The 56252-nt window shown below is 35.2% G+C and carries 69 protein-coding genes, 1 tRNA gene, 2 pseudogenes and 1 other annotated feature (1 of these 73 only partly in view); of the genes and pseudogenes, 24 read left to right on the forward strand and 48 right to left on the reverse strand.

Translation table 11 applies throughout. From position 1 onward, the window contains the following. Positions 1–37: 37 nt before the first annotated feature. From uvrA to A9G12_RS02880, 4 genes are all read right to left on the reverse strand, one after another. Entirely contained in the window at positions 38–2872 is a 2835-nt protein-coding gene (uvrA, locus tag A9G12_RS02865) for an excinuclease ABC subunit UvrA (RefSeq protein ID WP_141674106.1), read from the reverse strand. A 298-nt stretch (positions 2873–3170) separates the two neighbouring features. Next, the gene (locus A9G12_RS02870) at positions 3171–4106 is read right to left on the reverse strand and encodes a sugar kinase (RefSeq protein WP_065564362.1); all 936 of its coding nucleotides are present in this window, start codon (positions 4104–4106) and stop codon (positions 3171–3173) included. A 26-nt stretch (positions 4107–4132) separates the two neighbouring features. Further along, on the reverse strand, positions 4133–4603 hold the full coding sequence (locus A9G12_RS02875; protein WP_065564363.1) for a YhcH/YjgK/YiaL family protein: 471 nt from the start codon (positions 4601–4603) through the stop codon (positions 4133–4135). A gap of 162 nt (positions 4604–4765) precedes the next feature. Then, complete coding sequence (locus A9G12_RS02880; RefSeq protein ID WP_065564364.1) at positions 4766–5098, reverse strand: DMT family transporter; 333 nt, start codon at positions 5096–5098, stop codon at positions 4766–4768. Positions 5099–5280: 182 nt separating this feature from the next. Here A9G12_RS02880 and A9G12_RS02885 point away from each other — a divergent pair, with 182 nt between their 5' ends. Beyond that, complete coding sequence (locus A9G12_RS02885; RefSeq protein WP_065564365.1) at positions 5281–5526, forward strand: hypothetical protein; 246 nt, start codon at positions 5281–5283, stop codon at positions 5524–5526. Positions 5527–5727: 201 nt separating this feature from the next. Next, on the forward strand, positions 5728–6426 hold the full coding sequence (locus A9G12_RS02890; RefSeq protein WP_065564366.1) for a hypothetical protein: 699 nt from the start codon (positions 5728–5730) through the stop codon (positions 6424–6426). A gap of 300 nt (positions 6427–6726) precedes the next feature. On the opposite strand, the gene A9G12_RS02895 is transcribed toward A9G12_RS02890, so the two are convergent. Together A9G12_RS02895 and A9G12_RS02900 are read right to left on the reverse strand one after the other, a co-directional pair. Then, complete coding sequence (locus A9G12_RS02895) at positions 6727–7344, reverse strand: helix-turn-helix transcriptional regulator (protein WP_065564367.1); 618 nt, start codon at positions 7342–7344, stop codon at positions 6727–6729. Between the two features lie 400 nt (positions 7345–7744). Next, positions 7745–7975: a tyrosine-type recombinase/integrase gene (locus tag A9G12_RS02900; protein ID WP_065564368.1), complete on the reverse strand. Its 231-nt coding sequence runs from the start codon at positions 7973–7975 to the stop codon at positions 7745–7747. Positions 7976–8485: 510 nt separating this feature from the next. Between A9G12_RS02900 and A9G12_RS02905 the strand changes: the two genes are divergently transcribed. Beyond that, complete coding sequence (locus A9G12_RS02905; protein WP_065564369.1) at positions 8486–8779, forward strand: hypothetical protein; 294 nt, start codon at positions 8486–8488, stop codon at positions 8777–8779. Here A9G12_RS02905 and A9G12_RS12020 read toward each other — a convergent pair. From A9G12_RS12020 to A9G12_RS03080, 37 genes and pseudogenes are all read right to left on the reverse strand, one after another. Then, positions 8774–9076: pseudogene (locus A9G12_RS12020) on the reverse strand (terminase TerL endonuclease subunit); the annotation flags it as partial. The gene A9G12_RS02905 and the pseudogene A9G12_RS12020 overlap by 6 nt on opposite strands. An 88-nt stretch (positions 9077–9164) precedes the next feature. Further along, a complete protein-coding gene (locus A9G12_RS02915) occupies positions 9165–9704 on the reverse strand; it encodes a tail fiber assembly protein (RefSeq protein WP_065564371.1) in 540 nt (179 codons plus the stop codon). Positions 9705–9752: 48 nt separating this feature from the next. After that, positions 9753–10466 (reverse strand): hypothetical protein, encoded by a 714-nt coding sequence (locus A9G12_RS02920; protein ID WP_081299635.1) that lies wholly within the window; start codon positions 10464–10466, stop codon positions 9753–9755. A gap of 17 nt (positions 10467–10483) precedes the next feature. After that, the gene (locus A9G12_RS02925; RefSeq protein WP_065564372.1) at positions 10484–11248 is read right to left on the reverse strand and encodes a hypothetical protein; all 765 of its coding nucleotides are present in this window, start codon (positions 11246–11248) and stop codon (positions 10484–10486) included. A gap of 23 nt (positions 11249–11271) precedes the next feature. Then, complete coding sequence (locus A9G12_RS02930) at positions 11272–12057, reverse strand: hypothetical protein (RefSeq protein WP_065564373.1); 786 nt, start codon at positions 12055–12057, stop codon at positions 11272–11274. Further along, positions 12057–14444, reverse strand: a complete 2388-nt coding sequence (locus tag A9G12_RS02935; protein WP_065564374.1) for a phage tail protein — start codon at positions 14442–14444, stop codon at positions 12057–12059. The genes A9G12_RS02930 and A9G12_RS02935 overlap by 1 nt, the downstream gene beginning before the upstream one ends. After that, positions 14434–14637: a hypothetical protein gene (locus A9G12_RS02940; protein WP_065564375.1), complete on the reverse strand. Its 204-nt coding sequence runs from the start codon at positions 14635–14637 to the stop codon at positions 14434–14436. Before A9G12_RS02940 ends, A9G12_RS02935 begins: the two co-directional genes overlap by 11 nt. A gap of 14 nt (positions 14638–14651) precedes the next feature. Beyond that, on the reverse strand, positions 14652–14885 hold the full coding sequence (locus tag A9G12_RS02945; protein WP_065564376.1) for a hypothetical protein: 234 nt from the start codon (positions 14883–14885) through the stop codon (positions 14652–14654). A 10-nt stretch (positions 14886–14895) separates the two neighbouring features. Then, entirely contained in the window at positions 14896–15702 is an 807-nt protein-coding gene (locus tag A9G12_RS02950; protein ID WP_065564377.1) for a phage BR0599 family protein, read from the reverse strand. Next, positions 15683–16873 (reverse strand): hypothetical protein, encoded by a 1191-nt coding sequence (locus A9G12_RS02955; RefSeq protein ID WP_065564378.1) that lies wholly within the window; start codon positions 16871–16873, stop codon positions 15683–15685. The genes A9G12_RS02950 and A9G12_RS02955 overlap by 20 nt, the downstream gene beginning before the upstream one ends. Continuing rightward, positions 16870–19977, reverse strand: a complete 3108-nt coding sequence (locus tag A9G12_RS02960; RefSeq protein ID WP_065564379.1) for a phage tail length tape measure family protein — start codon at positions 19975–19977, stop codon at positions 16870–16872. Before A9G12_RS02960 ends, A9G12_RS02955 begins: the two co-directional genes overlap by 4 nt. Before the next feature lie 2 nt (positions 19978–19979). Next, on the reverse strand, positions 19980–20276 hold the full coding sequence (locus A9G12_RS12190; RefSeq protein ID WP_141674100.1) for a hypothetical protein: 297 nt from the start codon (positions 20274–20276) through the stop codon (positions 19980–19982). Then, positions 20192–20608: a DUF6631 family protein gene (locus A9G12_RS02965; RefSeq protein ID WP_065564380.1), complete on the reverse strand. Its 417-nt coding sequence runs from the start codon at positions 20606–20608 to the stop codon at positions 20192–20194. The genes A9G12_RS12190 and A9G12_RS02965 overlap by 85 nt, the downstream gene beginning before the upstream one ends. A 67-nt stretch (positions 20609–20675) precedes the next feature. Next, a complete protein-coding gene (locus A9G12_RS02970) occupies positions 20676–21437 on the reverse strand; it encodes a hypothetical protein (RefSeq protein ID WP_065564381.1) in 762 nt (253 codons plus the stop codon). Between the two features lie 17 nt (positions 21438–21454). Further along, positions 21455–21904, reverse strand: a complete 450-nt coding sequence (locus A9G12_RS02975; RefSeq protein WP_065564382.1) for a phage tail terminator protein — start codon at positions 21902–21904, stop codon at positions 21455–21457. After that, positions 21901–22422 carry a gp436 family protein gene (locus A9G12_RS02980; RefSeq protein ID WP_065564383.1) on the reverse strand — a complete coding sequence of 174 codons (522 nt, stop codon included), beginning with the start codon at positions 22420–22422 and terminating at the stop codon, positions 21901–21903. Before A9G12_RS02980 ends, A9G12_RS02975 begins: the two co-directional genes overlap by 4 nt. A gap of 50 nt (positions 22423–22472) precedes the next feature. Next, positions 22473–23399 carry a phage capsid protein gene (locus A9G12_RS02985; protein ID WP_065564384.1) on the reverse strand — a complete coding sequence of 309 codons (927 nt, stop codon included), beginning with the start codon at positions 23397–23399 and terminating at the stop codon, positions 22473–22475. Positions 23400–23464: 65 nt separating this feature from the next. After that, on the reverse strand, positions 23465–23824 hold the full coding sequence (locus A9G12_RS02990) for a hypothetical protein (RefSeq protein ID WP_065564385.1): 360 nt from the start codon (positions 23822–23824) through the stop codon (positions 23465–23467). Between the two features lie 41 nt (positions 23825–23865). Then, on the reverse strand, positions 23866–24093 hold the full coding sequence (locus A9G12_RS02995; protein WP_065564386.1) for an Acb2/Tad1 domain-containing protein: 228 nt from the start codon (positions 24091–24093) through the stop codon (positions 23866–23868). After that, on the reverse strand, positions 24093–25175 hold the full coding sequence (locus A9G12_RS03000) for a hypothetical protein (RefSeq protein ID WP_218056563.1): 1083 nt from the start codon (positions 25173–25175) through the stop codon (positions 24093–24095). Before A9G12_RS03000 ends, A9G12_RS02995 begins: the two co-directional genes overlap by 1 nt. A 229-nt stretch (positions 25176–25404) precedes the next feature. Then, a complete protein-coding gene (locus A9G12_RS03005) occupies positions 25405–25935 on the reverse strand; it encodes a phage virion morphogenesis protein (RefSeq protein WP_218056564.1) in 531 nt (176 codons plus the stop codon). 53 nt (positions 25936–25988) lie between these two features. Next, a complete protein-coding gene (locus A9G12_RS03010) occupies positions 25989–27218 on the reverse strand; it encodes a PBECR2 nuclease fold domain-containing protein (RefSeq protein WP_065564388.1) in 1230 nt (409 codons plus the stop codon). Continuing rightward, complete coding sequence (locus tag A9G12_RS03015) at positions 27211–28704, reverse strand: DUF935 domain-containing protein (protein WP_065564389.1); 1494 nt, start codon at positions 28702–28704, stop codon at positions 27211–27213. Before A9G12_RS03015 ends, A9G12_RS03010 begins: the two co-directional genes overlap by 8 nt. Then, entirely contained in the window at positions 28704–30383 is a 1680-nt protein-coding gene (locus tag A9G12_RS03020) for a hypothetical protein (protein ID WP_065564390.1), read from the reverse strand. The genes A9G12_RS03015 and A9G12_RS03020 overlap by 1 nt, the downstream gene beginning before the upstream one ends. Then, positions 30383–30931: a phage protein Gp27 family protein gene (locus A9G12_RS03025; protein ID WP_065564391.1), complete on the reverse strand. Its 549-nt coding sequence runs from the start codon at positions 30929–30931 to the stop codon at positions 30383–30385. The genes A9G12_RS03020 and A9G12_RS03025 overlap by 1 nt, the downstream gene beginning before the upstream one ends. A 2-nt stretch (positions 30932–30933) precedes the next feature. Continuing rightward, the gene (locus A9G12_RS03030) at positions 30934–31230 is read right to left on the reverse strand and encodes a VpaChn25_0724 family phage protein (RefSeq protein WP_065564392.1); all 297 of its coding nucleotides are present in this window, start codon (positions 31228–31230) and stop codon (positions 30934–30936) included. Between the two features lie 6 nt (positions 31231–31236). Then, a complete protein-coding gene (locus tag A9G12_RS03035; protein WP_065564393.1) occupies positions 31237–31539 on the reverse strand; it encodes a DUF2730 family protein in 303 nt (100 codons plus the stop codon). After that, on the reverse strand, positions 31536–31736 hold the full coding sequence (locus A9G12_RS03040; protein ID WP_065564394.1) for a TraR/DksA C4-type zinc finger protein: 201 nt from the start codon (positions 31734–31736) through the stop codon (positions 31536–31538). The genes A9G12_RS03035 and A9G12_RS03040 overlap by 4 nt, the downstream gene beginning before the upstream one ends. After that, positions 31723–31899, reverse strand: a complete 177-nt coding sequence (locus A9G12_RS12615) for a hypothetical protein (protein WP_442903464.1) — start codon at positions 31897–31899, stop codon at positions 31723–31725. The genes A9G12_RS03040 and A9G12_RS12615 overlap by 14 nt, the downstream gene beginning before the upstream one ends. After that, on the reverse strand, positions 31841–32308 hold the full coding sequence (locus A9G12_RS03045) for a hypothetical protein (protein ID WP_065564395.1): 468 nt from the start codon (positions 32306–32308) through the stop codon (positions 31841–31843). Before A9G12_RS03045 ends, A9G12_RS12615 begins: the two co-directional genes overlap by 59 nt. Next, a complete protein-coding gene (locus A9G12_RS03050; protein WP_081299636.1) occupies positions 32301–32924 on the reverse strand; it encodes a transglycosylase SLT domain-containing protein in 624 nt (207 codons plus the stop codon). Before A9G12_RS03050 ends, A9G12_RS03045 begins: the two co-directional genes overlap by 8 nt. Positions 32925–32926: 2 nt before the next feature. After that, on the reverse strand, positions 32927–33343 hold the full coding sequence (locus tag A9G12_RS03055) for a putative holin (protein ID WP_065564396.1): 417 nt from the start codon (positions 33341–33343) through the stop codon (positions 32927–32929). Positions 33344–33461: 118 nt separating this feature from the next. Next, positions 33462–33833, reverse strand: coding sequence for an ASCH domain-containing protein (locus A9G12_RS03060; protein WP_065564397.1), 372 nt, complete (start codon positions 33831–33833; stop codon positions 33462–33464). After that, positions 33811–34881, reverse strand: a complete 1071-nt coding sequence (locus tag A9G12_RS03065) for an acetyltransferase (protein ID WP_065564398.1) — start codon at positions 34879–34881, stop codon at positions 33811–33813. Before A9G12_RS03065 ends, A9G12_RS03060 begins: the two co-directional genes overlap by 23 nt. A gap of 142 nt (positions 34882–35023) precedes the next feature. After that, positions 35024–35410, reverse strand: a complete 387-nt coding sequence (locus tag A9G12_RS03070; protein WP_065564399.1) for a hypothetical protein — start codon at positions 35408–35410, stop codon at positions 35024–35026. Then, a complete protein-coding gene (locus A9G12_RS03075; protein WP_065564400.1) occupies positions 35410–35868 on the reverse strand; it encodes a hypothetical protein in 459 nt (152 codons plus the stop codon). The genes A9G12_RS03070 and A9G12_RS03075 overlap by 1 nt, the downstream gene beginning before the upstream one ends. Next, positions 35869–36279 carry a helix-turn-helix domain-containing protein gene (locus tag A9G12_RS03080; protein WP_065564401.1) on the reverse strand — a complete coding sequence of 137 codons (411 nt, stop codon included), beginning with the start codon at positions 36277–36279 and terminating at the stop codon, positions 35869–35871. 94 nt (positions 36280–36373) lie between these two features. On the opposite strand from A9G12_RS03080, the gene A9G12_RS03085 reads away from it, so the two are divergent. Genes A9G12_RS03085 through A9G12_RS03145 form a run of 14 tightly spaced genes read left to right on the forward strand, consistent with a single transcriptional unit; the run spans position 36374 to position 44592 of the window. Continuing rightward, a complete protein-coding gene (locus A9G12_RS03085; RefSeq protein ID WP_065564402.1) occupies positions 36374–36565 on the forward strand; it encodes a hypothetical protein in 192 nt (63 codons plus the stop codon). Positions 36566–36610: 45 nt separating this feature from the next. Continuing rightward, the gene (locus A9G12_RS03090; RefSeq protein ID WP_065564403.1) at positions 36611–36916 is read left to right on the forward strand and encodes a helix-turn-helix domain-containing protein; all 306 of its coding nucleotides are present in this window, start codon (positions 36611–36613) and stop codon (positions 36914–36916) included. A gap of 10 nt (positions 36917–36926) precedes the next feature. Continuing rightward, the gene (locus tag A9G12_RS03095; RefSeq protein ID WP_065564404.1) at positions 36927–37904 is read left to right on the forward strand and encodes a hypothetical protein; all 978 of its coding nucleotides are present in this window, start codon (positions 36927–36929) and stop codon (positions 37902–37904) included. Between the two features lie 17 nt (positions 37905–37921). Further along, positions 37922–39703, forward strand: coding sequence for a DDE-type integrase/transposase/recombinase (locus A9G12_RS03100; RefSeq protein ID WP_065564405.1), 1782 nt, complete (start codon positions 37922–37924; stop codon positions 39701–39703). Beyond that, positions 39703–40941: an ExeA family protein gene (locus tag A9G12_RS03105; protein ID WP_065564406.1), complete on the forward strand. Its 1239-nt coding sequence runs from the start codon at positions 39703–39705 to the stop codon at positions 40939–40941. The genes A9G12_RS03100 and A9G12_RS03105 overlap by 1 nt, the downstream gene beginning before the upstream one ends. Further along, entirely contained in the window at positions 40931–41203 is a 273-nt protein-coding gene (locus tag A9G12_RS03110; RefSeq protein ID WP_065564407.1) for a hypothetical protein, read from the forward strand. Before A9G12_RS03105 ends, A9G12_RS03110 begins: the two co-directional genes overlap by 11 nt. 12 nt (positions 41204–41215) lie before the next feature. Continuing rightward, positions 41216–41737, forward strand: coding sequence for a host-nuclease inhibitor Gam family protein (locus A9G12_RS03115; protein ID WP_065564408.1), 522 nt, complete (start codon positions 41216–41218; stop codon positions 41735–41737). Beyond that, positions 41737–42018, forward strand: a complete 282-nt coding sequence (locus A9G12_RS03120) for a hypothetical protein (RefSeq protein WP_081299638.1) — start codon at positions 41737–41739, stop codon at positions 42016–42018. The genes A9G12_RS03115 and A9G12_RS03120 overlap by 1 nt, the downstream gene beginning before the upstream one ends. Positions 42019–42032: 14 nt before the next feature. Continuing rightward, positions 42033–42176: a hypothetical protein gene (locus A9G12_RS12330; RefSeq protein ID WP_176701741.1), complete on the forward strand. Its 144-nt coding sequence runs from the start codon at positions 42033–42035 to the stop codon at positions 42174–42176. Further along, the gene (locus tag A9G12_RS03125) at positions 42169–42609 is read left to right on the forward strand and encodes a hypothetical protein (protein ID WP_065564409.1); all 441 of its coding nucleotides are present in this window, start codon (positions 42169–42171) and stop codon (positions 42607–42609) included. Before A9G12_RS12330 ends, A9G12_RS03125 begins: the two co-directional genes overlap by 8 nt. A gap of 9 nt (positions 42610–42618) precedes the next feature. Next, a complete protein-coding gene (locus A9G12_RS03130; protein WP_065564410.1) occupies positions 42619–43308 on the forward strand; it encodes a DUF2786 domain-containing protein in 690 nt (229 codons plus the stop codon). Further along, positions 43309–43752, forward strand: a complete 444-nt coding sequence (locus tag A9G12_RS03135; RefSeq protein WP_065564411.1) for a gp16 family protein — start codon at positions 43309–43311, stop codon at positions 43750–43752. After that, a complete protein-coding gene (locus A9G12_RS03140; RefSeq protein WP_065564412.1) occupies positions 43721–44227 on the forward strand; it encodes a hypothetical protein in 507 nt (168 codons plus the stop codon). Before A9G12_RS03135 ends, A9G12_RS03140 begins: the two co-directional genes overlap by 32 nt. A 2-nt stretch (positions 44228–44229) precedes the next feature. Next, on the forward strand, positions 44230–44592 hold the full coding sequence (locus A9G12_RS03145) for a Mor transcription activator family protein (protein ID WP_065564413.1): 363 nt from the start codon (positions 44230–44232) through the stop codon (positions 44590–44592). Positions 44593–44760: 168 nt separating this feature from the next. On the opposite strand, the pseudogene A9G12_RS12425 reads toward A9G12_RS03145, so the two are convergent. Together A9G12_RS12425 and A9G12_RS03150 are read right to left on the reverse strand one after the other, a co-directional pair. Continuing rightward, a pseudogene (locus A9G12_RS12425) lies at positions 44761–44907 on the reverse strand (integrase arm-type DNA-binding domain-containing protein); the annotation flags it as partial. Between the two features lie 160 nt (positions 44908–45067). After that, a tRNA-Lys gene (locus tag A9G12_RS03150) sits at positions 45068–45143 on the reverse strand. 180 nt (positions 45144–45323) lie between these two features. On the opposite strand from A9G12_RS03150, the gene A9G12_RS03155 reads away from it, so the two are divergent. Then, on the forward strand, positions 45324–45995 hold the full coding sequence (locus A9G12_RS03155) for an OmpW family outer membrane protein (protein WP_065564414.1): 672 nt from the start codon (positions 45324–45326) through the stop codon (positions 45993–45995). A gap of 57 nt (positions 45996–46052) precedes the next feature. Here A9G12_RS03155 and A9G12_RS03160 read toward each other — a convergent pair whose 3' ends face one another. From A9G12_RS03160 to A9G12_RS03170, 3 genes are all read right to left on the reverse strand, one after another. Next, complete coding sequence (locus A9G12_RS03160; protein ID WP_065564415.1) at positions 46053–48911, reverse strand: valine--tRNA ligase; 2859 nt, start codon at positions 48909–48911, stop codon at positions 46053–46055. 185 nt (positions 48912–49096) lie between these two features. Further along, positions 49097–49987 (reverse strand): EamA family transporter RarD, encoded by an 891-nt coding sequence (gene rarD / locus A9G12_RS03165; RefSeq protein WP_065564416.1) that lies wholly within the window; start codon positions 49985–49987, stop codon positions 49097–49099. 460 nt (positions 49988–50447) lie between these two features. Next, positions 50448–50993 carry a cysteine hydrolase family protein gene (locus tag A9G12_RS03170; RefSeq protein ID WP_065564417.1) on the reverse strand — a complete coding sequence of 182 codons (546 nt, stop codon included), beginning with the start codon at positions 50991–50993 and terminating at the stop codon, positions 50448–50450. Positions 50994–51102: 109 nt separating this feature from the next. Between A9G12_RS03170 and A9G12_RS03175 the strand changes: the two genes are divergently transcribed. The 6 genes from A9G12_RS03175 to hisH all read left to right on the forward strand — a co-directional run. Beyond that, on the forward strand, positions 51103–51495 hold the full coding sequence (locus tag A9G12_RS03175) for an Lrp/AsnC family transcriptional regulator (protein WP_065564418.1): 393 nt from the start codon (positions 51103–51105) through the stop codon (positions 51493–51495). A 235-nt stretch (positions 51496–51730) separates the two neighbouring features. Then, positions 51731–51856: a sequence feature (His leader region), on the forward strand. A gap of 38 nt (positions 51857–51894) precedes the next feature. Beyond that, entirely contained in the window at positions 51895–52794 is a 900-nt protein-coding gene (hisG, locus tag A9G12_RS03180; RefSeq protein WP_065564419.1) for an ATP phosphoribosyltransferase, read from the forward strand. A gap of 4 nt (positions 52795–52798) precedes the next feature. After that, complete coding sequence (gene hisD / locus A9G12_RS03185) at positions 52799–54097, forward strand: histidinol dehydrogenase (RefSeq protein WP_065564420.1); 1299 nt, start codon at positions 52799–52801, stop codon at positions 54095–54097. A 12-nt stretch (positions 54098–54109) separates the two neighbouring features. Continuing rightward, positions 54110–55168: a histidinol-phosphate transaminase gene (gene hisC, locus A9G12_RS03190; protein WP_065564421.1), complete on the forward strand. Its 1059-nt coding sequence runs from the start codon at positions 54110–54112 to the stop codon at positions 55166–55168. 8 nt (positions 55169–55176) lie between these two features. Continuing rightward, positions 55177–56244, forward strand: a complete 1068-nt coding sequence (gene hisB / locus A9G12_RS03195) for a bifunctional histidinol-phosphatase/imidazoleglycerol-phosphate dehydratase HisB (protein WP_065564422.1) — start codon at positions 55177–55179, stop codon at positions 56242–56244. Further along, positions 56245–56252: the 5' portion of an imidazole glycerol phosphate synthase subunit HisH gene (gene hisH / locus A9G12_RS03200; protein ID WP_065564423.1), read on the forward strand. It continues 580 nt past the right edge of the window; the window shows 8 of its 588 coding nt (coding positions 1–8); the start codon lies at positions 56245–56247; its stop codon lies beyond the right edge, outside the window.

The raw sequence follows: 56252 nt of genomic DNA on the forward strand, positions 1-56252 counted from the left end.
TTCATTTTAATAATCGCTTAAATAACTAGCATTATGATTATTTTTGTTTTTCTAATATTGGTTTTAAATATTGACCAGTATAAGATATTTTCGATTTAATCAGTTCTTCAGGAGTGCCCTCAGCTATAATTTCACCACCGCCATCACCACCTTCAGGCCCCAAATCTATAATCCAATCGGCAGTTTTTACTACATCTAAATTGTGCTCAATGACTACAATAGTATTGCCTTTATCACGAAGAGAATGTAATTGTGTAAGCAATTGTTTAACATCAGCAAAATGTAAACCTGTTGTAGGCTCATCTAAAATGTACAAGGTACTGCCTGTATCACGTTTAGATAATTCTTTAGCAAGTTTAACCCGTTGTGCCTCACCACCGGATAATGTGGTTGCCGATTGTCCGATGGTTATATAAGAAAGGCCTACATCAATTAGTGTTTGCAATTTACGTGCAATCATAGGTACCGCATCAAAAAACTCCCGACCGTCTTCAACCGTCATATTAAGAATTTCGTTAATTGATTTCCCTTTGTATTTAATTTCCAGAGTTTCACGATTATAACGAGCCCCATGGCATTGATCACAAGGTACATAGATATCCGGCAAAAAGTGCATTTCGACTTTAATTAAACCATCACCTTGACAGGCTTCACAACGACCACCTTTCACATTAAAACTAAAGCGACCTGGATTATAACCTCGAGCCCTAGATTCAGGTACACCAGCATATAATTCACGGATAGATGTAAAAAATCCAGTATAAGTAGCAGGATTAGATCGTGGAGTGCGGCCTATTGGACTTTGATCAATAGCAATAACTTTATCAAAAAAACTGAGTCCCTTAATTGCTTTGTATGGCGCAATTTCAGTTTTTTCTGCCCCATTTAATTCATTTTGAGCTAAAGGATAAAGAGTATCATTAATTAGTGTCGATTTGCCAGAGCCAGATACACCTGTAATGCAGGTGAATAAACCTACAGGAATATTTAATGTAACATCTTTTAGATTATTTCCAGTTGCACCAATTAATGACAACATTCGCTTTTTATCAACTTTATTTCGATTTTTAGGAATATCAATCTTTTGTTGACCAGATAAATATTGGCCAGTCAAAGATTGTTTACAATCCATAATCTGTTTAGGTGTACCTTGAGCAATCACTTCACCACCATGCACTCCAGCTCCGGGTCCAATATCGATGACATAATCAGCTGCCAGAATAGCTTCTTCATCATGCTCAACTACAATGACTGTATTACCTAAATCACGCAAATGGGTTAAGGTATTAATCAAACGACTGTTATCACGTTGATGTAAACCAATTGAAGGTTCATCTAATACATACATCACACCAACGAGCCCAGCACCGATTTGACTAGCCAAACGGATACGTTGGGCTTCACCACCAGAAAGAGTTTCAGCTGAACGGGATAAGGTTAAATAATTTAGTCCAACATTAATTAAAAATTGTAATCGATCATTAATTTCTTTTAAGATTTTTTCAGCAATTTGTGCTCGTTGCCCAGTAAGTTGTAATTTATCAAAAAAAGTTTTAGCTTGTTGAGTACTTAAATCACTAATGGTTGGTAGATTAGTATCATTAATAAACACATGCCGAGCAGTAGTACATAATCTCGAACCACTGCAAGTTGGACAAGGACGATTACTGATAAATTTAGCTAACTCTTCACGAACTGTTTGGGATTCAGTTTCTTTGTAACGACGAGTTAAATTATTAACAATCCCTTCAAATGGGTGTTTGCGTTTCACTACATCACCGCGATCATTTGTATAAACAAACTCAATTTCAGTATTACCAGAACCATTTAGTAAAATGTCTTTTATTTTTTCAGGCAATTTTTCATATGGTAGATCAATATCAAACTTATAATGATCAGCTAGTGATTTTAACATCTGAAAATAATAAAAATTACGACGATCCCAACCCTTAATCGCCCCAGCAGCAAGTGAAACTTCAGGCATTAACACTATGCGTTTAGGATCAAAATATTGTTGCACACCTAAACCATCACATTCTGGGCAAGCACCCGCAGGATTATTAAATGAAAATAGTCGTGGTTCAAGTTCAGAAATACTATAGCCACATATAGGACAAGCAAAATTAGCCGAAAATAACTGTTCTTCTGCTTTAGGATCATCCAAGTTAGCTACTTTAATAATACCATTGGTTATGGCTAATGCAGTTTCTATCGATTCGGCTAACCGTAATTTAAGATCGTCACGAATACGAAAACGGTCAACTACAACTTCAATAGTATGTTTTTTTTGTAATTCAAGCGTAGGGGGATCGGAAAGATCATATACATCCCCATCAACTCTTACGCGAATATAACCACTAGCTGCTAGCTGTTCAAATAACTTAACAAACTCCCCCTTACGTTCAGTTACCACTGGTGCAAGAAGCATATAACGGTTTTCGTTAGGTAATGCCATTATGCTATCGACCATTTGTGATACTGTCTGCGCAGCCAAAGGTAAATTATGATTTGGGCAACGTGGTTCCCCTATTCTAGCAAAAAGTAAACGCAGATAATCATATATTTCAGTGATAGTTCCCACTGTTGAACGAGGATTATGTGAAGTCGATTTTTGTTCAATTGATATCGCCGGTGATAACCCTTCAATATGATCAACATCTGGTTTTTCCATCAAGGATAAGAATTGACGAGCATAAGGTGACAGAGACTCTACATAACGTCGTTGCCCTTCTGCATATAGTGTATCAAATGCCAATGAAGACTTACCTGAACCAGAAAGCCCAGTAATTACTACTAATTTATCTCGAGGAATAATTACATTTATATTTTTTAAATTGTGCGTTCTCGCACCACGAATATCGATATCTTTAATTGACATGAATCTCTTCTTAAGTATTTTTTTAGACAATTTAAATGACAGATTAACTGTATATTATACCAGTATTAAATATCTAAATACACTATTATGTATTTGAAAATATTTTGCCTTGTTTTTACACTAAAACGTATAGCTTACCTGAAACATCTTTACAAAATAAAATAACTATAAACGTGACTAAGTTTTTACTATTAATAATGCGAAAACAATTGTAGATAAGGATTGTAAGATTCTGTTGATATTACGAATATTAATAGCAACAATCATTATCAACTGTTGCTATTAAAATAAATTAATTAATTAATTTTGGTGTAGCAGCTAGAGGAATGATTGCCCCACGGTATTGAATAACTGTTCCTGCAACTATATGACCTTGTTCTGCCGATTGAGACGGATTTTTGCCAGTCAATCTTGCACCTAAATAACCAGCACTAAACGAATCTCCAGCCGACGTAGTATCAACGATTTGTTCTTTAGCTATTTTATTAGCAGGAACATCAAAACGTCCGTCAACTGATTCAATAATGCAACTATCGCTACCACGTTTGATAACTATTTCCGTCACACCAAAACCTTTAGTTCTTTCGATCACCTGTTCATAAGGTAATTTACCCCACAACAAATCTTCATCATCTAAAGTCAAAAAGGCAATATCTGTGTATGAAAGTATATCTGCATAAACACTACGAGCCAAATCTAAGCTACTCCATAATCGCGGCCGGAAGTTATTATCAAAAATAACTTTACCACCATTAGTTTTAACCGCTTTTAGTACATCAAGTAATTTAAGGATACTTTCTGCATCAAGAATTGCAATACTAATGCCACTTAGATAAACATAATCACACTGTACAATTTGCTGTACAATTTTATCAGTTTCAGCTGTTTTTAACCAAAATTTAGCTGCAGCATCATTACGCCAATAGTAAAACGAACGCTCACCTTGTTCATCAGTCACAATAGAATATAGTCCTGGCATTTTATCAGACATTCTTTGTACTAAATCAGTTGAAATATGCTCGTTTTGCCAACTATCAAGCATTTCTTGACTAAAAGGATCTGTTCCTAAACCAGTCACATAATGAATTGAAAAGTCTTTATCCCGTAATAAACGAGATAAATAAACTGAAGTATTAAGTGTATCACCACCAAAACTGCGTGTAGTTGAATCTGGTTTAATTGACAGTTCAATCATACATTCGCCAATTATAGCGATTTTCGTCGTCATGTTTTTACCTATTATCCTTGCTTTAATTATAAATAATCCAATGCGATTTTTACCACAACTTTGCGTACAGTTGCAATTTTATCATCAACAGCACAAAGTGGTTTATGAACTTCATGAGGTAAAAATACAATAAAATCGTTTGCATGTAATACTAACATAGTTTCTTCTTTGGGCGTCTCAACAAAAGCAATATCATTGTCAGTTAGTTTGTCATCTAATACTTTTGTATACGGTGGTAAGGTACTAATTGCCATACCCTCCTCACCGACTAATACAATTTGCACATCTATATATTTGTTATGATATTCTGGATTTGCTTCATGGATATGGCGGGAAGTGCTGTCGGACACCATAAAAAATATGTTATTACCATCAATCTCATACCGACCAACAGGGGTATTACTATTTACGTTATTTTTTACATATTCAATAGATTGCTTTATTTTGGTGGGTAAATACGGGACTAATCCCAAATAATTGATATTACCTAAAATCATACTTCAATATCCTTAACATACAAATTGACGGACTAACTAATAATGTTATTCGTTTTGCATATAGCAAGTAAGAAACAATTAACTCTATAATAAGTATATACTTAAGTTATGATTTTTTATAGATCAATTGTCAAAGAAGATTTGGTTATTAATGACTAATTATTAGTGCCCAGCTACTTTAGAAAATAAATTAATAATAACCACACCAAACATAATAAACCCCATGCCAATTAACGCGGCTAGATCTAATGTTTGTTTAAAGAACAACCAAGCAATTAGACTAATTAGTATAATTCCAATTCCTGACCAAATCGCATAAGCAATACCTACAGGTATAGTTTTTAAAGCTAATGAAAGTGTATAAAATGATGCACTATAACCAATAATAGTTATGACGGAAAACACTAGATTGGTAAAACCATTTGAAAGTTTCAATGAAGAAGTTGCAATAACCTCGCAAATAATAGCAAAAAAAAGTAATAAATAGGAATTCATCTTTTATCCACAATTGTTAAAAATATAATTTAAACTTTACCTACCCCAAAAGCAACCTTAAGTAAATCTATATCGATTACCTCTGATTAAATATTATAAATTAACGTTATTTTTATTAACCAATACAGCTAAGAATATTATAGTATATTTATATTAACCATTAATTATTTGGAAAATTAAAAATGAAAGATGAAAAATTAGAGTTATTATTTATTCCATCACTAATCAGTTTAATTATAAATGAACAAGAAAAAAAGGGACGCCAATTAACTTTAATTGAATTGGAGCTTCTCAGAGATAATGCAACATGCATAGCTTTACCAAAGTCTGAAAGTAAACAAATTATAGAATCTAGAGGCTATAGAGATATAAATCCCGAAAATCTATGGAACGAATATCTTGAATATTTAACAAATGATAATTTATAAAAATTACTTTATTTATAAGAAAATTTGAATTTGGTTACATTAAAAATGTTCAGGCGCAAAATATACAAATCACATGGTCATTGCCTGATGCAAGGATAAATACTGTTATTAGGCAAAATAAATGTTAAATATTGAGTTCATTAAGTAATTATATTAAGATGTACTCATCAATTCTAGAGTATAGTAATAACTGGGAACGTTATGAATACTGGATATTTAATAGATCATATTAGAACAACGAAGGCAAATAGTCCTTTAATGGCTCAATACCTAAATGCAGTATTGTTATTATTATCTAATCCAAACTATAAAATTGACATTCATATAAAAGGCGCTTGCTGGAATAAAACAGATGAAACAGCTTCTAATCATATTAAAGAAATAACCGCAGGAATCCCAATTGAAAATGAGATAGATTGGTCGTTATATGATTCATATCCAGGTTTTTCTCCTAAATACACAGCGAAAAATATACTAAATTGTAAAGTCCACATATGTGAGACTAAAACACCGAAAGATCACGCAAAGATTATTGTAATAAAAATAAATGGGGAAATTTGTTTTTATATGCTTGGGTCGAGTAATTTTTCTTATTCTACTTACTGTGATAAAAATAGAAAAATTGGCGAAGCTGATATAGCTTTTATTAAAGCTGGAAAAGAAACTAACAATCTGATTAAACACCATATTTCAAATAATAATAATCATGAAATGTCGTGGCTAATTAGTACGTTATTATTAGATGATGAACGTCCGAATTACAATGACGGAATAGAACCAGAATTTGAATTAGAACCATCACCAATCCCGAAAGAAATCACAAGCAGCGTTTCTTATGATTCGAAAATAGATTTCGATAAATGGTTTGAAAACGATTTTATGGCTGTTAGGGATGAGTGATAATTAAGAATAGAATCTATAATTAAAACAACAAGAAGCAACACTCATGCTTCATACTAACAATCAAATCATCTAATATAAAACAGGCTTATTAAATTTAACTGGTGAGTTCAATAATGTATCCAAAATTGTAACGTGACCGAGGTATAAATAGATACCTTTTACCATTATAAAGAACTGGTTAATAAAGTTGGACTGGACTCACTCATCACAAAAAAACGAACATCAAATTATATCTTTTAAGTTCTGTTGTTGTATTCATCTTTCAAAACTTTGTAAAAAAAGAGAGCTAAATCCCTTTTATAGAAGATATTTATATTTTTCTATTTGGACTACTTTATTTTCTTTCATTGGATTGTTTTCATTTATTTTTTTTACGTTCTCCTCAATCTCATAATTTTCAAGAAGAACTCTCATACGCCTTTGATCAACTAAAACTAACTTAATTTCACTATCAATAACAATACAAGATATTATGATCCCAGTTTTATCCGAAGATGCTTTATTATGTTGCTGTAAATCTGCTAAATATTTGGGTATATATGCATAATAGCACTGTAAAAATTCTGGTCTTTCCCTAAAATCTGCTAATACTTGCTGTAAACATTCTAAAGCTATTTTTTCATTCATTAAGCCGTCAATGTTCACAGGATATTCTCCACTATCTAATATCTCAATTTTATCTTGATTAATATCATAAAAACAATTAAATTTAGGTCTGCTCTGTAACCAATTCTTTACTTCTTCGTAACTAAACCACATATTTTCACCAATTTGGAGCGGTTTAGGCATTTTAATAGTTTCATCTTTGAGCCATATTTTAATTGTTGATTCATCACAACCTAGAGCTACGGCAAGATCTGAAAAGCTAATCGTTTCTAGTGGTCCTGTAAAGTCAAATAATGTTTTAATAGTCATAAAAAAACTCCACAAAAAAACTACATAATTAATAGAATATAATATCCTAATACAGAAACATTACTAGATTTTTTTCACAATATCACGCCTCAATTCACCAATTCAAATCTCTTACTGATATATTGAGCATTATCAAAAGTAGCTCTAATAATATTTTTATTAGTATGAGTAAGTAATATTAAATCTTGATCAAATTTTAAACTTTCATTTAAATTGTAGCGGTAATTGTTCTTAATCCGTACGCAACCAATTTATCTTTAAAACCTGTTTGCTTCAGCATTGAATTTACTGCTTCTGTGCGAGTGTGCTTAGTTTTATCATTTAAATATTTTCAATTTATAAAAAAATATTCAACATTTGGCGATGTAATATTTTTCATCTTTTGAAGTATTGTTAATGCTTATTTTGATAATGGCGCAATATGCTCATGTCGCATCTTCATATTACTAGCTAGCATCGTCCAAATCACATTATTTAAATCAATATCTATCCATCTAGCTGTTGCTGCTTGGCTAGGTCTTACCATTGTAATTAATTGAAAATAAGCAAGATTTTTTGTTTGTTGTGTAGCAGGATAATTATTAATTGTTTTTAATATAACGGGTAAATTTTCTGGTGGTAATGTTGGCATATTTTTAGAGCGCGGGGAATCGTCTGTTTATTACTAACCACCAAGAAAAACCACGGAATCTGGATAATAAAAACGCATACAAATATATCCAATTTAGCCCAATTTGGTTCAAGTACTTTTTTAGAGTATTACCTTTATTCTTTAAGGATTGTTAATGATTTGAAAAGGATTTTAGTTAAAGAAGTGGTGGGTTGTGAGGGGATCTGATTGCTATATTAACCAATTGATTTAAATAAACATTATTCAATTTATATTTTTACTGTATAACATTCAATATAACATAAAATCGTTTTAATATATTAAAATCATTATCAAATTATTAGTAATATTCATCAATGACTAACTTAAAGATTAAAAGGAAAAGTTTATTTTTGTGATTTTACAGCACTAACAACACTAACAAAATTAATTATTAATAATCAATAAATTAACCTTGTGTTATTATAGTGTTGTATGTTATTAATAACATGGTAGTATTTAATAAATTTTTATAAATCGAAAGGTGATAAAATGAAAAAAATAGGAATAACTAAATTTTGTGAATTAATGGTTGAAAGTGCAAACAATGCAACGCCTTTTATTTTATTTACTGTTGCTAGTATAGTCTTATACGATAAAAAACCAATTTTAGATACTGCGATTACTCTCATTGGGACTAATATTTTTCTATGGTGTGTATGGTCGGTGCCAACTATAAAAAAAATAATACTAGAAGATGACGATAAAATAACTAGGGCAGTTGTTTTTATTAGTATTTTATCTATAATTTTTTTGGCGCTAATAGCAACGATATCATTATCATAACTCAATACCCTTAAACTCGTCTAACGCTTGTTTTTGTGCATCGGTTAGATTGATATCGACTTCGCCGTACTCAAGTAAGTAAGTGCCGAATGACATCAGGAAAGCGACCGCAGGGTCAATCTTGTTGGCTGCTTTCTTTTTATTGGGCTTAATATTGGCATTCGCATCGGTTTCCATCACTACATTACCTACCGCCCAAGAAAGAGCCTGATCGCCATTGTGTTTAATTCGTTTACGGCTTATAAATATCTCGACAGTTTTTGAAGTTGGGCTATATCGTGCATAAGTTTGGGAAAATGTGATGCGGCGCGCGATAATTATCGTTTAAATTAATTGATAATTAACCACGCCGTTTGTTTCTATATTTGAAAATGAATTACAAATTTTATGGTTTTTCTGGAAAAATTACATTTATATTAGATGTATCAATTCTAGTTAACAGAATTCGATATTTTTTCCATTGTTTTAATTGGGTTTCTTCATCATCTTTTTGTATACCTAAATCAATTGTGTCTTGAAGCACTGCTATTTTATTGTTAGCTTCACTTATTAGTGAATTTTTAATAGCTTGAGCTTGTGCAATAGTAGCTTCATTCTCAGCATCTTTATCTTTCACCCATTTTTCACCGTTCCACTTACAAAACTCGAACGGCTCTAATAAAGTAAAACCGTCTTTTATTTTGCCGAGATAATCAATCTTGACTGATTCCTGAGTTTCTACATTATAAGCTGTTTTATTGCGATTATCTTCGACTAGAACCCATTTACCGTTATACTCGCACGGTATATAACCATCTTTGAACTCTGGAGCTATTCGTAGTGCATTATCTGGCGGTAATGTGTAGTCATTAGCTACAAGTGAATAAGTATATGGCCTATACTTGTTTTCTTTGTCAAATTGATTATTAAAATAATAATTAATCATGGTTGTTTCCTTTTTGTTTTTACCTACTCAACAAGGGTACTTAGGTGCTTAAACGCCTAAATATATAGATGGAGTGCCGCCTTGATTCAGCACTGTATTTTCTGGTCCAGTACGTGTTACTCGTGATAAATCGAACCCCATTTTTGTGCTAACCCCTAACTCATATGGAATGTATTTTGCAATAGATGAATTAGTGCCATTTTCATAAAAAGGACCATGGCTCCCCCAACAAACACCTGTATCTGCACCAGCCATGCCATCCATGCCGAATCCACCAACGATATTGGGAATAGCAGCCTCTTCAACACTACCAACTTGTCTAGTAGTTCCATTAACAGCTCGTTCAAAATAGCCTCGACCATCGGACGCAAATGCTGTTGGTACATTGATATATTGTTGACTGTTAATAACTTTAATTATGATTTTATAATCTTCTTTGTAGTTTGCCGATAAACTATTTAATGCTCGGCCTTGCGGTGAATCTAGTACATAGTTGTCTCCATTTCTAAAATACCATCCAAACGGAAGTTCGGATGCTCTAAATGCCATTAGTTTTTGTTCTCCGATAATGTATGGTTTTTCCGCTCCCGCGACCATTAAATCCCAAAATTCATTATTTGCGGGATTTATGTCTTTTACATTTTTTCTAGCTATCCAGCTTGAACCATTGAATCCAACAACATCATCTTTTGTATATTGAGTTGAACGGGTATATTCACCACACCAGTTAAATCTAATGTTTCCCAAGTTAATAGTTGCCATTTTTAACCTCTCTCTTTTTATATAAACATCAATAAATCTTTATCATTAACAATAAATTCACACCCACCTGGTGCAATTATCCATTCTAGAAATTCCGAAAGGTGTAGCGTTTTGTTATCTATATTTCCCACTGTTTCTAAAATCAGTTTCGCACCATCTTTTTTGAAACCATAAAATTGAGTAGCAACACTTTGCGCTATTTGTTTAATACTCTCAATTTTAGCTATAAATTCGTTCGAATTTTCGATGACGAGCCACGGTTTACCATTGTTCATTTCATCAATAACATTAGTTTCTTGTGGGACTTGATGTGGTAGATTGCCTGCCCAAGCATAATATTTTTTTGTTTGTTTATCATAGATAATTTCATTACGTGTATTGAGAATACAGCCCTCGCTAAAATTACCTATTGATTCATAACCAATCTGGGCTTCTTTTAATTCATTTATTTGTTTCTGTAGCTTATTGTCTGAATTATCAACATATTTTTTATTAGTTACGTCAGTCTCATTTGTGGGATTCTCAACATTTTCAATACGTTGATGTTTTGCATCAAATGCTTGATTCTCTTTTGAGAATGATAGAGTTAGATTTAATGTAGAATTTATATCAGAAACTTTTTTATTAATTTCCCCAACTTTCTTTTTTAAATATTGAGTTCTGTTTGCTAATCCAATGTGTGGTTTATTAGCTATACCTCGTGTGCCACCACCAACACGATCTTTACGTTGGATTAAATATATTCCTTCATCCCATTTTTCTTCTTCAACTAAATTTTCCATTATTTTTCCTCTTAATCTGCGAATTATGCAAATTCGTATCGTTCGTCATATGCAATTTCATCGTCGTATAAAATATCGATGAAATCATTGAAGTGTATTATTCTGCCAAATAGTCCGAATTCTGACTTTGGATTTTTTTTAAAATCCGGTAATAACTGCAATGTTGTTTCTACATTTGAAAATTCTGATTTGTCATCAATTAAGTTTATAAATTCAATTGGATCTAGTGACAATCTATACAATTCAATATTGATTGGTTTATCTTCTACAATGTTTTTCCCTTCATAACGTAATGAGAAGTCATGTGGTTCATTATTTAAAATACTAATACCATTGAAACCCGAATAATCGTATTCAATTAGTAATGATTGTGACTTGGGCTTTGTAATAAATGAAATTAATCCCTCTTTACCATCAACGATATAATCAATATTTTCATTCAGATTTTGGATGAAAATGTCTCTAACATTTTGATGTTGTAAACAGATTGTCATTCCTTGCTTTATATTTTTAAATTGTTCTTCAGCCCAACCTTGAGATTTCGAAATAGACTGGCCACGTAGTAATAATTCTAAATTATCTGATGAACGATCAAACCAATTGGCGGTAATATTACCACCAATAAAAGTTACAAATCGCTTATCATTAATTAAACTACCACCTATACTGCGTTTACTATATTGTTCTTCAAATTCAAAATTTAATTTTAGTGATGAAACATCACCAATCCAACGCCATTTTTTATCTATACCATAAGGTGATAAATAAACTTTGCCTTGTCCGTAGTAGTATTCACTTTGATTAGACATTATTGATTCTCCGCGGTAACATGGCCTTCAGGAAGTGTTGAAATAAATTTATGTAATGACTCATATCCATCTCGGATACTGTATAAAGTTAAGATGTGTAAATCATCATAAAGATGATCCTCATTGGAGGAATAAGGTAATACTATAATGGTATCTGTTGTATTAATTTTCCACAGAATCTCTTTAGTATAATAGTCAGAAATTTCTATTCTATATATCGTACCTTCTTCATGACCGACATTACCAGATAAACAATCAATTAACTGATCAGCCTGCAGAACTCTGTCACGATGTGAAAACGTAAAGATATAATTATCAGCTTCATCAATCAAATCGGGGTACAATATATCATTTATTTTTATATTTGCGGGTAAATACGGACGTATTTGTCTATGTGACATCTCAATACTTTCGATTGGTGCAATATCTTGATTTAATACCCCCGCATTTGTTTGTGTTAATAATTTGACATGAACTTTTTCACCTGAAATATATTCAATACCATCTTGATCCAATATATTCATAAAAAAACGAATTTTAGAGCCGGATTTGTGTTTACTTGGCAATGAGTCGAAACAGCCACGACCAACTTTAATTGTTTTATTTTCAATTGCATCAATGCGCATGAATTCGTCATTAATTAAAATTCCTTCACCAATACTTGGTCGATAATCAGACTCAATTTCAAATTTTGTTGTTAGTTTTTCAATCTCATTTATTAGTGTAGCGGACGGAGTCCAATCGCCTTGGTTTTGTGTGACAAATTCAGCACCCGATGCGCAAGATTGCAGAATATAATTAATTGATGCCGGAGTCGGTGCCGATGCCATAACACCAACATATCCTGAAGACTGTTTTACATAATTTAGATCCGCAGCACTCAGTGTTGACACAAGAACTGCATACGGTAATTCAATCAGCTGTACATCATTAACAGCTCGTATTGAGTTATCTGGCTCTACCCATTCACTTGTTTGGTGCGATGTACTGTACGATGTTGATGACAAACTAAAAACATCCTGAACTCCAGTAATCAATAAAGAACCATCACTTTGTTCTTCTATTTTTCCCACGCGCAATATCATATTTTCAATATCGCGATCGGGTAGTGATACGCGAAAACATGATGCTGGCTCCAATATGCCACCGCGCCTATCAAATTTAATGATTAAACGCTTAATACCCGCCGCACTCATTTCTAAATCGCGTTCAGCTAGTCTAGCCGCCAATTCCTGTGTCGGTACCGCTTTATATTCAACTGAATTACTAATCAAACCGACTTGTTGAATCGATGCTAGATTTTGTGCTCGAACAGTGGCATCTTCATGAGTAACCGGATTATGATATGTAACAACGATTTCATTATACGACGCGTCGCTACTCGCACTATCATCGTCTTGCACTGATAAAATACCGTTATCGTATGTGAACAGTGGTAACTTATCTGGATCATAATCATTACGAATCAGTTTTAATTTTAATTTTCCGGTTGATAAATCTGCATATTGCGCTGCACCAATATGATCTAAAATTTGTTGTATAAACGTTTGCAGCTGATCTTGGCGATTATATCGAAAACACAAACCGAATTTTTCCGCAAATAGTTTATCTGCAGCTGTTTTATAACTATCAATATCAATTCCATCCCAGCCTAAACCCAATCCCCAATCGCGGCTGGTTGCGCACTCAACCAAAATATGTGCTGCATTCATCGCATGTATATTACGAATATTATTATTAAGCGCTGCACGTAATTCAGCAATTTTTCGTTGTCGTTCTTCTTCTTTTCGTTTTTGTTCTTCTAATTCTTTTTTAATTTCTTCTTTAGTTTTATTTTTATTTGGAATACCAATTGTTGTGTGCAGTTCATTTAACGAACCATATCGGCTTTCGATTTCGGCATCTATTCCCGTTATTTCTGATACATCATCGCGCAGTAAAATCAAACATTTTTCTGGATACCATACATTATTTTTATCCCAACCTTTTGTTGTTCGACGAACTCGATATGACCATGGTTTTGGTGATGCACTATAACAACTTATTAATCCCGAATAGAATGTTGTAACTAACCCACGAAAACCTGGAATCAATCCTTTTAAAATACTACGTAGATTATTTGTTGGAACTTGGTTTGGTTCACCCATTAATATTTCCAAACTACCTTTGATTCCTCCCTCACCGCCAGTGTCTTCGCCACCAAATAAATTAGGCTTGTTAATATCAATAGAACATGAAGAATTTGCTTCATTTTCAGTACATAGCAATACAATTTTTTTATCAGCAGTAATTGCAACAATAGAATTAATTGGGCCTCGACCTAAACTACAGAACAAATCCCACGAGTAACGATATCCTACAGTGACTTTTTTCTTCTTAGAACCCATCTGCGACCATTCCTGTTTTTGCAATATTGATAATATGTAGCGCTAGTGCATCGCCTGTTTTTAATAATATTTCTTCTTCAATATACCCATCATGAATAAAAGCATCGAGATCAAGATTGTAACGTTTAAAAAATTCACGTAATCCCCATGCACAGCCGCCTCCAGCCCGAATATGTTCCATTGTTATTTTCATAATTAATGCTCCAATTACTTACGAATTGCACTATAACGATAGTTGCCATACCCCAGTACAAACCAATCCGCCGTCCAGCAGTCGCCGAAAAACACGCATTGGGGAGTACCTTCATCAGGTATAGGCATATTCCAATCTTCTTCGGTTGCTGCTGTTGGACGATTGCTTTTCGGTTGTTTTGCAGTAACTCGTGCAATGACATAACTGGCAACAATAACAGCAACAAATTTAGCAACAGCCCACCACATAAAATTCCTCCTAAAATAGTTTGATGATTGTGAACGGTGAAACGCCCGGAATATGCGGTTGACCACCATAATTCAAATGATTTTTGAATTTTTCATCACATGTTTTGATTGTTTTGTCACACCCCGGATACAAATTAATTTTCATTCCCTTTTGCAAACCTTGAGTGCCGCCCAGAATACCTATCACGTTATTAACATGTGCTTTCAATCCACGTAGTTCTTGAATACCATCAATATGAAAATCCATGTATCCACCAGAAAAATAGCCATCATTTATATTAGAAAGATTGACGGTTATATTTGCTCCATTTAAAGCGATAATTTCGATATCCGCGACTTTATAGTTTTCTTGTCGAATCCGGCAATTGTGGTCATACAGTGCATAGGGACATGAACGCCCGTACGTCAACCGTAGTCCACTGCGCTCAAACGAACTGGCAACACTCGTAGTAATGAGTTTTGCTCTTTCAATTGATTCGCGTTTGACTTCTTGAATTTTTCCAACCCAAATAACCCTAAATTCATTGTCATTTTCGTGGAATTGATACATTTTGATTACAACGGGTTTTGTTGGTGGAATGCCACGAAATAAACGGACTACGTCAGATGTTGACGGTAATGTAATTTCGAGGTTATTTCCGGTACCAATACTAATACCTGTGTTGCTGATTGCATCACTTGTCCACGTTACTCCATTAAAATCAATATCTCTATCAGCATTGGTATAGCGATAGTATTTTTGTTCATTACGAATAAACTCATATAACGTTATTGGTTTGCCATTGTTTGTTGAATACTCAAATTGATTCCAGTTCATCACGAACTCCTCGAAAACTGCATGTTATATTTGCCAAACCATCCGCGTCTGTTACATGTTCCCAGCTGACAGCATCATTATTTAAACGGCATAATGTTAAAAATGAGACTGACAAAATATCTTCAGCATTTACATTAATTGATTCATTTAGTAATAAACGTTCAATTTCATCAGAAACTACAGCAACGAGTTCAATTCGACGATATAGCGCATTACCATTACATAAATTGATAACAATATCTTTTCGACCAAACATTAGACCGACTTCATTAAATCCAGTGTTTTCAACTTCAAGAACGCGACCGTCAACAGTTATGACATTAAAATCACTGGCTTGGCTTGATATCCAAATGTTTTTTTGACAACCATTCAGATAATAAAATAGTTTGCGTAACTGTATTTGCTCATTTCGTTCAGTCAGAAACCAACGAAATTCTGTTACAAAAAATGGTAATTTTGCTGTATCTAATCGTTTTGGAATGCCTGAACCGTTGTCTAATTCAAATAAAACACGCTCATATCGGCATTTGAGAGATTCAGACCAATCAGGCTGAATATTGAGTACTGGAAAGTGTCGGTAAGTTGGCAAAAATGAAATATCGTTACTAAATGCGTTATGCTCACTAATTCGGAAACGAATTTGCGCACTTAATAGGTCATCATTATGCCGTGTAAGTTCTGGCATATCTGTTAATACAGCTAATCGAACAGGATAAATATATGCTCCCGCAAAAAACTGAGTTTTAACTGGATTAACTAATGTGATTGAATTTTCATTTACAGCTGCGACTTCTAGTAATGCTGTTTGATTAACAATGTTAATCTCACTTTTAATTAACACTTTATTGCCAACTACAAAATCACGACCAACTGTGTTACACGGGAGAACTGTAGCACCTGAATTAACATCATCATCGAGATAGGTGACATCGGTATAAACAGGAAAATACCAAGAATTACCACCCATGAACGCCAATCTATTTTCAAATCGTGAACGCTCATTACCATTAATTAGAATTGAAAATTCAAAAGTTCGGCGTGGTGATAATCGCCTTGTAATGCGTTGTTCAGCGCCTGAATAGGATTGTAAAATATCGGTTTTCCACTCTAATACTTCAGTTATGCCATTAGTCCAATCAGGTTCAGCTAGCCATAAAAATATATTTTTCATGATAATACCTGCTTTAACGTTGGTGCGTTAGCATGAATCCACGTCATTAATGCTCTTGAGCCATCAACAGAACTAATGCCTGACTTCATCATCTCACCGCTATCAAGCACAAGTGTTTGCTGAATTACGGGAGCCGATTGAGCTTGATTTGTTGTGCGAGATGATGAATTTTCATCAGATATATTTTGTGCCTTCGGACTGCTGGCATTTGAAACTAAACCACCAGTTGCATAACGATGTAATCGTCCCGTGTTGATTGCATGAAGATAATCAACCCCATATTTTTTAACGGATTCCGCTTTAACAACATATTCTCCGTTAGATAGTTTTGCCGGAATCGAGTCAGACGTTGATGTTCCGGCACCAGTAATATAACCACCAGTTGCCGCGGCTACTGCCGCGGCTCCCATAGCAGAACTACCTGCATTTGCACTTGCCGCAGTAATCATTGCTGCGCTAATAATTTCACCTGCTGCTGTACCTGCTGTAATCATTGATGCTGAAATCGTTTCTGCACCAATTCCTGCCGACATCGATATCGACTCACCCATTAATCCTGCACCAGTTGCGCTACTTGTTGCAATAGCTGTTTCCATTAGTCCTGCTGAAGCAGCAGCACTTGCATTATCAACTGCGGCATCAGTAGCAGCACCAAATAACGAACTACCTAAATTGGATAGTCCATTCATTGCCATATCTGCTAAACCTTTTGACGCTACTTGCGCCATTGACGATAAAATACTTTGCGCTAGATTTTGTAGGGCATCTTTTAATTCAAATGTGCCTTTTGCTAAAGAATCGAGACTACCTTGGATACCGCTTTGCAATCCGCTTTTAAATGCATTTGTTAGTGCATCAGTAGTCTTATTTAGTTCTGCAATTTGTAGCTGAAGTGTCGCAAGTGCTTTCTGTGCATTTTCACCTGCTTGTCCTGGTAATTCAGTCATAGCTTGCAGGGTAGGTAAATACTCTGCAAGTTCTTGCGCTGTCTGTTTGTGTAAATCGACTAATTGGCTTTGCGCTTCAACTTGGGTAATTAAACCACTAGTTACTTGTGCTTGAATACTCTGTTCTTTCGTTGATTGACGTGATTGTGCTTGCTGAATTTTGGTTGTGATTTCATTCAGATTAGCTTCAGCTTTTTTGAGGGGCAAAATTTGGTCGATTAAATCGATACCTTCTTTATTTCCCGTTTTCTTAAACTGGGCTAATAGATTGTTATACCATTGTTCAATGGTATCATCACTTGCCTTTGTACCAAGTAATAGTTCATTTAACTGTTGCTGTAGTGATAAATTGGTTTTGTCATTTGATAATGTAAAATCAGTTTTTTTGTTATGTTTTGCTGCGTTTTTCGCGTCAACTTGTTTTGCAAGTTCAATGGCTCTGTCTTTTTCTGCTTGTGATGCATTTTTATATTGTCCTTCATTAATTTCATGCATCACACGTTGTAGCTCTGTAGTTAACTTAAGTGATTTTTCAACCCCTTTATTATATTCTTGAATTCCTTTATCAGTGATATTTTTAACATCTTTATCATATTGACCGCCAGAAAATGATTTACCGTCTTTTGAGGTAACACCTTGTGCTTTCAAATCGTTACGACCCTTTTCATTAGCCCACAAAGCTTCATATTTTTTCCGTAAATCATCAACTGCATTTGCTTGTTTCTCTGCATCAGTTAAATTTTGTTTATGAAGTTCATGTAATTCCTTTTGAGCAATAATCGCTTTTTCATTTATTACACTTTCATTACGTTTATACTCGGCCTCTTTTTGCAACTTATCTCTTTCTGCATATTTCTGTTGTAAATCTTTTTCAAAGGATTCATTCCAATCCATTGAACCACCAATAAAGGTGTATATTCCTTGCTTTTTAGCTTGTTCTAATTTTGTGATCTCTTCATCTAAGGTAGACAACCCCAAGTTTAATTTCAATTCTGTTTTTAATGAATTTCCAAGGTCAGTCACACCATTTCTAAAACTTTGCCAAGCCGATTCTAACCAATTCAATTGTTCTTTCATTTTATTGGCACTAACTTCCATTTCGTTTGCATATTTTCCTGTAGCAAGCGCAATGGCCTCCTCTGTTTTTCCTTGTTCTTCCAATGCAGCAATGTGTTGATAAGTTGCCAAATCTAAAAAGTGATATTGTTTATTTGCTTCAGTAGACCAACTTGTAACAGAATCTTGTATACCTTTAAATTCCTGAACAGTTTCTTCGGCAGATTTACCTGTAACAGCAGACATATAAGCTGACGCTTTAGCAATATTTTCAATTGCTTTTTCAGATAACTGACCAGTCGCAGTAAGTTCTGCAATAATAGATCGTGTTTCACTGTAATTATGATTAATTTTACCTATACGCTGTGACATTTGTTCCAGACCACTTGCTGTCGTTCCTGCGTAACCGCTTGTTGAAATAAGAGATTTATTGAAATGATCTTGTTCTGACGAAATACTAGATAAAACCTTAGCGATTCCATATACCACACCAACAAAACCAACAGCAGATAAAGTAGCTGCACTAAATAATGGTGGTAGCCTTCCAGTCATATTGCCAATATTAAATAATGAATTTCCTGCTGAAGCAAAATTACCACTGGCCAATTGCCTGATCATACTGGCAATGCTACGACGCGCACCTTTCGTATTTAAATCTAATCTCTTAGTGCCTTCATTAAGCGAATCAACCGTTGATAATGCTGCTCGTTGATTATTGATTTTCCCGAGATAATCATCAAATGTATCGTTATCTATCACGCCCGCTTTTTTTGATTTTCTTAATTTGCTTTCTAATTCATCTAAACGGCTTAAACCTTTAGTAGCTGGATCGATACTAGCAAGTAATTTATCTAAACCTTGTCGCAGTTTTTCAACTTCTTTTTGATGCTCTTTCGCAGCTTTAGCCGCGGCTTCCTGCGCTTTTTCTTCAGCCTTTTCTTTTTTTAATAATTCAATAATAGTACGTTGGCCGCGGTTCATTGCGTCAGTCTGTTTTTCATAGACGCTTTTTAATTCCTCACCGACGTCATGAATATTTTTTTTTGCACGATTCACGTCAGCCGTGAACTTCATTGCAATATTCATATCGTTATTAGCCATTATTATTGCTCTCCGCGTAACTGTTTTACAAACTTATTGACTTGTTTACCGCCATTAAACCCAACACAAATATCTTCAATTCGGTTGGCTCGTTCTCGATTCTGTAACTTAATTAATTCATCGTAATACAGCAGTAATTGGCGTTGCGTGTAATGCGGTAACTGCTGTGGATCATGTCCGTTTTTAATTAATAGTGTGAAAACCTCACTCCAGCTTACTGATTTACCTGTTTTGCAGCGTTTTGCCGAATGATTTTGCGAGTTACCGCGTTCATAAAAAAATGAGAATTCACAACCCACCACCAATCCAACAATTGGATCCCATCTTCGTAACCAAGTGATTCAATAAAGCTAATTGGCTTATTGATTGATACGCTAATTAGTGAATTGACTAGCTCAAGATTATTAATAAAGATTGCATCCGCTTGTTCAATCGTGATTTTGTTTGTACCGTTCATCTCATTCACAATTAATGCAACAAACTGGTTAATGTCATTACCGATTGTTAATGCATCTTTAAATGAATATTCACGTACTGTAATTGTTTCACCAGCTAGTGTAATTTCACGATTTGGCATTAATGTTGCTAAATCATTTGATTCTTCTTTTGTTGCTGTCACTTTTTCTGCCATGTTATTTACCTGCTAATAAAATTAGAGAGTTGAATAAATAGCGGTGCAAATTCACCGCATAATAAATTTATTTAGCTTTTTGAGCATATGAGCCAAAATAACCTAGCGTACTGTCTTTGGTTTGACTCATATCAGCCAAGACGGTAGCCGTCAGAGGTAACTCACCATAACCTTCATTATGTAGTAATGAAAAATTCGAAATCGGATTAAATTTAACTCGGAATAATTCCACAATAACGTGTTCATCTTCGCGATCGGTGTTAATGCCGTCTAACATAAACCAACGTTCAGGTGGTTGGCGTGTGAATATTCCTAGACTCTCTTTTTTAGCATATGAATAATCAACTGTCGCAGTTAATGCCGGTGGGGTTAATAATTTGATTAATCCGGCATATGTTGATTCAATTTCATAATCGGTACCTGATATTAATATCGTCCCATCGACAGTTTTTAACTCAACATCTGCAACAAATGGATGGGTTAATTTTATGCGGTCACCAACCACTAAACCTTCCGGTAATTTTTCATCTGTCGCAATACCAGAATCGACTGTAATCACTTCGCCATAAAGTGCCAAAGCAATATTTTCAATTGACCAATCTTTTAACGTAAGATTTAATGTCCCACTTTTACCTAACGTCAATTCACCGACTTGCAGACGTTGCCCAGTGTAAGACTCATTTTGCGTAACTGTTTCGACACTTAACTCCATCTCGCAAGAGTCAGCGGTACCCACATGCCGAAATGCACCTGGGCGGGCTGGTGAACTTGCAGTATCACGAGTAGCGAGATTAATCGTACCCTGAAGACTCATTAATAAATCTGACATATTTTTCTCCTAAACTTTTATCGGCTACCAATGAAGTGTTGAGTTTGAAATGAATCAATCCACACTAGTACGCCATTTTGAAAACCTAACGTTTGCCCACCAACCCATGTGACTGGACGAACTCCATCAATAAACTGAACTGTTTTACCAATCAACAAATCACGCACCGCACCTATAACGGGGTTTGCTAGCTGTTTAACATTTTGAATATTGGTTGCTTGACTTGAAATATCACGTGCAACAACCACAACACCAAAATTAACATTGACGGATTGCCTTGTGCCAACGGGTTTATCATTGGGCATTTCTTTACCAAGCAGAACATAAGCACTTGGCGTTGGCGCACTGGTTAAATCCGTTAGCTTGCTGTATTCAGCACTGGTACCAACAAACACTAAGGTTTTGTCTTGCAGTAATACCTTGAGTTTGTCAGCGATGACCGACACATCAAATGGTGCGCTGTTCATCGTCCAAAATCTCTAAGTGTGTTCATATCAAATATACGAACAGGGCCAGTTTGCTGAGGAACGCCACCTGCGACAGATAAAGCATCATCAATGCCTAGCGAATATTTACCGTCAGCTACCAGTTTTAAAAAACCAAGAACCTGTTTGTAATCACGCACAATTGGATCGCTTTTTTCATCAGAAACACGATTGCGATGTAATTTGTAACGAACAATAATGCGTGCCCAATCAGCTAGCAGACGTGGTACCTTAACTAATGGCAATCTGTGTCCTCGTTGACGTAAAAAACCATTTATCTCAGCTTCAGCATCAGCGATTGATTCATTAATACGTGAGATTGCTCGATTTGCATTAATAACATCATCAGGCAACCAACTTGAAACATCACCACCATTAATAATGACTTCCAATAAATTAGCATCTACTGGCATTTCACCATCTTGAGCAACTAATTGCGATAGCTCAACGAGTCCTGGACGTTCGGATAAATTTAGCAATGTAATGTAATGAATATTCATCATCTTTACCCAAACCAACGATAAATTACCGTTGGTTGTTGTTCACATTATTAACTGTTTGCTGGAATAACATTTTCAAACAAATAGCCCGCATCTTTAGCCACAACCAGCTCTTTGACTGACTCACCAACGCGAACACGTTGACCACCACGTAGGCCGATGTCTGCATCAGGAATTGAGCCAGAAACACGATCTTTAAATTGAGCAGTAAAGCCAAATGTGACTCCGCCTTTAGTTGTGGCAAGTTTATTACGAACGGTGAATGATGCTTTATTCCCCCAAGCACGAAGCAATGTTGGCTCTTTTCCTGGTTTAGCACTATTCAAGAATGCATCACCAATATAAATGGCTTCAAGTTCAAGTAAATCAGCTAAAAAACCAAGAGGGACAAGACCACTTTCACCTGAGTTGCCATGATAAGCCGCCACAATTTTTGGATGTCGACGTAACATGGTTGCAACGCGACGGCCAAGTGTGCCGATATTCGGGCGAACAATCATTGAATCAAAAGCATCAGTAATTTGTGCTACTGGATCACTTTCTGGATCACTCCATTGCTCAGCAGTAGTTAATGTCTTTTTATAGTTGTAATTTTTACCATTAAAAAGGATATTAGCCGCTCGAACTTCACGATCTAATAAAATTAAATCAGTCGTTGCTTCAACGGCATGACCAAGCGGATTATGACCAGTGATTGCTGTGTCAATATCATCTTGCGGAACGGGACTATCAAGGCCATAGTCTTCAACAGAACTTTCTTTCTCTTTGGCACCAAACTCAACTTGATTCGGTTGTGATGTTCTACCAACTTTAGTATTAGGCAAAGTAAATCGCTCTGAAAAATCATACTCAAGCCATTTAAACGATGTACTTGAAACAGGAACACGAGGTAAAACCTCTTCAGCAATCAACTTATTATTACGGTAAGCTATCGCTATTGCAGTTAACTGTGGTTCAACGGGAAAAGGACGTTGCATATTAAAAATCTCCTATAAAACTTGTTTATCCATAATCAAAGTGACTATGGACTTAATAAAGTGGGTTAAGCTTGTTTTGCTGGAGCAATCCAAACGGAGCCGATTTCATCAATATCACCCGCAACTTCGGCATAACCAATAATAAAATCACCTGAAGCCGCTTTTTTAGCTCGACCATCCGTGTTTGCAGTAATTGGATCTCCAATCACAATTGCTTCGCTATAAAAAACGGGTGCTAGTCCGCTACGAATCACATCAATTACTTCACCATTGGCACCGCCAACAATGGTTGATACACCGATTAATAATGTGGTACCGTCAATCGCTTGTTTTGCTAGTCCATCTTTACTACCGTGACAAACTAACACACGAGGTTTGACTTCACCTTCAGCCGTTTTTGCTATTGTTAATCCTGGAATATTCATATTGAGTAACCTCTATGTTTAAAATTGAAATAAGACTGACACTAATCAGTCCATGTAAACGCTTTAACTGCCCATATTTGTGCAGTTTGTAGTTCAGTAATTGCAACAGAACATAACCTTTTTTGTTCTTGTGATGTTGATTTGGTTCGTAAATCATTCATCTCATCAATAGCATCAGCAATTCGCTGTTTATAAATATCAACTTCTGTTTGGTTTGATGGATTAAAATGTACACCAACTGCTTTTTGACCAAAGGTAAGTTGTTCCATTATTTTTTACCTGCTGTTACATGAGAAACCGCTTGCGTGATTGAGACAGTAATCCCTTTATCAGCTTGTTCTTTTTGGTATTTTTTGGCTGCTTCAGCAATCACTTTTGGATCGTCTGAATTTGTGTCATCTTTTTTAGGCTCTTTATCTACGCCCGACTTTTCAGCAAAATCCATAAATGCAGGGCGCTCAGAAAGCACTTTTTTGATTAAATCAACTGGGGAATTGTTAACAGTTACATCACCTTCAGCGAACGAAATTGGCTCACTACCCAACGCCATAAATACTTCAACGACTGTAGTTTTATGGGTTGGTAATAATTTGCCTGATTTAACTAATTCATCAGCAAATGATGCAAATTCTATACGTCTGTTAGTTTGTTCTTTTTCTAGCAATGCTCGTTCACGTTTGTTTAGTTCAGCACTCTTAACGTCAATAGCTGCTTGTTGCTCTGCAAAATTCACTTCATCGGTTTTTATCATTGAACTCTCCTGTGTTAACTCATTCACTTTAAAATCCTCTTGGACGGGTAGTGATTCAATCCGCCAAGTTGGTATAATTTGGTCGGCTTTTTCAATACCTTCTTTTTCAATCAAATATTCACGTAATGATTTGAGGGTATCGATAATGCTGTCATCAAACGGCATAGCAAACTCAGCAGCACCAAGTTCGCCAATAGACTCAGCAAAACTAGCATCTGGTAATCCTTTGATAGCAGGGGCGGCTGCACCTAAAAAACCGATGTGACGAGCATAATAATGACCAGGTTTAGGATTTCCAGGTGAGTCTGGTAAATAGATTGATAAAGAACGTTTTTTATAAGCGCCTGAATTGAATGCTTCCGCGAATTCAGGGTTTACTTGTCCTGTTTCTGCATAAACTAAACCGTCTTTGATTTGAAATGATTTAGCCCAACCATAAGCTGGCGCTGTCAATTTAGGATGACCAATAACCATTGGTGCTTCAGATAAACTTGGATCATAACTTTCTGCTAGATCAATACAGTTCTCTAAAGTAAAAGTGAGCTTTCTACCATCAACGGCAGTGTGTGTACCAGGCTTAAAAACAGGAATCAGTGTCATAAAAATGCTCCAATAAATTGATATAGAGCATCATGATCTATTTTGAGGGAATGGTAATCTGAACTAGGACAGATAATTATTAGAGAGATTTAATAGAAATTAAAATAAAATATCAGATAAGAGGTGCGCTAAAATTTATTATAAAGCATTTATGACCTGATTAAAGCATTTATACATAAACTTATTAGCATTTCATTATAAAATCGCTTAAAACGCGTTATATTGTGTTTTAAGCAAAACCTAGATGTTCACGAACAATATCGACTAAAAGCAATTTATCTTGGGCACTAATACCTAGCCATGGTCTTGCTGGAATTACCACTTGTTTTACTGGACGCCCACCAACATTTAATGCATTAGCGCTGACGGGTTTAATAATTCCGCCAAATTGATGGATAGCACCGTACACTAGATTGGTACCAAACAATAATGTATTACCTTCAATCTGCCAATGCAACGTACTTCTTAGATTGCCATCTAACGTCAAAATTTTATCTTGTTGCTTGGGCTTAGATTGTTGATACCATGGAGATAATGCTTGCCATGGTACACCATCCGGTGATTCTTGGGCATTAAAACGTGCTTCATGAATATCAAGTAATGTTTCACCTATATGATTAAATAAGCCTGGTGTATCATCAAGGCGTGATTCAATTGTAATCAAGGCATCCAATGCATCTTGTATATTAAACTCAATATTTACGCCAGCCATTTTTTCACCTATACTAGTTTTATCGTATGTACGGGCAGCTTCCGCCAAAGCCTCGAATCCCACGTACAGCGACCCAATCGTGGCGGTGATTGGGTTTTATTTTATTTACGTTTAAAGACTCGAACACCAACACGCAGTTGTTCTAGATAGTCAGGAGTATCGGGCGCAAATGTTGTTACACCAAGCCAACCATCGTCACCCACTTCAAATACTGCCAACATAGGCTTAATTTCACCATCAATCATAAAACGAGAAATGTAGCGCCGGCGCACTACAGATTTTTGTAGATGATCAAAGTACTCCATTCTAGTCCAAATTTCATCGGGCAGTTTTAATGAATCGGCTAGTAATAATAAAAATTGCTCACGCCCGCGTTTAGTCACTTTTAATTCGCCTGTTTTATTGACAGTAAAAAGCTGTTTACCGATCACTAACGCTTCACCCGCTACATCTTTAAAAATAGCTGGATTGGTTAACGTTGCACCAAACTCGTTTAAAAAAATATTTGCATAATCTTCTTCCGTTAACCCTTTTTCTAATATCCTATTTTTACTAACTTCACGAATAGTAGGCCAGTTATCAACGGCTTTAATGGATGGTACACCACGTTTAAGCGTTGGATCGCTATCAAGTGGGTTAGGTACAAATGTATCAAGTCGTGATTGTCCGGGTATATGTTCAAAACTTGGATCAATACCTTCTGGCACTCTTACAATACGCGGATTACCACTATTTTCCCCAATTACTCTATCAACCCAATTTATTGAGGGTGCTTTGTCAGGTTGTTTTTTTCCCATTCGTTTTAGATCACCAGATGTACGACCTCTAACTCGACATTCGCAACCATAGCCATTGGGTGGAAAGTGAGTGTTCCACCACGGATCATTAAAATCTAATACCAGATGATCCCAACTTTGATGAAGTTCACGAGGGTGTTCAACATAATCACTATGTAGATATTCCCAATATTCATAATTTCCATGCATTAATTGACTAAATCTACCTGCTTGATAAGTACTATTTAAATTAGTTTCATAAATAATTCGAGTACGCCAGCTAAAACCGCCGTTATAACTCCAGCCATGTTTTTCGACAATTTTGGCAAAATCCGTTCTAAATTCTTCCAGTGTAGTACCTTGGGTAATTGCTTTATCAATAGCTATACGAAAATCATTTAGTAATGCATTACGATTGGCTCCAGCAACTACAAATGCATAATCGTGTTCATTGTTATAGATATCAGCGTAACTATTGGTTGGCACATTTGCTTTACGACGGAAAAACTCGACTTGCTCTTTAAATGGCAACGAGCCATATGCCACATTAGCCATTTTTGCTATCCTCAAGTAGTTCTGTGCGACCAGCTAAATTAGCTGCTGTTAATGCTTCAGCCATGACCTTTGCATATTCATCTAATTGCATATCGGGAATCAGTTCAAATAACTTATCACGTAATTCTTCTAATGATTGAACATTATCAACTAGTTCTTTAATTTGATTAATCCATTGGTCGGTAACTGGTTGCATTTCCATATTTAAACGATTTGATTGCAACACAGGTGCAAAATTACTCGATTGTTGTTCGGCAAAATCAACGTTTTTTGATGATTGAGCATTAATAGGCTCTGCTGGTTGTGGTTTTTCTTCCCATTCACCGCCATATGTATCCTGTACATGAGCTAATGTTGGGCGATAACCTGTCGAATCAATTATATTTTTGTCACGCTCTGACATTGATTTTAAATCTGCTGGCTCCTCAAAAACACGTGAAACTTGAGGAACAGCAGCACCCGGAAAATTCATCTGCGTAAACCATGTACCAGGGCCACGATTCCAACTTTCACACATTACATCTGAATCTGATTTAGCAATTGATGTCAACACAGCCGCTTGCAATGATTCGTCACCACCGATTGAACTAGATGCACCGCCTGAAGAAGTGATTTGACCAACTGTTACACGCCGGATAGCTTCGTTCATTGAATCATAGAATGCCTTATAATCGCCCGCACCTGAACGTGCAATCTGTAGCAATTCGAGCGTCATGCCTTCCGGCATAATAATTCCGCTATCAGTTTGGATCGCACGAGTTAGAGACAATAGATCACGTTTTTGTTCGGTTGTTGAGCCTGTGCCATATTTACCTACCGCAGTTGGCATACCAAACTTTTCAAGAAATATAAGCCAGAATTTAATATCATTACGTTTAAAAAAACTTGGCCAATAAAGCCAGTGAGCCAAACCTAAGCCGTAAGGTTCATCATCATGATCGGCACCAGTTGCATAATGCCAAAAGTATGGCGTATCACAAGCTATACCCTCATGCATATTATTTTGTGTCAGTAAACGCAGTTCACCGGTTGGAGTAAAGCGAAAACGACGGCGATCACGAACTTTGATATCATCAATCCAGTATAGATTATCTTTGATGCCATAAATTAACTCCGCAACAGCATAACCATAAAAAACACCGTAGTGCATTAACTTAGTTACTCGGTCAAATCCAACCGATTTTAGTAACTCACTCATAGCTTCAGCTGCTTCGGTATCAATTGGTTTATCGCCTCCAGGTTCAACTTTCCATTCTTTTGATATTACAGCGCCTTGGCGTTGACCAAATGCAGATATAACTTCATCATCATTTAAAACTTCTTTGTAAATATCTAAACGCCCACCACCACGATTGCGAAGAACACTATCGTCAGGTTGAGCTAGTGCTCCTACATACAATTTAGTAATATCATTATTTTCACCAGTACCGGCTACTTCACGACCAGTTTCAACGCTTGGCTTTTTACCTTTAAACCAGTTCAACATTAAATAAATCCTCCAAAGTCGTTACCGCCACGTACCGTGCCAAAGCCAGTATCGGTAAATTGTCCAAATGATGAATCATTCACATAACCATATAACTGATGATAAATATCACGCTCGCCTGTTGATTGTCCCTCGATTTGAGCCGTTTTATTTAAAGTTGCATACCAAGCTAAACAACCAGCAATTGCAGAGTCACCATGTCGTACTAGATCAGGATCTTTTAAATCTTTTCTTTCAAGTTTTGGTACCATAGGAATACCGTCAACAGAGCGTACTGCCCGCAAATCTTGCTCAATATTTAAATCTCGTGGGATATCTATTGCGCCATCTTCAAATGCGCTGATAAATTTTTGCATCCAGAGGCCATACCATTGACGGTTTAAATTAATTTCTGCAATAAATGGTCGCCCAAATTTATCTGCTGTGTATTCAGCTAAAACCATGCCTGGGCCAGTAGCATCCATTGCACCACCCATTAAGCGCGGTAATTTGCTAATAATAAAAAATAAAATCTGTTGTTGTTGAGCGGATGGTACATTATTCAGCTCAACCGAAAATGGCACTTTACGCATTAAATTTTGTTCAATAGCCATTGGCCAAATAACTGAAAAATGGCGATGTCTAGCAAAGTCCATTCCAAAAACATGCTCATGTTGGTGATTTAAGACTGCTATCAATGGCTCTATATCTTGCTGAATCCAGTTATCACACCAAGAAATGCGATCTAATTCGTCTTTTTCAGCAAAATCATCACCGCAGATCAAGCGCAATACTGGACGTTCCTCACGCATAGCGCGTTCAATCCAAACACCCGGTATACATACACCTTGACCATCACGAGGTATTGCATCCAATTCTTCACGCATAGCGGATTTATTAGGTCCATAGGAATTACGAATTGTTATATACCATTTCTTTTTAGACTCAATGGTTGGCTCTTCTCCTTTCATATAACAAACACGCTCATATAAACCGTTAGCAACTGCATCATCAAATGTCACTCGGTAAACTTGTGCGGTGTCACCATATATACCGTTTTCGATATCGATAACAAATTGATTAAATGGATTGGATTTACCATTATGTGATGAAATAACAATAATTCTACCACCCCAGATTAATAAAGCTGTTGCGGCATCAAGTACACCTTGCACATCTTGGTGAAAAGCAGCTTCATCTATAATGACTAAACCTTGTAAACCACGAATATTAGCGGGACGAGAAGATAATGCCGTAATTTGATAGCCTGATGAAAAACGAATTCGGTACGCCGTGATATAACGTGAATTTTTATTTTCATCAACATCTTCAAATAGAAACTCTTCAATACTTGATACTGATGATGATTGTTGCTCGGCAATAACTTTAGAAAACTTGGCACAATAGCCGATAAATTCAAGGCCTTTCTCTTTTGTGTCGCCAATATAGAAAACATTCATACCACCAGCAGATTTACGAGCACCAGCGACAAGTACCGCTTCAAAACTGAATGCAAAAGTAATACCTGTACGACGACCTTTTGGAACAGCTAAAATAGCAGCTTGAATTTTTAACGCTTCAATTTGGTGTTTCATCAACACGCCATCAAATAACGGATTAAAATTATCAGGAATATCACGCGCACGGGCGGGTAATTCATCCCATTCAATCACTCTAACGGTTGATGCAAGTTGCTTCATTATTTGATTCCTAATACTTTTTCTTTCCAGAATTGGATTGAATTTTCATCAAGACCTTGTGCCTTGGCTATGCTATTAAGATTTGATTCTTGCTCACGCAATAACTTGTCACGTGCCGCTTTTTCAATTTCTTGGCGCTCTTTAAAACTAAGTTGACGCGCTTGCATGGCCTCTTTAGCGGCTTTAGCTAAAAAGCTGATTTCTTTAATAGTAATATCTTCAGATTCATGCGCTTTGAATGCCGCTCGTGTGGCTAGAGTAGTCACTGCTTGGGCTAGTAGTGCCCCTGATTTATCATCAACACTATCACCCAATTCATCCACTAAAATACGAGATGCCGTTTCAATTTCACGTAAGCTATTGGTCATTTCATTAAAACCTTTTTGATAGCGGTGAAGACTGGAACGGCTAGGCGTTTCCTCGCTTGGAAATTTTTGTTGCAGTTCTGCAATCATCTCATCAAGAGTCAGTTGATCTGCTCGTAATAGTTTCTCAATGCATGAGCGAACTTCGGGTTCAAGTTTGTGGATCGTTGATTTACGTCCCATAATTACGCCCCCGCACTTGGACGCTTTACACCAGAAACAACAACTTTACCTGTTGCCACATCTGCACCAAAATCCGTTAAACGTCCTACAATGACGTTCCCAATAGTTTCTGTTTTAATTAAATCTTGCTGAGATAACCAACTCATATGTGTTTTAACTTGGTCACGACTAATAGCGTGTCCATAGTGATCTAACGCGCTATAGATAATGCTAGAATTACTGCTATAACTTGGCATTTCATACAAGATACGCAAAATGACTAATCGTTGATCTTCTTTTAAAAATTCGGCGTAACTCATAGTCCCTCACTTGTTCTTTAATAAAAATTGGTTAATGTTATCTAATTGGCGAGATAATCCTGAAAGCCGATCAGATAACTGATTTAAAGTAGCTTCATTGCTACTTAGTTTTTCAATCAATTTGGTTACCTGATGCTGAGTTGGTAATGACTTAACAGTCTCTTCAACTTGTGTTACTCGAATACGTAAGTCTAGTAGCTCTTTTTGGCTAGCCGATTGGCGACCAATTAACCAGGAGTAAACGCCAACCACTGCCATTACAACCCATTGCAGAAATTGCCAGTTAAAGGTAAGTTCGTTAAAATTCATCGTTTATTCCTTTTTTCTTCCATTGCTGCACATTCAATACATAAATCAGTAACAATTAACTTTCGACGTTCTTCAGCTATAGGATCTTCACAGATTCGACAATACAGGCTTGATACTCCAATTTTTGCTTGATGTTTCGCCAGTATCCGTTCTCGTGTGTCTGTTTCAATTTTTGCTGCTAAATCAGCGTTGTCCATTGTTTACCTCATTGATATATTTAACTAACTCAATAAATCGACCTGAACATTGACCGTACTGGTCATATAATAGTTTTAGTGTTTGAGCTAAACCATCAGCCGTATTATTTGGGCGTTTTATTGGTAGTTCGCATGGAACTATTAGTTGTGCCGGTAATACCATAGGTTGTTGCTTTAGCTGCACTTGTTCGGGCTGAGTCGATGAACAGCAAGACACTGTCATCAAACACACAATGGCTACGATTATCAGCCGTTTTATTAAGTGCTTCTTGTAATGCTTGGGTTGATTGTTCATCATATAATTTCCTTTCTGCTATCTGCTGTGACAACGCTTCACTCACATTAATAGCTGTTTCAGTTAACTGTTTTGTGCTGGTAATTAATTGATTTAAAGTATCAACCGTTTGTTTTGCCTGTTGTGTTGCATATTTTTGTGTAGTGATAGTTTTACCGTGATTAACGCCAAATTGATAAGAAATGCCAATACAACAAATTAACAATCCAACGATTAAAAAACATGTCTTATTATTTACAAAAAAACTTTTGATTAATTTGCATATATTTTTAATCATCACAAACCCCTAATCCCCAATTTTCAGCGATATAAACAGGCTGCCAACGGTAGATAATCCGAATTGGATAATCACGATTTTCTTTAAAATTGATACTCTTACGACCACCATTAATATTCTCAACAACACCCCAATAATGGGTCGCATCCTGATAATCACGTTTGGCTCGTTGACGGTCACGATTAACCCAACCCAAACCACCGTTATAAGCTGATAAAACAAATCCCCAGTGGTCACAATCACTAGCCGCTTCATTTACACGTTGATATAACCAATAATCATATTGAACTAAGGCACGCAGTGCCCAAGATGGGTTATAAGGTTCGTTGCTACCCAATGTCTTAGGGTATGCACCAGAAATCCAATCCGCAGTTGCAGGCATAAATTGAGCTAATCCTTGAGCACCTACTGGTGATTTTGCATTTACTTTCCATCTTGATTCCTGATGGATTTGAGCCGCAAACAACGAAACAGGAGCATCCAGACCAAATATCGCTCGTGCATTACGTGTTAGTTCCCGTTGATGTTGCCTTGCATCATTTGGAACACCCGCTATAGCAGGCGCTAGATGACAACTAAACAGCATAAACACAATGATTAAGGTTAAGTAACGCATGGCTATAATCCCAAAGTTACACCAAGAATTACTGCGGAAACTATCAACGCCCGACGAATTAAAACAACAGCAAATAACGTTCTATACTCATCAAGCACGGGATATTCCGCTGCATATTTTGTTTCCATTGCTGATGGTTTTTCATTATTTTCAGACGCATCAATATATTTCTGAGTATAAAAATCAGGCCCAAACTCTTTCCAATCGTTATATAAATAACCTCCAGGAGATGCGTACGGGAAAAGTGCACGGTCAAGGTGATAACCTATAACCGCAGAAAGCAATACCAAGGCTAATTTATACATAACAACAGGCAATTGCTGAGGTGAGAGTAATGTAATAATTGACAATAAAAAAATGGCGACTACATACCATTTAAGTAGCCGTACTTGGGATAATTTATTGATTGGGTGAGCCATAAAAAACCTCATAAGTTAAAGTAACGTTATGAGATTATTATGATCTGAGTAGTCAAGAATGTAATTTGAACGCGGGCAGATTATTCGTTAATCACCTGAATGCAATTGATATCTTTAATTATAAATAACGGTATGATTGAGGTGCTACAATATTACTACCAAAACAATTTAAAGACATAGGTACTTCATATTGAGTTACTTTACCAACAGCGATAGCAAAAGCTAGTGCTTTTTCTTCAAAATATTCATCATAAAATTCTTTGCTTATACCGGCATATTTTTTTGTTTTTTCCCAGATTAAATGTGGTTCATCGGATATTACGTGATCTATATCAAATTCTCCTACAACTTTTCCAATAGGCCTTGTTGCATAAATGACTACAGTCTTAACAGATCTATTTTTAAAAATATTTTTTCTAAATTCAAATCGTTTTTCACCAGATAATATTTTTTCTACAAATTCTGGTTTAATTGATAATAAGACTTTCATTAATTTCACCTAGTTTCAAAATTTTATCAAATTGGTCATCGCTTAGTTTTAAACAACTCCATCTATCTTCAGAATCTAAAGCAACATCGTTAATAAGCGTAGCTCTATTGATTCGATGAGGTAAAGCAATATTATATGTAAACTTTATTACATAACAAGGAAATCTAGTTTTATAACAATTTTCATCATATGCCTCATTTAATTCATCTAGTGTAAATATGCTGTATTTACTACAATAATCAATAAACTCTTTTTTATTAGAAAAAGAAGAAACTGTTTTTACTTCTTCAACAACACAAATTGAAGTAATAACAGATGAATAATAAGCTATCTTATCTTTTTCACTGGTTCTATAAATTACAATAATATCTCCTTTTTTTAAATTACCAAGCTTTTGTATTTTAGAAATATACACTTTGTGAATACTATTTGAGTGTGAAACATCATGGATTATTGAACTTGATTCTGTTTTTAAAATTGAGTCTGGAAAAAGTCGAGTGTGAAATTGAGGATATATAGCTAATAAATATTTGTTAGTTTTTATATTAATATAAGGATAGTCTTTTTCTAAATTACAGGTATGAGTTCTTATTTTTAATAAAACTAATTCTATACCGTTATTACTATTTTTGGTTCCATATAAAGAAAAACCGAACCGTTCAAAAAGATGAATTAAATAATCATGTTTTTCAAAAACAGTTACATATATGCCATCAACATTATTTTCGATAGCAGTATCAAATATTTTTTTAATAAAACGCTGACCACGTAATGTTCCAGCTGGATTAAATTTAAATGTACCTATTTTTAAATATAACCCATTAATTAAAGGGGGATTTATATCATCAATTTTATTTTCTAACTTTAAGTACATAAAACCGTCAATTAATGAAGAATTACCATTATATAAAACAAATGCAGAATCTTGTGTTTTGACTTTTTTATTCCACCAATCAACAAAACCATGAGCATAATCGCGTTTTAACGAATCAAAAAAAGGATCTGAAAAATTAATTTCTGCGAATTTTTGTATCTTTAAATTATCCATATTTATTCCTCATATTCAGAGTTGACTATAGTTATAGGTGTTTATTATATTTAGTCATTAATGTTAATTATTCTATTACGATATAACTTACTTTTTTACACAGTTTTTCTGCTTTTCAACTTCTTTTAGTTATTGCCTACAATTATTTTTGGGCTTGCTGCCTATCACTATATTTATTTAAATATTCAATCTTATAGAAACCAACATTCAAACCTTCAGTAATATCGCCATTTTTATATTGTTTATCTTTATCATAAAAAAAAGCGAAAACTCTATCCTTATATCCTGTATAAGCACCAAAACTATTTTTTGAATTGACAGAATATAGAATCACATCCGCTTCATCCCCATTTATTTTTACTTTTAATGGTTTTTCGAACTTATATTTAGCACTATCAAAATCTTTCAAATCTACTTCTAAATAATTAAGAATCTGCTTTTCATAATCACTATGGCTATCGCATCCAACCAGCATAAGCAACATAATTAATATGAATAATGAATATGATTTTTTCATTGTTTTTTTCACTATTCACCCCATAACTCTCTTCTTTGAATTTCTAATTCCAATTCATAAATAATTTTATTATTTTCAACTAATAATGGGTGTAAATATTTTGTTCGCTCATATAATGATTTAGTAAAAATAGGGATTAAAAACAATGATACTACAACAATTATAAATAAAGTATTGCCAGAAAAAAGAGGTTCAAAGGTTGAGGTTTTGCTTGATACTAGCGCATGTAAATTCAATACAGATACAGATATGATTGTCAAGGAGATTAACAGAATTGCAAAACATGGAAGGTTAAAATAGCGCTTTTTGTGGATTTTTTTATTCCGCTTTTTTACAAAATTAACTGTCTGTAAAATTAATTTTTGAGAAATTTCGCTAATATCTACATTGTTATTTTTAAGATTAACGTAGACATTAATAATATTTTCACCAGCGACTTGTTCAACTCTGTCATTAAAATTTTGATCCATTTATTCCTTCCTCTTTGCTCCCATATTGTTATAAATATTACCGGCTGAAATTTGCCCATTTACTGAACCATTTATAATCTGTTTTGTTTTGCTAGTTTGTTGTGCAGTTCCTGCCATTAGCGCACCCAATGTAGCAGCCTTAACTGCGAGTGGGGCTGTTCTAAATTTGTCAATTAAATCTTGCTCATCAACAGATAAATTACTTGTTGTTCTAATACCAGTTACAACATATTGAACATCTAACCCAAAATTAGCTAACGTAGATAAATATAACGCATCAGGAAATCTCTCACCTTTTTCATAATTAAGTTGAGTTAATTTCTTTACATTAGCAATTTCTCCCATAGCAACTTGGCTAAGGCCCATACGTTCACGTTCTTCTTTTAGTCTTAATCCGATATTTTTTTGCATACTTTTTATCTTGACAGGTATAAATATTTATACCATAATTTAACACATAATTTATAAATCGCTTATTAATAACTTATATCAAAGGAGCTAAAAAATGTCTAAAGTTCTCACTCCACAACAAGTTAAACAACAATTCCAACAAAAAGGTAAAACTATCAAATCTTGGGCGATTGAAAATGGTTACCACCCTGTTGTTGTTTATAACGTTCTTAATGGTTTAAGCCGTGCTCATCGAGGTAAAACTCATGATATAGCAGTAAAACTTGGCTTAAAACAAGCTAGTTAATATTGATTGTAACAGTTTTTCATATGCAGAAAAAGGTCGAAAAACATGAACAGATCACAAATTTCATCATCTGGCGCTCGAACACTTAAAGTACTGAAAGCACTTAAAGGTTATACGTTAACTGGATTATCAAATGGCGATATTGCCAAAATGATTGGTGAATCACCAGTTAACGTAACTCGCTCACTGCAAACGCTAATTGAAGAAGGGTTAGTTATTAAATTAGATAATGGTTTATTTGCTCATAGTGTGCAAATGTTACAAATAGCTCAAGCGCACGCAATTCATATCACTCAAATGCAAGACCAAATAACAGAAATCAATCAGCGAATTACTGCTGGTGCTAGATAGGATAAATAAAATGGCAAGAACAGCAAAACCAAAAAACGAAGCAATTAATCTACCAGTTATTGATGAACAGGGTATTAGTGATGCAATGAATGCTATGACTTCTATTCAAAGTCAATACAACGCAGAACGGGATCTAGTTAATCAGCTTTTAGGTCAGGCGCAAATGGCTGATGCTTTTGGTAAATTTTCGGTAACGGTTACCACTTCAAAATTGGCATTTGTTAAAGAAAACAAATTATATCAACACTTAAGCGGGAAAAAAACTGGTAACGGTTACCAATTATCTGGTACTTGGGATGAATTTTGTTCATTATTAGGATTTTCTAGAGAAAAAGCAGATCAAGATATAGCAAACCTAAAATCCTTTGGTGAAGAGGCTCTAGAATCAATGTCAAGAATGGGCATTGGCTACCGTGAGCTACGTCAATATCGTAAGTTACCCGAAGACCAAAAAAACGCATTAATTGAAGTGGCCAAATCTGGCGATAAAGAATCATTAGTTGAATTAGCAGAAGAGTTTATTGCTAAAAATAATAAAGAAAAAGAGCAACTCAAAAAAGATAACGATAATTTGCAAGCTGATTATAAAGCATTAAGCAAGCGCAATGCTGATGTAGCAAAAGAAAAAGAAGAATTGGCAATCAGATTAGCCCAATTTGAAATGAATACAGTGCCACTTGATGAGCGTTTAGAACCATTCAAAAAACAGATTGCCGAAACTCAATCACGAATTGATGAATTACTCGAACAACAACGTCAGTATGTACAGTTGGTGGATAAATTACAAAAAGAGATCATAATAAATGACCCAGATTACGACCCCGAACAACCGTATTCATTACCAGAACAATTAAGAGTAACACTAACAATTCTACAACAATCATTAAAACTGACATTATCCCAGAGTAAACGAATTTACAACGATTTCTGGATGAATTTCAGTGATGATATCGAATCAGAATTCAGTAATACCTTAATAGATAATTAATTTGGTAAGGTAAAAATATGATTGCACCAAATATTCGTGAATATCTAAATAATGTAGCCATCAAACTGGATAATGTTGGTCACGGTCAACGTGGTCAGATATTGGATGAAGCACAAATATTTTTAGGCTATTCAAGACAAACAATTTATAGACAGTTAAAAAAAGTTTGCGGTTGGTCAAGCGAACGTAAAGCTAGAACGGATAAAGGAAAAATGTCTGTTTCAACTGATTCATTGTTAGCACTGGCAACAATGAGTCGTGAATCAGTACGTGATAATGGCAAACAAACCATGTTTACCACTACGGCTCGTGGCATATTAGAGCAAAACGGGCATGAGATTAATGTTAGTAATGCAACTCTAAACCGTTTGATGAGACAAAGAAAAATAAATGTGAAAGCACAACAAGTTGCGAACCCGGTGCAATCATTACGTGCATTACATCCGAACCACGTTCACGAAATAGATCCGTCACTATGTTTGATTTATTACATGAAAAATAAACAACATATTATGCGTGACCGTGATTTTTATAAAAACAAGTTAGAAAACTACGCAAAAATTAAATACAAAGTCTGGCGTTATACTTTGTATGATCGTGCATCTGGCATGATTATACCTTGGTATGTTGAAGCTGCTGGAGAAAACCAACACTCATTATTCCAATTTTTAATGTTTGCTTGGGGTAAGCAAGATGGGCGTTTATTTCATGGCGTACCACAACTGCTTTACTGGGATAAAGGTTCGGCAAATACTTCTTCAGCAATCAAAAACCTATTGGATCATCTGGAAGTCAAATATCTTGAGCATGAGGCAGGTAATGCGCGTGCCAAAGGTGGAGTTGAAAATGCCAATAATATCATCGAAACACAGTTCGAAAGCCGTTTGAAGTTTCAACCTGTCAGCAGTATTGATGAACTTAATCAAGCAGCTTTAAATTGGGCTGAAGCCTATAACGCCAACAGACTACCAGGACAGGATACACGTTTACGTCGTATTGGACTTGCTGAACCTATATCACGTCAATCTCTTTGGCAACATATTACAGCAGAACAATTACGAATATTGCCGTCATTAGAAATTTGCCAAGCACTTATGGCGAGCCGAGAACAAGAACGACAAGTTAAAGCCGATTTAACTATTAGTTTCAAACATCCACAAGCTGACAGTTCACTGGTTTATAGTTTGAAAGGCTTAGATGGTATTACTGTTAAAGATAAAGTCAGCGTACGTTCATTAGTATACGGTGATTGCGCAATTCAAATTGAAGTACCTCGTTATGACGGTGAGTCTTTAATCTACCGTATTGAACCTGACCGTAACTTTGACCAGTTTGGACAACGTTTAGATGCGCCAGTTATTGGCGAGGAATATAAATCCAAAGGTGATACCGAAATTGAACAAGCAGCAAAAGCGATGGATCAAACTGCATACCCTGACATGGCCGAAGATGAAATCAAAAAAGCGAAGCAAAAGCAAGTTACACCATTTGGTGGCAAGTTAAATACACTCAGTTATTTAGAGGATATTAATCACCCCGCTTATTTTGAACAAAAAGGAAATGAAATTGAAACACCAGAGCATTTAAAACCTGTTACAACGACATTAACGCTAACAGCTGCATTAATGCGTATTACGAGTTCAATCGGTCGTAGATTAACAATAGATGAAAATAAGTGGCTATCTGCACGTTATCAAGATGGTGTGCCTGAAGATTCGTTAGATTCACTAATTCGTACATTTACAACGCCCGTTACAGCCATTGCAGACGGTACAACAGGGTTTAGGAGTGTTAAATAATGTTGAAATTAAAAAACGTAATGAAGCAATTCAATATTAAGCAAGCCCAGCTAGCTAAATGTATTGAATATAAGGGGAATTGCATCAGTCAAGCAGTTATTAATTTAATTATTAATCGTGATATTTGGCCGCGTTCAATCCAACGTGAGGAGCTAGAGCAAAAGATTGAAAAAGCATTAATAAAACTAGGTTTAAGTAATGATTATCTATTAGATATTTTTAAAGAAGAAACTGACACAGCCGAAATCTTGGCGGACAACGCTGTGCCAGTTGACTCAAATGAACATTTAACAAAGGAGTCAGCATATATGTTACTACGAAAACAAACTATAAATCGAGATGCGCGTGCACATTTCCGCATTCCTCGTGACCCGTTCACTGACGAAATGACGGAAGACGCTGATGTTTATCTATCTGATGATATCCGTTACGTTCGTGCGGCAATGCGTCAAACAGCCCAGCATGGGGGCATGTTGGCCGTTATTGGTGAATCAGGTAGTGGTAAATCAACATTACGACATGATTTGATTGATTGGATCAATATTAATCGTGAGCCTATTACTGTTATAGAGCCATATGTACTGGGCTTAGAAGACAATGAAGTTAAAGGGAAATCGCTCAAAAGTATGGATATTAGTAGTGCAATCATCAGTGCTATCAATCCACAAACAAAACCAAGACGAAGCGCTGAAGCACGTGCCAGACAAATGCACGAACTACTCAAAAACAGTGCGTTATCAGGCCGGAAACATCTATTAATTATTGAAGAAGCACACGGATTACCAATCCCAACGTTAAAGCACTTAAAGCGATTTTATGAGCTGCAAGAAGGGTTTAAAAAATTACTGTCAATTATCTTAATTGGGCAAACTGAACTACAAACCAAATTGTCAGAGTACAACCCCGAAGTTCGTGAAGTTGTGCAACGTTGTGAAGTTGTAAATCTAAAACCATTGGATTTCAAAGCTGAAGAATATATCAAGCATAAATTCGCACGTATTGATATGGACTATACAACATTATTTGATTCATCAGCATTTAACGAAATCATTAACCGATTAAGAGTCGCTTCAACTCGACGAGGTGAAAAGCAAGTTCGGTCATTGTGTTACCCATTAGCAGTAAATAACTTAGTTTCTAACGCATTGAATCTAGCAGCACGCATAGGCGCACTGAAAGTGACTGGTGAAGTAATTACTGAGTGTATTAAGGAACGGGGGATATGTGATGCAAAATAATTTATTAATTAGTAATAGTTTAGTACGAATCGGTAAAGCTGTTCATTCTCTGGATAATAAAGCGTTAACTGTCATTGGTTATCATCACGATAATTCAAACAGACCAACAATTGAAATCGCCCATCATCCTATTTGTGAAAAGATGATTGCTAATGGATCTGCTGTTTATTATATGCATATTGGAGTACATCGCTTTGGACAGTTTGAATTAGAAGGTTGCCGTGTTGTTTGGAAAGAACTTGATTTAAGTCGTTTTCATTAAGGAGTTATCAAGATGATAAAAGCAAAAACACGTATTAAAGCAACTGCCTCAATTTATGTTGTGCAATCTAAAGAACAAGCATCTGAAGCCATTAAATATTTGGGTGATATTCAACGTGAATTAGTTCGTTTAGAAACAGAAATGAATGACAAAATTGCTGATATCACAGCAAGTTTTTCATCTAATATCGAAGATTTAACAAAAAAATCGACACAAATACAAAAAGGTATTCAAATTTGGTGCGAAGCAAATAGGGATGAATTAACAAATAACGGCAAAGTGAAAACGGCTAATCTAGTTACAGGTGAAGTGCAGTGGCGGAATCGACCACCTTCATGCATTATACGAGGGATTGATGCAGTTATTGAGTCACTCAAAAATCTAGGGTTAGAACGTTTTATTCGGACAAAAGAAGAAGTCAACAAAGAAGCCATTTTAAATGAATCTAATGTTGTTGCTCATGTTCCTGGCATAACTATCAAAAAAGATATTGAAGATTTTGCGATAGTACCGTTTGAACAGGAGGTTGTCTAATGAGCGTTGAATTTAATCCTAAAAGTAAAGACTGTTTTTGTTTTGGTGTGGCAAATGGTACTTGGTTTCATCTACTAAAAACATCAAAAATTAGAGAGATTTTAAACAATCCGCCGCTTTCAAATGATCCGATTCGCGCAACTAAAAAACAAGCGTTAGCATGTGCTGAAGCAATTAAAAATTGGCAACCTACTGAATTTTGGTTTAGTAGTGATCCCGAAAAAGGCAAATTGATGTTTATTGAATTTTTTGAAAAATGTAATGGGTTTTCAACCTTTTAATAAAGGATATAGCTATGCAACAAACAGATTATTGTATTTTGTATCAATTTGTATTAAGCCAGGTTGCTAATTTCATAGTTCATTGTAAAGAAAATGGTTTATCTGAATGTGAAGCTGATCGTATTGTTGATGAATTAGAGGAACTGGCAAATGAGTAAAATGACATTAATAATTGAATTCGAAAATGGTAAAGAACCATCTTTTCATGCAAATCAAAATATTTTAGGAGGTCAATTATCTTTTGTCGCATTTTCTGACTTAAATGAATCAATTAGAAATGATATTGAAAGAATCATTATAAAAAATTTAGGTAGATTACCATCAATAAATGATGATGCTACAGATATTTTGGTTGATATTGCTAGTAAATTTGATTTATTAGAAAAATTGGATTTGATGATGAAAACTAAATTTTCTAATCCTAAACGCTATATGCCCGATTATCATGTTTCAATTAGCCATGAAGATTCATTTATGCGTGAAGTTAACGGTCAAGGTTATGTTGATGGAAAGCTGTATGATGAACTCTATGCTGAATATGTAAAATTAAAATCAATTAAAACATTAAAACAGCGTTTTGTTAGTTTTTAAGATGTTTTTATGACAAATAATAATGAAAAGTATATTGAAAAAATCAAAAAACTTTTAGCATTAGCAAAATCAACAAATCCTAATGAAGCTGCTATTGCAATGAATCAAGCCATCAAATTGATGGTAAAACATAATATTAGTAATAAAGATGTGGAATTATCTGAAATTGAGGAACATGTGTCAAAACATGCCCCTTCAAATGCAGAAAAACCACCAAGATATTTTTCAATATTAGTAAGCATTATTTCAAGCGCATTTGGCGTGCGAGCTTACTTTACTTGGGAAAACAATAAACGAAAGGTTTCATTTTATGGACTTAGGGAACGGCCACAATTAGCAGCTTATACCTTTGACGTTTTAAGTGTTCAATTAGTTAAAGCTAGAAAAGAATTCTTATCACAACAAAATGGTAATTGTAAAAAAATCACTAAAATCAACCGAGCTGATGCGTTTTGTGTTGGCTGGGTTAATGGTGTTTATCAATTAATTGAAGATTTTGCGATGACTGATGAGGAACTAAATCTATTAGCTGAATATAAAAAGACCAAAGATTTATCACCAGCTAAGATTAGAGATGCTAAAAAGTGTAATGGTTCGGATTCTTCGCATTTTATTGGTTACTTACAAGGTAAAACCGCTCAATTGAGTCATGGTGTATCAAGTTCAGGTTATTCTCCATCATTAATAGGGAATAAATAGATGAAATCTAAATACATAAAGCTGGTTCATATTGCAAAATCGCAACTTAATCTGGATGACGATACATATCGTCATCTATTACTGAATGTAACTAAAAAAACTAGCACCAAGGATATGACAGTTTGGGAACTGGAAAAAATTCTTAACAACCTTAAATCAAAAGGCTTTAAAGTTAAATCATCAAAAAAAACAGGGAAGATAACTGCTACAGAACCAGTTCATAAAAAAATACGCTCATTATGGCTAGAACTAGCTGATGCAGGCGTAGTCAAAAATCGCTCAGAAAAAGCTATCAATTCATATGTAAAGCGTATTGTTGGTGTTGAAGTAATGGATTGGTTGAATACTGCTCAAGCAATGAAAGTCATTGAAAGCCTAAAGCGTTGGCAGGCTCGTATATTAAGGAATAAACATGAAGCTAACACGTTGCCCGATTTGTCATAACGAAATTAATTTAGAAGCATTGGTAGAGGATAATTCTGGCAGAGAACTACTCATGTTGGTGAGCACTTTAAATTATGGTTGTGCTAAACCTATGATCGCCTATATTGGTTTATTCCGTACTCAAAAATCAAATTTGAGTAACTCACGGGCAGTTAATTTAATTAATGAGGTACTACAACTATATCAACCTAGTAGACACCTTGCACATGCATTAAGAGAAACCGTTAATAACATTCACGCTAAACGTGCCCTAGGTGAATACAAACCATTTAAAAATCATAATTATCTGAAGTCAGTTTATGATTCTACTAATCATTTATTTGCATACGTTGAGCATAAAGAAGAAAACAAACCAATTCGAAGTAGTAACGAAGAATACTTTGAACAGATGTATAAAGCGGGCGCGGACTTCAATAAATTAGAAACAAACATACCTGGCGCACTAGATTGGTATAAGAAAAGGACAGGAGTATAATAATGAATAAATCTGCAATGTCTATCAAACGTCATGAGTTACTAACACACATATCATTATCTGTAGCTAGAGAAGCAATGGATTATGGTCTATCTGACGACATTGCAGCGCAACTTGGCGATAATATTGCAAATACAATTTCAGAGTTATTTGGCGGTCAAAATCTAACATTTCCACGTGATTTTATCTTCAAACTAAACCAGCGCGACTTACAAATTTATAACGCATTTAAAGGCAATAACTACGCTGAACTGAGCCAAAAATACAATATGACAGAACGTGGCATCAGAAAAGTAATCGACCGAGTTCATAAACGAATAATAAAAGAAAAACAACCTGCGTTGTTTGATTTTGATAATACCTAATTAATTTTAGAGCAAAATTTTTTAGGCTTTTTTTATTTCATATTTTGTAATACTTTTTCAAAAAACAATTTCAATATTTCCCTGTTTATTTTGTTATATCCCATTTATCTCATCATTCTGTTACTATTTATCATGTTCTGTTTCAAAAATGGCTCAAGATCCAAAAGAACTAATATAATTAAATCGCCAAATTTTAGAACTATTAGACTTAACTAATAAATATAAACCATTGCCATCTGATAAAGTAAAATCCTTTTTCCTTGGCTTGGCTGACTTGATTTGAGTATCATTTAGAGGTTTTATAATCTTGACCATGTTATACGAATTTAAGTTATATTTGAGCGTATAACATAATATATAACATAAAAGTTTGATTTTCGCTAAATCTTCTTGAACTTAGTTAAACGGTAAATCAGATGGAAAGCTTGTTATATAAAGGTTTTTGAACGTTTTTGAATTTGGATGAATTAAGGAGTGGTGGGTTGTGAGGGGATCGAACCCGCGACAAATTGATTAAGAGTCAACTGCTCTACCGACTGAGCTAACAACCCACCGAATTTTCACGTCATTCTATATAAAATTAAATTGTAATGCAAATTGTCAATTGAAATATATTTATTTATAATTTGATAGAAATATCAGATTTATCAAATTTAACATTATAAAATGTTAAAAATATTACTGTTAACCATCAATAATTGTGAATTATAACTAAAATTAGGAGGCAAAAAATGAAAATATCATCAGTAGCTATGTTAGTCTCAATGGGATTAGCTAGTTCAATGGCTTATGCACATAGTGCGAATGAAATAATAGTTCGTGGTGGACCGGTTTATGTACACCCTAAAGATAAAAGTGATCATGTAAAAGTTGGTGGAGCTAAAAGTGATCTTAAAGCTAAAGCGGATAACGATACCCAGCTTGGTTTAAATTTTCAATATATGGTAACTGATAATATTGGTGTTGAATTATTAGCTGCGACGCCTTTTAGCCATCAAGTAAAACTAGGTGGAGGTAATTCAACTGGATTAGCTGGGGCTCATTTAGGTAAAATTAAACATTTACCACCAACATTAAGTGCGGTTTGGTACCCTCTTGATTCCAATTATGAAATACAACCATATGTTGGACTTGGTATTAACTATACCTTCTTTTTCGACGAAAAATTAAGTGGTGAAGCCAAAAAAGCAGGATTCCATGGCTTAGATCTTGATAGTTCATGGGGATGGGCAGCGCAAATCGGTACTGATTATACATTTAATGATAACTGGTTAGTCAACGCCCAGTTACGTTATATTGATATTGAAACTAAAGCGAAAACTCATCTGGGAAATACAAAAGTAACCGCTAAATATGAGCTTGATCCTTGGGTTGCCATGCTTAGTGTCGGTTATAAATTCTAATTTTTAATGTAGATAAAAGTCTCTCGTTGTAAAAATGAGAGACTTTTTATTTGCAAGTTACAGATTTTTGATGGCTAAATATTGCTGTTGTAATTTTGCTTTATCATCAATATAGCCTTGTTGTTTTTCTTTTTCTTTAGCAACGACTGCTGCTGGCGCTTTTTCAACAAAACTTGCATTAGAAAGCTTATCATCAATGCGAGCAATTTCACCATCAATACGTTCTATCTCTTTTGCTAAACGCACAAGTTCATCTTCTTTATTAATCAATCCAGCCATAGGTATTAACAACTCGGCACCTTCAACTAACTTAGTAACTGATAATGGTCCAGTTTCACCTTCATCCAATAATACGACTTCAGATAGTTTACCTAATGCTTCAATGGAATTAACATTATTACTTACAATACGATGTACAGTTGGCGATGCTTTACGAATCAATAATTGTAATGGTTTACTTGGAGCAATATTCATTTCAGCACGAATATTACGCACCGCTATTACTGCATTTTTAATCCAATTAGCATCAGCCATGGCTTCATCATTACTATATTGGTGATCGTATTTAGGCATTGGCTGTAGCATAATGGTATCTGCAGTGATATTCATTAAACCTTTAATATTTTGCCAAATGGCTTCGGTAATGAATGGAATAATTGGGTGAGCTAGGCGTAATAAAGCTTCTAAAACAGTTATCAAAGTGTGGCGTGCTGCTCTTTGTTGATTAGCGGAACCATTATTAAGTACTGATTTAGTAAATTCTAAATACCAGTCACAAAATTGATTCCAGGTAAATTCATATAAAATATTGGCAGCTAAATCGAAACGGTAGGTATCAAAGGCCTCTCGATAAGCTTTAACTGTTTGGTTAAATTCAGCCAAAATCCAGTTATCAGCCAGTGAATACTCAAACTCACCGCCATTAAATCCGCAGTCATGCTCTTCAGTATTCATTAATACATAACGACTAGCATTCCATAGTTTATTACAGAAATTACGGTAACCTTCTAGACGTTTTAGATCCCAATTAATATCACGCCCGGTTGAAGCCAAAGCAGCTAAAGTAAAACGTAATGCATCAGTACCATGTTCTTCAATACCATTAGGAAATTGTTTTTTTGTGCGTTTAGCAATTTTTTCAGCTAGTTGTGGTTGCATCATATTGCCAGTACGTTTTTCTAGCAGATCAGCTAAAGAAATACCATCAATCATATCTAAAGGATCGAGCACATTACCTTTAGATTTTGACATTTTCTGCCCTTCTTCATCACGAATTAGACCAGTCACATAAACAGTTTTGAAAGGAACTTGAGGTTTACCATGCTCATCTTTAATAAAGTGCATAGTCATCATAATCATTCTGGCTACCCAGAAGAAGATAATATCAAACCCAGTCACTAAAACATTAGTTGGATGAAAAGTAGCTAAATCATCAGTTTTTTCAGGCCAACCAAGTGTTGAGAAAGTCCAAAGAGCAGACGAAAACCAAGTATCTAACACGTCTTCGTCTTGAGTTAATTCAATGTTACTTGCAAGATTATTTTCACGACGAACTTCTGCTTCATCATGCCCTACATAAACATTGCCTTGCGGATCATACCAGGCAGGAATACGATGCCCCCACCATAATTGGCGGGAAATACACCAATCTTGAATATCATTCATCCAAGAAAAGTACATATTTTCATATTGTTTTGGTACAAATTGAATATCACCATTTTTCACCGCATTAATTGCTGGTTCAGCTAATACTTTGGCCCTTACATACCATTGATCGGTAAGCATTGGTTCAATGACTACTTCACCACGATCACCGTAAGGAATAGTTAAATTATGAGGTTCAATTTTTTCCAAAATTCCCATAGATTTACATTCTGCTACTACAGCTTTACGAGCAGCAAAACGTTCTAATTTTTGGAACTGGGCCGGAAGTTCGGATGAATAAACATCACTTGGCTCACCATTAGTATCAAAAACCTCGGCTTGTTGACGAATATCCCCATCGAAAGTAAAAATATTAATCATCGGTAATTGATGACGTCGCCCTACTTCATAGTCATTAAAATCATGAGCAGGTGTGATTTTTACACAACCAGTCCCTTTTGTCATATCGGCATGTTCATCACCAACAATAGGAATACGACGATTAACAAAAGGTAGTATGACAAATTTACCGATGAGATCTTTATAACGTGGATCTTCAGGGTTTACCGCAACTCCTGTATCTCCAAATAACGTTTCGGGACGTGTAGTCGCAACAACAAGATACTCCTTACCTTCTGATGTTTTAACGCCATCAGCAAGAGGATAACGCAAATACCACATTGAACCATTAACTTCATGATTTTCAACTTCTAGATCAGAAATAGCTGTACGCAATTTTGGATCCCAATTTACTAATCGTTTACCACGATAAATTAAATCTTCTTGATATAATCTAACAAAGACTTCTTTGACTGCATTAGACAAACCTTCATCCATAGTAAAACGTTCGCGATCCCAATCAACAGAATCCCCCAAGCGACGCATCTGCTGAGTAATACTGCCACCCGATTCAGCTTTCCACTGCCAGATCTTTTCTATAAATGATTCACGTCCATAATCATGTCGTGTTTTATTCTCTTCAGCAGCAATTTTACGCTCCACCACCATTTGGGTTGCAATACCTGCATGATCTGTTCCTGATTGCCATAAGGTATTATCACCTTGCATACGATGATAACGAATCAACGCATCCATAATAGTTTGTTGGAAGGCATGCCCCAAATGTAAACTACCAGTAACATTAGGTGGCGGAATAGCAATGCAAAAACTTGGCGCTAATTTATTGCCGTTAGGTTTGAAATAGCCACTTGCTTCCCAATGTTGATAAATAGGTTGTTCAATTTCTTGTGGATTATAAGTTGTGTTTTTCATAATTTAAGCATAAATCCTGATTCAAGAGATAAAAATGGTTCTATTCTACAGTAAATTCACACAACAATAAATTAGCAGAACCATAAAGGAGTAGATTTAATCTACACTTACAAAATAATCTAAAGTGCAAACTACTTTTTACAAAGATACTTTTATCTTTATTTTTAACTAATTAACTATCCATTCTATTGGGCAACAAATTTACCGCCACGACGGATCAAGTAAGTATCTAAACTGAATAGAATTAGTGCTAACCAAATAAATGCGAAAGTTAACAGTTTTTCAATATGAAAATTTTCGTGAAAATAAAATATTGCTAATAAAAAAACTAATGTCGGTGATAAATATTGTAAGAAACCAATTGAAGAATATGGTAGATGTTTAGCCGCCAGATTAAATAAAATTAGGGGAATAAGAGTTATTGGTCCTGCTAGCATGCATAACCATATCATGTGGCTATGCCAAAAATTAGGTGACAATGACATCGAATTAGTATGGAATAGCAACCAACCTATAGTGACAGGTAACAATGCCCAAGTTTCAATCATCATGCCGGGTAAAACATTAATTGGTACTATTTTACGAATTAGTCCATATAACGCGAAGGTAAGAGCTAAAAATACTGAAATCCAAGGTAATTGCCCCATTAGAATAATTTGAATCATCACACCTATTACAGCCAAAGAAATGGCTATCCATTGTAATTTACGCATTTTTTCTTTTAATACTAAGGTTCCTAATAGTACAGATAGTAATGGATTAATGTAGTAGCCAAGACTTGCCTCGAGCATATAGTTGTTATTTATAGCCCATACATAAGTAAGCCAGTTCATTGATAACATAAATCCTGTACCAAATAATATTAGGATGTATTTAGGGTGATTTAATAATGGCTGCCACCATTGTTTCTGTTTAATAAAAAAAACTAAAAAAGTACAACAGACTGCAGACCAAATAATACGGTGAATAATAATTTCAATGGCAGGAACTGACTCAATCATTTTAAAATAAATTGGGCTTAATCCCCAGATAAAGTAAGCAGTAATTGCTAAGATAAAAGCATAACTTTTCGACATATTAGTATGATTAAAATACTTAAAAAAATATTTTTTAATTGTATAACTTTACTCAGTAAAAGCAAAACATGAATAGCATCAGGGCATTATTGTTGTTAGGTATTTTAACTCGATTTATCAGTTTCCTAGCCGTTCTACAAACGATTGTAATTAGTTTTATTCACTCAGCTAATGGATAGTCATTCAGCAATACAGGAGGTGGCTGGGAATATTCTGCATTAATGGCTTTAACATCAGTTAGTTTAGCGCTCTTAGGAAATGGAAGATTTAGTGTTTCCCACCATAAACATCAAGAAGTTACTTAAGTAAAATCTTAATTGTATATAATAATTTAAAATAATATTTATATTAAAGGAAAGGTGGCACTTTATTATTAATACCTTTCCTAAGCTATTATATACTTATATTTTTTGATAGGACAAAGAACCAAATTGCAATAGTTAGATTTACTTTATATCTCCTAAATGCCAACAAACAGGTGGCAACTTATAACTTTTGCGAAATTCATTAGAGCAGACATAAAACTGTCATGTACTGTTTGAGCAGGAATAATTATATCGTCAAACTGTAGATCGCGAGTTGCACAGGCGTCATGAATTAGTATTGGTTGATAATTTAGTTCACATGCCATGCGGGAAGTTGAATCAACACACATATGACTCATCATGCCACAAATGACCAGTTGTTCGATGTTTTCCTGTTGTAATTTTGGTTGTAAATCCGTTTGATAAAAACTATTGGGAAAGGCTTTAGGGATAATATATTCGTGTGGGTAAATAGGTAATAAGCTACGGTGAATTTTAGCGCCATGACTGCCTTTAACAAAAAAATTTGCATTAGGATCGGATTTGATATGTTGAATATAGTAAATCGGTAAGCGTTTTACACGAAAATATTGTTGCAATTTTAAGGTATTTTGTAATGCTACTTCGCTATTAATTAAACTATATTTTCCATTAGGGAAATAGTCGTTTTGCACATCAATAATAATTAGGGCTTGTTTCATTTGATTTTCCTTGCGTTAGGCTTCTATTTATAATTATGCGATAATCATGCAATCACTAACATAGTCAATTGAAAGCAATCTTTATTACTTGCTTTCATGGTGAAATAATATGGATAAAAAAGATCGCGCTATTTTAGATCAACTCAAAATTAACAGCCGCCAATCATGGAAAGAGATTGGCAACAAAGTATTTTTATCTGGACAAGCCGTTGGACAGCGAGTATATGAACTGCAAGCAAATAATGTTATTGAAAAGTTCACAATTAAGGAAAAAACAGAATATACCCAATTTATTACTATTTTTATGAATTCAAACCAATTTGAATTATTTGAAAAAATCGTTAAATCTTTCCAAGAAATTCTTGAATTTTATAAGATTACGGGAGAGGGTTGCTATTTTATAAAAAGCAGCTTTACTCCACAAAATCTATCAATATTCATCGAAAAAATCGAGCCCTACTGTCGATATAAAGTTAATCACCAATTGAAAGCAATTATTTAATTAATGTGATAATCGGTATTATTTAATTATTACCTTGATTTTGTGTTTAAGTTACAAATACTTTCTTAAATAATTTAAATCAACTTTATTACAAATATTTTGGGGAAATTTTAACGAATAATAAAAAAGAGTTGCGAGCAATCAATTTTTGTTATATTTTGTTCACTAGTTTGTTTATTAATTTAATTAATGGTTTATATTTTATGAATTGTTTTTGCGTTTCAGTTATTAAACATCATCACCATCATCATCCCTGAATAGTCTTCGGGCGTTTGGTGCTGGAAGACATTTGATCTTCCGGTGATAACGCGAAAGCAAATAGAAAACCCTCGGAAGGTCAAGCTTCCGAGGGTTTTTTGTTTGTGGTTTATACATTTTTTGGATAAGTTGGAGAATAATATGTTGGATAATTCACGTTTACGCATTGCTATGCAAAAATCTGGTCGTTTAAGTGATGAGTCAAAAAAATTACTGGCTCAATGTGGTATTAAAATCAATCTTCAAGAACAACGTTTAATTGCTTTTGCTGAAAATATGCCTATTGATATTTTACGTGTTCGTGATGATGACATTCCTGGTTTAGTTATTGATGGCGTTGTTGATATTGGTATTGTAGGTGAAAATGTTTTAGAAGAGGAAGTCCTTGATAGACAAACTGAAGGTGAAAATCCTCAATATAAAAAACTACGCCGTTTAGACTTTGGCGGTTGCCGATTATCCATTGCCGCACCACGTGATTTTGAGTATACCGGTCCTGAATGCCTCAATAACCTACGTATCGCCACCACTTACCCTCACCTACTTCGTCGCTATTTAGCTCAATATAATGTGACATTTAAAACCTGTTTACTTAACGGTTCGGTTGAAGTAGCGCCAAGAGCCGGGCTGGCTGATGTAATTTGTGATTTAGTGTCTAGCGGCGCGACTTTAGAAGCCAATGGTCTGCGAGAGGTCGAGGTGATTTATAAATCAAAAGCCTGTTTAATTCAACGTCAAGGTGAAATGGCTCCTGCAAAACAAGCGTTAATTGATAAAGTGATGACGCGTATGCAAGGGGTTATCCAAGCACGAGAATCCAAATATATTATGTTACATGCGCCAACAGCAGTATTAGACGAAGTTGTGGCACTACTACCCGGCGCTGAAAACCCAACCATTTTGCCATTAACCGGTGAACAAAATAGAGTTGCTCTACATATGGTTAGCAGTGAATCCCTGTTTTGGGAAACCATGGAAAAACTAAAAGCACTGGGCGCTAGCTCAATTTTAGTACTACCAATCGAAAAAATGATGGAGTAATAATATGCAACTTTCTTATTGGCAACAATGTAATGATCAACAGCAAGCAAAATTATTAACTCGTCCGGCTGTGGCGGCATCAGATTCAATTAGTCAAGCGGTGTCAGATATTTTAGCCCAAGTAAAACAAAATGGTGATGAAGCCTTAAAAGCCTTTAGCAACAAATTTGATAAAGTACAAATCAAACAAATCAAACTTACCCAACAAGAAATTAAATTAGCCACAAGTCGTGTTGATGCTAAATTAAAACAAGCAATGCAATTAGCGGTTGCTAATATTGAAAAATTTCATCAAGCGCAAGTTAAACAAACTATTACCGTGGAAACAATGCCCGGTATACAATGTCAGCTAGTGACCCGACCCATTGATTCTGTCGGTCTGTATATTCCTGGTGGTTCTGCCCCACTATTCTCAACGGTATTAATGCTAGCCACACCAGCAAAAATTGCTGGTTGTCGTAAAATCATTTTATGTTCACCCCCACCAATTGCTGACGAAATTCTATATGCCGCTGAACTTTGCGGGGTAACGGAAATTTATCAACTTGGTGGTGCTCAAGCTATAGCGGCGATGGCACTGGGCACTGAGTCAGTACCTAAAGTGGATAAGATTTTTGGTCCAGGTAATGCTTACGTTACTGAAGCTAAACGCCAAGTTAGTCAACGCCTTGATGGCGCGGCAATTGATATGCCGGCCGGCCCTTCTGAAGTGCTGGTGATTGCTGACAGTTCGGCTAATCCTGCATTTATAGCCGCTGATTTATTATCTCAGGCAGAACATGGACCAGATTCACAAGTTGTTTTACTCACGCCAGATGAAAAGATGGCTAAAGCCGTCGCTGTTGAGGTTGATAATCAATTAGCACAATTATCAAGACGAGATATTGCACAAAAAGCGCTACAACAAAGTCGCTTAATTGTCACTCAAGATTTAGAACAATGTGTAAATATCAGCAATCGTTATGGACCAGAACATTTAATTATCCAAACTCGCAATGCAGATGAATTAGTCAATAAAATTAACAGTGCCGGTTCAATATTTTTAGGCGATTGGTCGCCAGAATCAGCGGGGGATTATGCTTCTGGCACCAATCATGTGTTGCCAACTTATGGATACACTGCAACCTATTCAAGTCTTGGACTGGCTGACTTCCAAAAACGCATGACAGTGCAAAAGTTATCACCCGATGGATTAACAGCCATTGGCAATGCCGTTGAACTGATGGCGCAAGCAGAACAACTGACAGCACATAAGCAAGCTGTTGCACTTCGTTTAGCTGTCTTAAAAGCCAAACAAGCATAATTAGGGGGAAAAATGGATATTAATCAATTAGTCAGGAAAAATGTACAACAGTTAACACCCTACCAATCGGCTCGCCGTATTGGTGGTAATGGCGATGTATGGCTCAATGCCAATGAATACCCAATTGCACCACATTTTGAATTAACCCAGCAAACTTTAAATCGTTACCCTGAACCACAACCAGAACAAGTGATTACTCGTTATGCGCAGTATGCCGGTGTTAAGTCAGAACAACTGATAGTCAGTCGTGGCGCTGATGAAGCAATTGAACTACTAATGCGGGCTTTTTGTGAACCACAGCAAGATAGTATTTTATATTGTCCGCCTACTTATGGCATGTACCAAGTTAGTGCCGAAACACTTGGTATCAAAACTAAAACTGTACCGACAAACGCTCAGTGGCAGCTCGATCTTGAGGGAATTAAAAACAATCTCGATACAGTTAAATTAATTTATGTTTGTTCACCAAATAATCCAACTGGCAATTTAATTAACCCAGAAGATATTAAAACCTTACTGACTATGGCAAAAGATCGAGCATTGGTAGTAATTGATGAAGCGTATATTGAGTTTTCACCACAAGCTAGTGTGGTAACTTGGTTAGCAAATTATCCACATTTAGTGATTTTACGAACCTTATCTAAAGCCTTCGCTTTAGCGGGTTTGCGTTGTGGTTTTACTATTGCTAATAAACCGGTTATTGATGCCTTACAAAAAGTGATTGCACCATATCCATTAGCGGTACCTGTCGCTGATATTGCCGCGCAAGCATTAAGTAAAGAAGGCATTAACAATATGAAGTTGCATGTGCTAAATATGAATAATCAAAAACAGAAATTTGCTGCCGGACTTGCACAATTACCCATTGTTGAACAGGTTTATCCTAGCGCTTCTAATTATTTATGTGTTAAATTTCAAGATGGAAAAGACGTTTTTAACAGATTATGGAATCAGGGAATTATTTTGCGAGATCAAAGCAAATCAACCGGTATTAACAATATGACTCGTGTAACCATTGGCACTCAAGCCGAGTGTGAAGCTGTAATTTCAGCACTAAGCGCGATTAACTAGGAGCGATAATGTTACAGAAATACTTATTTATTGACCGTGATGGGACTTTAATTACCGAACCACCTATTGATTACCAGGTTGATCGCTTTGATAAACTTGCTTTTGAACCTAATGTGATTCCTGCACTACTAAAACTGCAAGCTTCTGGCTATAAATTAGTAATGGTCACCAATCAAGATGGCCTAGGTACAAATAGTTATCCGCAAGCAGATTTTGATGGCCCACATAATCTGATGATACAAATATTTGCATCACAGGGAGTTAAATTTGAACAGGTACTTATTTGCCCACACTTTCCGGATGATAATTGTGAATGCAGAAAACCTAAAATCAAATTAGTATTACCTTATTTAACCAGTGGTAAACTGGATAAATATAATAGTTACGTTATTGGTGATAGAGCCACTGATATGCAACTAGCCGAAAATATGCAAATAAAAGGACTTCATTATGATCCTGAAAGTTTAAATTGGAACGAAATCGCCCAACGCTTAACAACAACTGATCGTTATGCTAAAGTTGAACGCAATACCAAAGAAACTAAAATACTAGTCGAAGTTTGGCTTGACCGCCAAGGTGGTAGCAAAATTAATACTGGTATTGGCTTTTTTGACCATATGTTAGATCAGATAGCTACTCATGGTGGCATAAAGCTCAATATCCAAGTTAAAGGCGACTTACATATCGACGATCATCACACTATCGAAGATACCGGACTTGCTTTAGGGGAAGCCTTGAAAAAAGCCCTTGGTGATAAACGTGGCATTACCCGTTATGCCTCAGTTATTCCAATGGATGAGTGTTTAGCCCAATGTGCAATGGATATTTCAGGTCGCCCTTACCTCAAATTTTCAGCACAGTTTACAACGCCAAAAGTGGGCGACATGAGCACGCAAATGGTTGAACATTTCTTCTATTCCATCAGTTATGCTATGGCAATAACACTGCATATTGCCACTGAAGGAGACAATGATCACCATAAAATCGAAAGCCTATTTAAAGCTTTTGCCCGAACCTTAAAGCAAGCGATTAAAATTGAAAGTAATCAGTTACCTAGCTCAAAAGGAGTACTGTAGATGAAGAT

Source organism: Gilliamella sp. wkB112 (genome assembly GCF_001690685.1).
In the GTDB taxonomy this organism is placed as follows: Bacteria; Pseudomonadota; Gammaproteobacteria; order Enterobacterales; family Orbaceae; genus Gilliamella; species Gilliamella apicola_J.

What these genes read in the sequence shown, in the direction of transcription:
- A9G12_RS02900 (WP_065564368.1), bottom strand. Translation starts at nt 7,975, where the DNA reads ATGCCAACATTACCACCAGAAAATTTACCCGTTATATTAAAAACAATT.
- A9G12_RS03080 (WP_065564401.1), bottom strand. Translation starts at nt 36,279, where the DNA reads ATGCAAAAAAATATCGGATTAAGACTAAAAGAAGAACGTGAACGTATG.
- A9G12_RS02890 (WP_065564366.1), top strand. Translation starts at nt 5,728, where the DNA reads ATGAATACTGGATATTTAATAGATCATATTAGAACAACGAAGGCAAAT.
- A9G12_RS03115 (WP_065564408.1), top strand. Translation starts at nt 41,216, where the DNA reads ATGATAAAAGCAAAAACACGTATTAAAGCAACTGCCTCAATTTATGTT.
- A9G12_RS02885 (WP_065564365.1), top strand. Translation starts at nt 5,281, where the DNA reads ATGAAAGATGAAAAATTAGAGTTATTATTTATTCCATCACTAATCAGT.
- A9G12_RS02870 (WP_065564362.1), bottom strand. Translation starts at nt 4,106, where the DNA reads ATGACGACGAAAATCGCTATAATTGGCGAATGTATGATTGAACTGTCA.
- A9G12_RS02980 (WP_065564383.1), bottom strand. Translation starts at nt 22,422, where the DNA reads ATGAATATTCATTACATTACATTGCTAAATTTATCCGAACGTCCAGGA.
- A9G12_RS03095 (WP_065564404.1), top strand. Translation starts at nt 36,927, where the DNA reads ATGGCAAGAACAGCAAAACCAAAAAACGAAGCAATTAATCTACCAGTT.
- A9G12_RS03065 (WP_065564398.1), bottom strand. Translation starts at nt 34,881, where the DNA reads ATGGATAATTTAAAGATACAAAAATTCGCAGAAATTAATTTTTCAGAT.
- A9G12_RS02905 (WP_065564369.1), top strand. Translation starts at nt 8,486, where the DNA reads ATGAAAAAAATAGGAATAACTAAATTTTGTGAATTAATGGTTGAAAGT.
- A9G12_RS03050 (WP_081299636.1), bottom strand. Translation starts at nt 32,924, where the DNA reads ATGCGTTACTTAACCTTAATCATTGTGTTTATGCTGTTTAGTTGTCAT.
- A9G12_RS02945 (WP_065564376.1), bottom strand. Translation starts at nt 14,885, where the DNA reads ATGTGGTGGGCTGTTGCTAAATTTGTTGCTGTTATTGTTGCCAGTTAT.
- A9G12_RS03055 (WP_065564396.1), bottom strand. Translation starts at nt 33,343, where the DNA reads ATGGCTCACCCAATCAATAAATTATCCCAAGTACGGCTACTTAAATGG.
- A9G12_RS02935 (WP_065564374.1), bottom strand. Translation starts at nt 14,444, where the DNA reads ATGGGTTCTAAGAAGAAAAAAGTCACTGTAGGATATCGTTACTCGTGG.
- A9G12_RS03135 (WP_065564411.1), top strand. Translation starts at nt 43,309, where the DNA reads ATGAAATCTAAATACATAAAGCTGGTTCATATTGCAAAATCGCAACTT.
- hisD (WP_065564420.1), top strand. Translation starts at nt 52,799, where the DNA reads ATGCAACTTTCTTATTGGCAACAATGTAATGATCAACAGCAAGCAAAA.
- A9G12_RS02975 (WP_065564382.1), bottom strand. Translation starts at nt 21,904, where the DNA reads ATGAACAGCGCACCATTTGATGTGTCGGTCATCGCTGACAAACTCAAG.
- A9G12_RS12330 (WP_176701741.1), top strand. Translation starts at nt 42,033, where the DNA reads ATGCAACAAACAGATTATTGTATTTTGTATCAATTTGTATTAAGCCAG.
- A9G12_RS02925 (WP_065564372.1), bottom strand. Translation starts at nt 11,248, where the DNA reads ATGGAAAATTTAGTTGAAGAAGAAAAATGGGATGAAGGAATATATTTA.
- A9G12_RS02950 (WP_065564377.1), bottom strand. Translation starts at nt 15,702, where the DNA reads ATGAACTGGAATCAATTTGAGTATTCAACAAACAATGGCAAACCAATA.
- A9G12_RS02880 (WP_065564364.1), bottom strand. Translation starts at nt 5,098, where the DNA reads ATGAATTCCTATTTATTACTTTTTTTTGCTATTATTTGCGAGGTTATT.
- A9G12_RS03120 (WP_081299638.1), top strand. Translation starts at nt 41,737, where the DNA reads ATGAGCGTTGAATTTAATCCTAAAAGTAAAGACTGTTTTTGTTTTGGT.
- A9G12_RS02915 (WP_065564371.1), bottom strand. Translation starts at nt 9,704, where the DNA reads ATGATTAATTATTATTTTAATAATCAATTTGACAAAGAAAACAAGTAT.
- A9G12_RS02920 (WP_081299635.1), bottom strand. Translation starts at nt 10,466, where the DNA reads ATGGCAACTATTAACTTGGGAAACATTAGATTTAACTGGTGTGGTGAA.
- A9G12_RS02955 (WP_065564378.1), bottom strand. Translation starts at nt 16,873, where the DNA reads ATGAAAAATATATTTTTATGGCTAGCTGAACCTGATTGGACTAATGGC.
- A9G12_RS03170 (WP_065564417.1), bottom strand. Translation starts at nt 50,993, where the DNA reads ATGAAACAAGCCCTAATTATTATTGATGTGCAAAACGACTATTTCCCT.
- A9G12_RS03175 (WP_065564418.1), top strand. Translation starts at nt 51,103, where the DNA reads ATGGATAAAAAAGATCGCGCTATTTTAGATCAACTCAAAATTAACAGC.
- A9G12_RS03000 (WP_218056563.1), bottom strand. Translation starts at nt 25,175, where the DNA reads ATGACACTGATTCCTGTTTTTAAGCCTGGTACACACACTGCCGTTGAT.
- A9G12_RS02895 (WP_065564367.1), bottom strand. Translation starts at nt 7,344, where the DNA reads ATGACTATTAAAACATTATTTGACTTTACAGGACCACTAGAAACGATT.
- A9G12_RS03060 (WP_065564397.1), bottom strand. Translation starts at nt 33,833, where the DNA reads ATGAAAGTCTTATTATCAATTAAACCAGAATTTGTAGAAAAAATATTA.
- A9G12_RS03035 (WP_065564393.1), bottom strand. Translation starts at nt 31,539, where the DNA reads ATGAATTTTAACGAACTTACCTTTAACTGGCAATTTCTGCAATGGGTT.
- A9G12_RS03125 (WP_065564409.1), top strand. Translation starts at nt 42,169, where the DNA reads ATGAGTAAAATGACATTAATAATTGAATTCGAAAATGGTAAAGAACCA.
- A9G12_RS03145 (WP_065564413.1), top strand. Translation starts at nt 44,230, where the DNA reads ATGAATAAATCTGCAATGTCTATCAAACGTCATGAGTTACTAACACAC.
- A9G12_RS03040 (WP_065564394.1), bottom strand. Translation starts at nt 31,736, where the DNA reads ATGGACAACGCTGATTTAGCAGCAAAAATTGAAACAGACACACGAGAA.
- A9G12_RS12615 (WP_442903464.1), bottom strand. Translation starts at nt 31,899, where the DNA reads ATGGTATTACCGGCACAACTAATAGTTCCATGCGAACTACCAATAAAA.
- hisG (WP_065564419.1), top strand. Translation starts at nt 51,895, where the DNA reads ATGTTGGATAATTCACGTTTACGCATTGCTATGCAAAAATCTGGTCGT.
- A9G12_RS02930 (WP_065564373.1), bottom strand. Translation starts at nt 12,057, where the DNA reads ATGTCTAATCAAAGTGAATACTACTACGGACAAGGCAAAGTTTATTTA.
- A9G12_RS02965 (WP_065564380.1), bottom strand. Translation starts at nt 20,608, where the DNA reads ATGGCAGAAAAAGTGACAGCAACAAAAGAAGAATCAAATGATTTAGCA.
- A9G12_RS03155 (WP_065564414.1), top strand. Translation starts at nt 45,324, where the DNA reads ATGAAAATATCATCAGTAGCTATGTTAGTCTCAATGGGATTAGCTAGT.
- A9G12_RS03140 (WP_065564412.1), top strand. Translation starts at nt 43,721, where the DNA reads ATGAAGCTAACACGTTGCCCGATTTGTCATAACGAAATTAATTTAGAA.
- A9G12_RS03010 (WP_065564388.1), bottom strand. Translation starts at nt 27,218, where the DNA reads ATGGCTAATGTGGCATATGGCTCGTTGCCATTTAAAGAGCAAGTCGAG.
- A9G12_RS03100 (WP_065564405.1), top strand. Translation starts at nt 37,922, where the DNA reads ATGATTGCACCAAATATTCGTGAATATCTAAATAATGTAGCCATCAAA.
- A9G12_RS03085 (WP_065564402.1), top strand. Translation starts at nt 36,374, where the DNA reads ATGTCTAAAGTTCTCACTCCACAACAAGTTAAACAACAATTCCAACAA.
- hisB (WP_065564422.1), top strand. Translation starts at nt 55,177, where the DNA reads ATGTTACAGAAATACTTATTTATTGACCGTGATGGGACTTTAATTACC.
- hisC (WP_065564421.1), top strand. Translation starts at nt 54,110, where the DNA reads ATGGATATTAATCAATTAGTCAGGAAAAATGTACAACAGTTAACACCC.
- A9G12_RS03090 (WP_065564403.1), top strand. Translation starts at nt 36,611, where the DNA reads ATGAACAGATCACAAATTTCATCATCTGGCGCTCGAACACTTAAAGTA.
- A9G12_RS02990 (WP_065564385.1), bottom strand. Translation starts at nt 23,824, where the DNA reads ATGAATATTCCAGGATTAACAATAGCAAAAACGGCTGAAGGTGAAGTC.
- A9G12_RS03020 (WP_065564390.1), bottom strand. Translation starts at nt 30,383, where the DNA reads ATGAAGCAACTTGCATCAACCGTTAGAGTGATTGAATGGGATGAATTA.
- A9G12_RS03130 (WP_065564410.1), top strand. Translation starts at nt 42,619, where the DNA reads ATGACAAATAATAATGAAAAGTATATTGAAAAAATCAAAAAACTTTTA.
- rarD (WP_065564416.1), bottom strand. Translation starts at nt 49,987, where the DNA reads ATGTCGAAAAGTTATGCTTTTATCTTAGCAATTACTGCTTACTTTATC.
- A9G12_RS02970 (WP_065564381.1), bottom strand. Translation starts at nt 21,437, where the DNA reads ATGTCAGATTTATTAATGAGTCTTCAGGGTACGATTAATCTCGCTACT.
- A9G12_RS02995 (WP_065564386.1), bottom strand. Translation starts at nt 24,093, where the DNA reads ATGGAACAACTTACCTTTGGTCAAAAAGCAGTTGGTGTACATTTTAAT.
- A9G12_RS03105 (WP_065564406.1), top strand. Translation starts at nt 39,703, where the DNA reads ATGTTGAAATTAAAAAACGTAATGAAGCAATTCAATATTAAGCAAGCC.
- A9G12_RS03025 (WP_065564391.1), bottom strand. Translation starts at nt 30,931, where the DNA reads ATGGGACGTAAATCAACGATCCACAAACTTGAACCCGAAGTTCGCTCA.
- A9G12_RS03015 (WP_065564389.1), bottom strand. Translation starts at nt 28,704, where the DNA reads ATGTTGAACTGGTTTAAAGGTAAAAAGCCAAGCGTTGAAACTGGTCGT.
- A9G12_RS03075 (WP_065564400.1), bottom strand. Translation starts at nt 35,868, where the DNA reads ATGGATCAAAATTTTAATGACAGAGTTGAACAAGTCGCTGGTGAAAAT.
- A9G12_RS02960 (WP_065564379.1), bottom strand. Translation starts at nt 19,977, where the DNA reads ATGGCTAATAACGATATGAATATTGCAATGAAGTTCACGGCTGACGTG.
- A9G12_RS02875 (WP_065564363.1), bottom strand. Translation starts at nt 4,603, where the DNA reads ATGATTTTAGGTAATATCAATTATTTGGGATTAGTCCCGTATTTACCC.
- A9G12_RS03030 (WP_065564392.1), bottom strand. Translation starts at nt 31,230, where the DNA reads ATGAGTTACGCCGAATTTTTAAAAGAAGATCAACGATTAGTCATTTTG.
- A9G12_RS03160 (WP_065564415.1), bottom strand. Translation starts at nt 48,911, where the DNA reads ATGAAAAACACAACTTATAATCCACAAGAAATTGAACAACCTATTTAT.
- A9G12_RS03110 (WP_065564407.1), top strand. Translation starts at nt 40,931, where the DNA reads ATGCAAAATAATTTATTAATTAGTAATAGTTTAGTACGAATCGGTAAA.
- A9G12_RS02940 (WP_065564375.1), bottom strand. Translation starts at nt 14,637, where the DNA reads ATGAAAATAACAATGGAACATATTCGGGCTGGAGGCGGCTGTGCATGG.
- A9G12_RS02985 (WP_065564384.1), bottom strand. Translation starts at nt 23,399, where the DNA reads ATGCAACGTCCTTTTCCCGTTGAACCACAGTTAACTGCAATAGCGATA.
- A9G12_RS03045 (WP_065564395.1), bottom strand. Translation starts at nt 32,308, where the DNA reads ATGATTAAAAATATATGCAAATTAATCAAAAGTTTTTTTGTAAATAAT.